The organism is Xanthomonas sp. JAI131, assembly GCF_013410075.1.
GTDB lineage: Bacteria > Pseudomonadota > Gammaproteobacteria > Xanthomonadales > Xanthomonadaceae > Xanthomonas_A > Xanthomonas_A bonasiae.
This window is the reverse complement of record NZ_JACCCN010000006.1, coordinates 336005-385737: the sequence shown is the minus strand read 5'-3', so window position 1 is coordinate 385737 and position 49733 is coordinate 336005. Positions and strand designations below refer to the sequence as shown.

Annotated in this window: 44 protein-coding genes and 2 pseudogenes (1 of these 46 cut by a window edge); 26 read left to right on the top strand and 20 right to left on the bottom strand. The window is 70.1% G+C overall.

The genetic code is table 11. The features are described from left to right. Window positions 1-96: 96 nt before the first annotated feature. The 9 genes and pseudogenes from HDC36_RS23175 to HDC36_RS23135 all read right to left on the bottom strand — a co-directional run bounded on the left by HDC36_RS23175 (window position 97) and on the right by HDC36_RS23135 (window position 14659). The gene (locus tag HDC36_RS23175; protein ID WP_179571197.1) at window positions 97-558 is read right to left on the bottom strand and encodes a PepSY domain-containing protein; all 462 of its coding nucleotides are present in this window, start codon (window positions 556-558) and stop codon (window positions 97-99) included. Window positions 559-653: 95 nt separating this feature from the next. Beyond that, window positions 654-2012: a substrate-binding domain-containing protein gene (locus tag HDC36_RS23170; RefSeq protein WP_179571196.1), complete on the bottom strand. Its 1359-nt coding sequence runs from the start codon at window positions 2010-2012 to the stop codon at window positions 654-656. Between the two features lie 546 nt (window positions 2013-2558). Then, the gene (locus HDC36_RS23165) at window positions 2559-3437 is read right to left on the bottom strand and encodes a methylglyoxal synthase (protein ID WP_179571195.1); all 879 of its coding nucleotides are present in this window, start codon (window positions 3435-3437) and stop codon (window positions 2559-2561) included. Window positions 3438-3581: 144 nt separating this feature from the next. Next, entirely contained in the window at window positions 3582-4643 is a 1062-nt protein-coding gene (locus HDC36_RS23160) for a glycoside hydrolase family 5 protein (RefSeq protein WP_179571194.1), read from the bottom strand. A 204-nt stretch (window positions 4644-4847) separates the two neighbouring features. Beyond that, the gene (locus HDC36_RS23155) at window positions 4848-5837 is read right to left on the bottom strand and encodes a glycoside hydrolase family 5 protein (protein WP_255432910.1); all 990 of its coding nucleotides are present in this window, start codon (window positions 5835-5837) and stop codon (window positions 4848-4850) included. Between the two features lie 352 nt (window positions 5838-6189). Beyond that, window positions 6190-7143, bottom strand: a pseudogene (locus HDC36_RS23150) (glycoside hydrolase family 5 protein); the annotation flags it as partial. Between the two features lie 836 nt (window positions 7144-7979). Then, window positions 7980-9470, bottom strand: coding sequence for an FAD-dependent oxidoreductase (locus HDC36_RS23145; protein WP_179571191.1), 1491 nt, complete (start codon window positions 9468-9470; stop codon window positions 7980-7982). A gap of 130 nt (window positions 9471-9600) precedes the next feature. Next, entirely contained in the window at window positions 9601-14058 is a 4458-nt protein-coding gene (gene gltB / locus HDC36_RS23140; protein ID WP_179571190.1) for a glutamate synthase large subunit, read from the bottom strand. Between the two features lie 205 nt (window positions 14059-14263). After that, window positions 14264-14659 carry an I78 family peptidase inhibitor gene (locus tag HDC36_RS23135; RefSeq protein WP_225210129.1) on the bottom strand — a complete coding sequence of 132 codons (396 nt, stop codon included), beginning with the start codon at window positions 14657-14659 and terminating at the stop codon, window positions 14264-14266. A gap of 151 nt (window positions 14660-14810) precedes the next feature. Between HDC36_RS23135 and HDC36_RS23130 the strand changes: the two genes are divergently transcribed. Beyond that, the gene (locus HDC36_RS23130; protein WP_179571189.1) at window positions 14811-16028 is read left to right on the top strand and encodes a DNA topoisomerase IB; all 1218 of its coding nucleotides are present in this window, start codon (window positions 14811-14813) and stop codon (window positions 16026-16028) included. Between the two features lie 95 nt (window positions 16029-16123). Here the strand turns inward: HDC36_RS23130 and HDC36_RS23125 are convergent, their stop codons facing one another. After that, a complete protein-coding gene (locus HDC36_RS23125; RefSeq protein ID WP_179571188.1) occupies window positions 16124-16480 on the bottom strand; it encodes a hypothetical protein in 357 nt (118 codons plus the stop codon). A gap of 138 nt (window positions 16481-16618) precedes the next feature. Between HDC36_RS23125 and HDC36_RS23120 the strand changes: the two genes are divergently transcribed. From HDC36_RS23120 to HDC36_RS23095, 6 genes are all read left to right on the top strand, one after another. Continuing rightward, entirely contained in the window at window positions 16619-16852 is a 234-nt protein-coding gene (locus HDC36_RS23120) for a hypothetical protein (protein WP_179571187.1), read from the top strand. A gap of 82 nt (window positions 16853-16934) precedes the next feature. Then, entirely contained in the window at window positions 16935-17981 is a 1047-nt protein-coding gene (locus HDC36_RS23115) for an SDR family oxidoreductase (protein WP_179571186.1), read from the top strand. A gap of 200 nt (window positions 17982-18181) precedes the next feature. Beyond that, window positions 18182-18730 carry a hypothetical protein gene (locus HDC36_RS23110; protein WP_179571185.1) on the top strand — a complete coding sequence of 183 codons (549 nt, stop codon included), beginning with the start codon at window positions 18182-18184 and terminating at the stop codon, window positions 18728-18730. Between the two features lie 150 nt (window positions 18731-18880). After that, window positions 18881-19267 carry a BlaI/MecI/CopY family transcriptional regulator gene (locus HDC36_RS23105; RefSeq protein WP_053836589.1) on the top strand — a complete coding sequence of 129 codons (387 nt, stop codon included), beginning with the start codon at window positions 18881-18883 and terminating at the stop codon, window positions 19265-19267. Between the two features lie 3 nt (window positions 19268-19270). Further along, window positions 19271-21139 (top strand): M56 family metallopeptidase, encoded by a 1869-nt coding sequence (locus HDC36_RS23100; protein ID WP_179571184.1) that lies wholly within the window; start codon window positions 19271-19273, stop codon window positions 21137-21139. A gap of 66 nt (window positions 21140-21205) precedes the next feature. Next, complete coding sequence (locus HDC36_RS23095; protein ID WP_179571183.1) at window positions 21206-22318, top strand: saccharopine dehydrogenase NADP-binding domain-containing protein; 1113 nt, start codon at window positions 21206-21208, stop codon at window positions 22316-22318. A gap of 347 nt (window positions 22319-22665) precedes the next feature. Here HDC36_RS23095 and HDC36_RS23090 read toward each other — a convergent pair whose 3' ends face one another. Together HDC36_RS23090 and HDC36_RS23085 are read right to left on the bottom strand one after the other, a co-directional pair. After that, window positions 22666-23781 carry a ribonuclease H-like domain-containing protein gene (locus HDC36_RS23090; protein WP_343204373.1) on the bottom strand — a complete coding sequence of 372 codons (1116 nt, stop codon included), beginning with the start codon at window positions 23779-23781 and terminating at the stop codon, window positions 22666-22668. Between the two features lie 326 nt (window positions 23782-24107). Beyond that, entirely contained in the window at window positions 24108-26606 is a 2499-nt protein-coding gene (locus HDC36_RS23085) for a DEAD/DEAH box helicase (RefSeq protein WP_179571182.1), read from the bottom strand. A gap of 170 nt (window positions 26607-26776) precedes the next feature. Between HDC36_RS23085 and HDC36_RS23080 the strand changes: the two are divergent. The 4 genes and pseudogenes from HDC36_RS23080 (at window position 26777) to HDC36_RS23065 (ending at window position 28752) form a co-directional block, all read left to right on the top strand. Further along, window positions 26777-27057 (top strand): annotated as a pseudogene (locus HDC36_RS23080) (type II toxin-antitoxin system RelE/ParE family toxin). 14 nt (window positions 27058-27071) lie between these two features. Continuing rightward, on the top strand, window positions 27072-27362 hold the full coding sequence (locus HDC36_RS23075) for a HigA family addiction module antitoxin (RefSeq protein WP_179571181.1): 291 nt from the start codon (window positions 27072-27074) through the stop codon (window positions 27360-27362). A gap of 148 nt (window positions 27363-27510) precedes the next feature. Beyond that, on the top strand, window positions 27511-28173 hold the full coding sequence (locus HDC36_RS23070; protein WP_179571180.1) for a hemolysin III family protein: 663 nt from the start codon (window positions 27511-27513) through the stop codon (window positions 28171-28173). 126 nt (window positions 28174-28299) lie between these two features. After that, window positions 28300-28752, top strand: coding sequence for a hypothetical protein (locus HDC36_RS23065; RefSeq protein ID WP_179571179.1), 453 nt, complete (start codon window positions 28300-28302; stop codon window positions 28750-28752). Window positions 28753-28938: 186 nt separating this feature from the next. On the opposite strand, the gene HDC36_RS23060 is transcribed toward HDC36_RS23065, so the two are convergent. The 4 genes from HDC36_RS23060 to HDC36_RS23045 form a co-directional block, all read right to left on the bottom strand. After that, a complete protein-coding gene (locus HDC36_RS23060; RefSeq protein WP_179571178.1) occupies window positions 28939-29358 on the bottom strand; it encodes a BA14K family protein in 420 nt (139 codons plus the stop codon). Window positions 29359-29581: 223 nt separating this feature from the next. After that, complete coding sequence (locus tag HDC36_RS23055) at window positions 29582-29875, bottom strand: DUF2388 domain-containing protein (RefSeq protein WP_179571177.1); 294 nt, start codon at window positions 29873-29875, stop codon at window positions 29582-29584. 221 nt (window positions 29876-30096) lie between these two features. After that, window positions 30097-30288: a hypothetical protein gene (locus HDC36_RS23050; RefSeq protein ID WP_179571176.1), complete on the bottom strand. Its 192-nt coding sequence runs from the start codon at window positions 30286-30288 to the stop codon at window positions 30097-30099. Between the two features lie 352 nt (window positions 30289-30640). Then, on the bottom strand, window positions 30641-31480 hold the full coding sequence (locus HDC36_RS23045; protein WP_318241480.1) for a helix-turn-helix transcriptional regulator: 840 nt from the start codon (window positions 31478-31480) through the stop codon (window positions 30641-30643). Window positions 31481-31585: 105 nt separating this feature from the next. Here HDC36_RS23045 and HDC36_RS23040 point away from each other — a divergent pair, with 105 nt between their 5' ends. Beyond that, entirely contained in the window at window positions 31586-32479 is an 894-nt protein-coding gene (locus HDC36_RS23040; protein WP_179571174.1) for an SDR family oxidoreductase, read from the top strand. A 36-nt stretch (window positions 32480-32515) separates the two neighbouring features. On the opposite strand, the gene HDC36_RS23035 is transcribed toward HDC36_RS23040, so the two are convergent. Then, window positions 32516-33427: a hypothetical protein gene (locus tag HDC36_RS23035; RefSeq protein WP_179571173.1), complete on the bottom strand. Its 912-nt coding sequence runs from the start codon at window positions 33425-33427 to the stop codon at window positions 32516-32518. 227 nt (window positions 33428-33654) lie between these two features. Beyond that, window positions 33655-34059, bottom strand: a complete 405-nt coding sequence (locus HDC36_RS23610; RefSeq protein WP_255432880.1) for a lysozyme inhibitor LprI family protein — start codon at window positions 34057-34059, stop codon at window positions 33655-33657. Between HDC36_RS23610 and HDC36_RS23025 the strand changes: the two genes are divergently transcribed. From HDC36_RS23025 to HDC36_RS23000, 6 genes are all read left to right on the top strand, one after another. Further along, window positions 34048-34272 (top strand): hypothetical protein, encoded by a 225-nt coding sequence (locus HDC36_RS23025; protein ID WP_218848656.1) that lies wholly within the window; start codon window positions 34048-34050, stop codon window positions 34270-34272. The two genes, HDC36_RS23610 and HDC36_RS23025, sit on opposite strands and share 12 nt — an antisense overlap. Window positions 34273-34354: 82 nt before the next feature. After that, window positions 34355-35212 (top strand): hypothetical protein, encoded by an 858-nt coding sequence (locus HDC36_RS23020; protein ID WP_179571171.1) that lies wholly within the window; start codon window positions 34355-34357, stop codon window positions 35210-35212. Window positions 35213-35295: 83 nt separating this feature from the next. Continuing rightward, window positions 35296-36897 (top strand): peptidoglycan-binding protein, encoded by a 1602-nt coding sequence (locus HDC36_RS23015; RefSeq protein WP_179571170.1) that lies wholly within the window; start codon window positions 35296-35298, stop codon window positions 36895-36897. A gap of 197 nt (window positions 36898-37094) precedes the next feature. Next, a complete protein-coding gene (locus HDC36_RS23010) occupies window positions 37095-37997 on the top strand; it encodes a DUF4424 family protein (protein ID WP_179571169.1) in 903 nt (300 codons plus the stop codon). A gap of 166 nt (window positions 37998-38163) precedes the next feature. After that, window positions 38164-39570 carry an MFS transporter gene (locus HDC36_RS23005; protein ID WP_179571168.1) on the top strand — a complete coding sequence of 469 codons (1407 nt, stop codon included), beginning with the start codon at window positions 38164-38166 and terminating at the stop codon, window positions 39568-39570. Window positions 39571-39662: 92 nt separating this feature from the next. Further along, on the top strand, window positions 39663-40478 hold the full coding sequence (locus HDC36_RS23000) for an EcsC family protein (RefSeq protein ID WP_225210126.1): 816 nt from the start codon (window positions 39663-39665) through the stop codon (window positions 40476-40478). Window positions 40479-40566: 88 nt separating this feature from the next. Here HDC36_RS23000 and HDC36_RS22995 read toward each other — a convergent pair whose 3' ends face one another. Continuing rightward, window positions 40567-41460, bottom strand: coding sequence for a LysR family transcriptional regulator (locus tag HDC36_RS22995; protein ID WP_179571167.1), 894 nt, complete (start codon window positions 41458-41460; stop codon window positions 40567-40569). 111 nt (window positions 41461-41571) lie between these two features. Here HDC36_RS22995 and HDC36_RS22990 point away from each other — a divergent pair, with 111 nt between their 5' ends. The 8 genes from HDC36_RS22990 (at window position 41572) to HDC36_RS22955 (ending at window position 49447) form a co-directional block, all read left to right on the top strand. Further along, window positions 41572-42402, top strand: coding sequence for an SDR family oxidoreductase (locus HDC36_RS22990; RefSeq protein ID WP_179571166.1), 831 nt, complete (start codon window positions 41572-41574; stop codon window positions 42400-42402). Between the two features lie 158 nt (window positions 42403-42560). Next, window positions 42561-43661, top strand: a complete 1101-nt coding sequence (locus tag HDC36_RS22985; RefSeq protein ID WP_255432879.1) for an alpha/beta hydrolase — start codon at window positions 42561-42563, stop codon at window positions 43659-43661. A 244-nt stretch (window positions 43662-43905) separates the two neighbouring features. Next, window positions 43906-44775: an NYN domain-containing protein gene (locus HDC36_RS22980; protein ID WP_179571165.1), complete on the top strand. Its 870-nt coding sequence runs from the start codon at window positions 43906-43908 to the stop codon at window positions 44773-44775. Between the two features lie 59 nt (window positions 44776-44834). Continuing rightward, window positions 44835-45437 (top strand): DUF938 domain-containing protein, encoded by a 603-nt coding sequence (locus tag HDC36_RS22975; protein WP_179571164.1) that lies wholly within the window; start codon window positions 44835-44837, stop codon window positions 45435-45437. A gap of 156 nt (window positions 45438-45593) precedes the next feature. Beyond that, window positions 45594-46610, top strand: a complete 1017-nt coding sequence (locus HDC36_RS22970; protein WP_179571163.1) for a glycosyltransferase family 2 protein — start codon at window positions 45594-45596, stop codon at window positions 46608-46610. A gap of 10 nt (window positions 46611-46620) precedes the next feature. Continuing rightward, window positions 46621-47358, top strand: a complete 738-nt coding sequence (locus tag HDC36_RS22965) for a hypothetical protein (RefSeq protein ID WP_179571162.1) — start codon at window positions 46621-46623, stop codon at window positions 47356-47358. Beyond that, entirely contained in the window at window positions 47349-48536 is a 1188-nt protein-coding gene (locus HDC36_RS22960; RefSeq protein ID WP_343204372.1) for a hypothetical protein, read from the top strand. The genes HDC36_RS22965 and HDC36_RS22960 overlap by 10 nt, the downstream gene beginning before the upstream one ends. Then, window positions 48533-49447, top strand: coding sequence for a fatty acid desaturase family protein (locus HDC36_RS22955; RefSeq protein WP_179571161.1), 915 nt, complete (start codon window positions 48533-48535; stop codon window positions 49445-49447). The genes HDC36_RS22960 and HDC36_RS22955 overlap by 4 nt, the downstream gene beginning before the upstream one ends. A gap of 57 nt (window positions 49448-49504) precedes the next feature. Here HDC36_RS22955 and HDC36_RS22950 read toward each other — a convergent pair whose 3' ends face one another. Then, window positions 49505-49733: the 3' portion of a hypothetical protein gene (locus HDC36_RS22950; protein WP_179571160.1), read on the bottom strand. The gene runs 116 nt beyond the window's last position; 229 of the gene's 345 nt are visible here — the last part of the coding sequence; its start codon lies beyond the right edge, outside the window; it ends in the stop codon at window positions 49505-49507.

The window sequence follows — 49733 nt, the reverse complement described above, 5'->3', positions numbered from 1 at the left end:
GCGAGAGTAGGTCATCGCCAGGGGCTTTACCCCAAATCCCCGTCCGCAAGGACGGGGATTTTTTATTGGCCGCGAGATACACAAACACCACGCCCCTCAGTCCACCTCCGCGCTCACCACCCCTCCATCCGTCGGGTCCGCGTAGAGCTCCACCCGCTGACCCGCCGCACTGTGCGCACGTGCTTCCCACAACCCCTCGTCGTACTTCAGGTCGTGGACCTGCGTGTACCCCGCCGCCGTCAGCGCCGCCCGTATTTCCGCTTCGCTCAGCTTCGACGGCACTCCTTCCGCGTAGATGCGACCGCCGCGCGCACCCACACGCACATCGCCGCGCTTGCCGTCGCCGCTGGTGGCTTCGGTCTTCCAGAGACCGTCTTCGAATTTCAGCTTGTCCAGCTTGGTATAGCCCTGCTCGCTCAGCAGGGCTTTTACCTGCGCCTGGGTCAGCGCCGGGCCACCCGGTGCCGGCGCTTGCGCATGGGCACTGCCGACGGCCAGCGCGAGCGAAAGCGACATGGCCAGCAGCGGCCGCGACAGGATCTTGTTGGTGTCGTTCATGACGTTCTCCGTTCGACCAGAATCGTCATGCTCCCAACCGGGGGTTCTGCAGCAAGTGAACATGCACGCGCTGCGTTCAGGTTGCGCCGTGGCGGTCAGCGTCCGGCATCCAGCAACCAGATCTCGACCCGTTCGTTGCGCGCCTTGGCCGCCGCATCCTCGCCGCCGACCAGGGGGCGCGCCGCGCCCAGCCCGCGCGCGCGTTTGACCACGATGCCGCGCTGAGACAGATAGGCAGCGACCACGTCGGCGCGGTCGTTGCTGGCGATGGTCGGATACAGGCGGTTGGCCGTGTCCGGCGTGGCGAAGCCGATGATGCCCAGGGCGCGGCCGCGCATGGCCGGCTGATGCATGTAGGCGATCAACCGGTCCAGGTCCTGCGCGCTGCGCGCCTCGAACATCGAGTTCAACGACTGCAGGCTGAAACGCAGGGTAGTGGTCAGGCGCTGCGCGCCGGCGCCGGCCTGCAGGTAGGCATCGGCCTGGCGCGTGTCGGGGCTTGCCTGGGCCGCGTGGGTCGGATCGGGCGCGATGGCCATCGGGATCGGTCCGATCCGGCGCACGACCTGCTGCGCCTGCGCGCCGACCGAATACAGCGCCAGGCTGCGGCCGAGCGCCGACATCATCTGCCCGCCGTACAGGCTGTAGCGCTGCACCAGCGGATAGTCCTCGCCACGGACGCTGGCCGGCGTGGGCAGTACGGCGATGCCGCCGTCGGCGATGGCGAGCGCACGGGTGCCGGCCGGCAGCGGCGTGGTCAGCGCGACGATCGCCAGCGCCGCCGGGTGTTCGGCCACGGCTTGCGCCGCTTCGACCAGGCTGGGATGGATCTGTTGCGAGGCGGCCCGCGCGGTTGCCGGCAGCGGCAGGCGTTCGCGCAGGAAGTCGCCCAATCCGCTGCGTTCCGCATTGCGCTGCACCTCGATCGGCAGGTCGGCGCCGCCGAGTTGCGACCAGCGCGTCAGCCGCCCGCTGAGGATGTCGCGCAATTGCGCGACGCTGAGCGAGGCCAGCGGATTGTCGGCGGCGACCAGGACGCGCGCGCCGTCCAGGGCGAGGACGAAGTTCTGGTCCGGCGAGGACAGATCGCCAAGCTGCCAGGCGGCATCGCGTTCGCGCGCGTCGGGGGCCCGCGCCAGCATCGCCAGCTCGGCGTCGCCGCGGACCAGATCGGCGAAGCCGGCGGCCGAACCGGCGCTGCCGATCTCCACCACCAGCGGTGCGTCGTCGCGCAGTGCGGAGATTTCCAGCGTCGCCGCATCGACGCGGCGTCGCTGGATCTGCCGATAGCCGATGCTGTGCAACCAGGATTCGACCAGTGCCGGCATCAGCTGTGCGCCGACGCTGTTGGAGCCGTGCACGCGCAGGCGTTCGGCCTGCTGCGCGGCGGCGGACGGGATGGAGCACAGCACTGCGGCACCCAGCAACAGCAGGTGCAGGATGAAACGCGACATCGGATCCCCCCAGGATCTGGACAGGCGGCAGTGTTGGCGACAGGCGTGACATGGCAGTGACTGTGAGCGCGGTCACGCGATGTGGGGGGCGTATGAAGTGTCGCGATCGCGCGTGCGCCATATCTTTCCGCGGCTGGGCGGACGACGCTGCTGGCCGCAGCCGCCTAGCGGATCACGGGTCGTGCGGACGTGTCACGCAGTCTGCGCAGGTCCGCTGCTATCGCGTTTGCTCGAAAGCGAAGCGAGGGTGAGAAGAAGCGCTCAGGTCAGTGCGATGAAAAAAGCACTTGGAGAAGGTCACTGCGAAGGGCAGAACCCACGCGGTAGGTTGGTTCCTTCCTGGAACCATGCGTCCGGCCCGGGCCTGCCGGCGTCCGGACACCGCCGGGAGCATTCGACTTGGAGACGCCACCAGTTGGGAGCGGTTCCGGATGGCAGCGCAGCAAAATCGCGACGGGCATTCTAGGTAATGCGCGTCGCGACTGAAGTCGCTCCCACAGGGGTTCCCACAGGGGGCCAATGGCCTGGAGAAACGCTCGCAGCCGCTCAGGCCGACGGCAGCGCCCGCTTCGCCGCCGCCTGCGCCCAGCGTGCGGCGACCAGGGGCGAGGTGATGCACACCGCGCTGTCGGTCACCGTGGTCACCGCGCGCTCCAGCAACTGGATGTCCGCCTCATGCTGGCGCGCCACGTGCGGATCCTCGAAGAAGATCGCGCGTTGGCAACGCCGTTCCAGCACGCGGTCGGCGATCTGCGCATCGCCGCCCATCGGCCCGCTCTGGTAGCGGTGCACCCAGTCCTGGCCCTGCGGCCAGCCGCGGCTCCAGGCCAGTTCGTTGAGGCGCTGGCCGGTGGTGCCGGTGGCCACGCGCTCGGCGAAGCGCGACAACAGGTCGAAATGCTCGCTGGCGAAGGCCAGCATCTGCGGCTTCATCGCATCGTGCGCGATCAGCGCCAGGGTGTGCCGCTCCAGCGCATGCAGGTCGTCGGCACCGGCATCGGCGGCCAGCCCGGCGTGCACGCGCTCCATCTCGATCCAGTCGCGGGCGCTGGCCACGGTGGAGATGAAGGGCTTGCCGTGGATCACGCACTGGCGCTTGAGCGCGATCGCTTCGGGAAAGATCGAGGACGGATCGACCGGATCGATGAAGTAGATCGCCCCGTCGAGGGTGCGTTCGGCGCCTTCCAGGCCCACCACTTCGGCGACCAGCTTCATCAGTCCGCCTTCGCGGCCGAACGGATAGCGCTTGAGTTCCGCGTAGCCCGACAGCCAGCCGGCGCGCGCGATCGCCTCGTGGGTGCGGCCGACCGCGTGCAGGCCGAGCTGCAGTTCGCGGATGCCGGCCTCGCAGGCGCGTAGCCAGCGGAACAGGGCGGCATCCTTGCCCTGGTGGTGCAGTCGGTTGGCGGCCAGGCCCAGGCGCATACGTCGATCCGTGCGGAAGAGGAGCGACAGTCTGCGCCCGATCGCGGTACGGACTCAATCGCCCGCTATCGCCATCGACCGAAGTCCGACGCCGCCGAACCGAGCCGCTCCGCGCTCCACCAATCCCGCCATCCCGAATCCCCGCTACTGAACGATCTCCCGCGCCCGCGCCGACAGCACGCTCATCTGCGGCTTGTCCGTGCCGTCCTGGTTCGGCTGCAGGTTGAACGCGTAGTCGGTCTTCCACCAGGCGCCGGCGGCCCACGCGGTCCAGCCCAGCCACACGTCGGCGTTGTCGTGCACGTAGCCGAGCATGTCGTCGAGCGCGGCCATGCAGGTGGCGTTGCTGCTGGCGCCGAATTCGCCGAGGAAGCCCTTGTAGCCGTTGGCCCGCAGCCACTGGGTGAAGGCCTGCAGCTTCTCCGAGCCGATGCTGGCGCTGACGCAGTCGGCGCTGGTGCCGCTGTAGTCCTGGTCCAGGTACTGGTGGACCTCGAACACCAGGTTCTCGACCGGATCCTCGATCGACACCAGCGATGCCGCGTTGGACACGCCGTACCAGGTGCTGTTCCAGCTGTGCGCGCCGGTGTACGCGGTGCCCGGCACCATGATCAGGTTGTAGGCGCCGGCGCCGCGGATCGCATCGATCGCCAGTTGCGCGGCGGCGGTCCAGTCGCCGGAGGAAATGCCGTTGGGCTCGTTCATCAGCCCGAAGATCACCGCGTCGTCGTTGCCGAACACGATCGCCAGGCGCCGCCACAGGTCGGCCAGCACGCTGGCGGGCGTGCCGTCGCTGCCGATCCGCGCACCGTCGTACTTGGCGTAGTTGTGCAGGTCCAGGATCACGCGCAGGTTGTGGCTTTTGGCGCGGCTCACCGCGGTCTGCAGATAGCCGAGCTGGGTGGCGTCCAATTCGCCGTTGGCGGTGGGTTGCAGGCGTTCCCACAGGAACGGCAGGCGCACGATGTTCATGCCTTGCGCGGCGACGTAGGCGTAGTCGCTGTCGCGCGGATACAGGTAGTCCTTGAAGACCACACCCGGCTTCTTGGCCGAGTTGAATTCGGCGCCGGCCAGGTTGAGGCCGGCGTAGTGCGCGCCGTCCTGGGCGAGCGCGGTGCAGGTACTGGTGGCCAGCAGCAGGCACAGCGCTGCGCGCAGCAGCCAGCGTGAGGGAGCAAGCAGGAGGGAGAGGGAATTGCGTCGCATGGGATTGCCTTCTTCGTGGGGGGAAGAGCGAATGGGCGCCGCCGCGCACCAGGTGTGTGGCGCGGGCTGTTCCCATCCGTTGCAATCGGCATGCCAGCGATTTGCGTGCGTGGCGCCGACGCGTTGGCGCCACGCATGCCGTCGCCGACGCTCAGGCCTTGTTCGACCCGCGCTGCGGTGTTCTCGCTCGCAGGAAACGCGGTGTCAGCGCGCGATGCGCTTCGCCCTGGCCAACAGGATCGACATCTGCGGTTTGTCGCGGCCGTCCGCACCGGGTTGCACGTTGAACGGATAGTCCGCGCTCCACCAGGCGCCCCCCGCCCAGTAGCTCCAGCCCAACCACACCGCGCTGTGTTGCTCGATGTAGCCGAGCATGCCGTCCAGCGCCTGCCGGCATGCGGCATTGTCGGCAGCACCGAACTCGCCGAGGAAGCCGATGTGTCCGGTCGTGCGCAGCCAGTCGGTGAAGCCGACCAGGCGTTCGGCACCGATGCTGCCGCTCACGCAGGTGGCGCTGGTGCCGCTGGAATCGATGTCCAGATACTGGTGCACTTCGATGGCGGTGCGCCGCAGCGGGTCGTACAGCGCCGCCAGCGCGGTGGCGTTGGATTCGCCGCCGACGGTCGAGTACCAGCTGTGCGCGCCGCTCCACAGCGCGCCCGGCACCAGGATCAGGTTGCGCGCGCCGGTGACGCGGATCGCATCCACCGCGGCCTGCGCGGCCGCGGCCCACATTCCGGGCGCGATGTTGTTCGGCTCGTTCATCAGGCCGAAGACCACGGCGTTATCGTCCTTGAACTCGAGCGCCAGGCGCTGCCACAGATCGCTGAAGGTCTTGATCGGCACGGTCGCGCTGCCGATCTTGTCGCCGTAGTAGCTGGCGTAGTTGTGGATGTCCACGATCAGGTGCATGCGCTGCGCCTTGGCCTGCTTCGCCGCGGCCTTGATCAACGCCAGCTGCGCCGCGTCCAGCCGGCCCTGCGGGCTGGGCTGCAGGCGTTCCCACAACACCGGCAGGCGCACGATGTTCATGCCCTTGCCGGCGAAATACGCGTAGTCGGCATCGCGCGGATAGAAGTAGTCGACGTTGAGTACGCCGGGCTTCTTGCTGGAGCTGATCTCCGCGCCGGACAGATTGACGCCGGCGAATTTCAGCACGCCTTGCGCGTGCAATGGTGGCAGCACGGCGAGCAAGGACAACAACAGCGCCAGGCGCATTGCGCGCAGGCACGGCGAGGCATGGACCATGGGGAGCCTCCTTCTGCATCAGCGGGGGGAGACTCGGCCAGGCGGATCGCGGGTTGGCCGAGCTGATGACAAACGGTGTGTTTGCTCGCACCGTAATGCATTCCCGGTTGCGCCACTACGACCGGCATGCGTGCATGCGCGGATCTGTGCAGGGCTTGGCATGGCCAACGCGCACTGGTTCTCTGTCGGCCATCGCCGCCGCACTGCATGCGGCGGCGTATGCGATGCTTTTCTGCGCGGCCGCGACCACGCGTGCAGGAACGGCGCGCCGGGCGATCGCCCGGCAGCGCCGGTGCGCTTACTTCCCGGTCACCTTGCGCGCGTGCTTGGACAGGATCGACATCTGCGGCTTGTCGCTGCCGTCCTTGTTCGGTTGCACGTTGAACGGATAGTCGTTCTTCCACCACGCGCCGGCCGCCCACCAGGTCCAGCCGACGATCACGTCGTTGTTCTGCTCGATGTAGCTGAGCAGGCCTTCCAGGGCCTGGTTGCAGACGGGGGTATCGGCGGTGGCGAACTCGCCGATGAAGCCGACCTTCTTGTTCTCGCGCAGCCAGCTGACGAAGCCGGCCAGTTTCTCGGCGCCGGCGGTGGCGCTGACGCATTCGCCCTTGGTGCCGCTGTTGTCCTTGTCGAAATACTGGTGCGCTTCGAAGGCCATGCGGTTGCCCGGATCCGTCAGCGGCTGCAGCGCCACCGCGTTGGAGGTGCCGTAGTAGGTGCTGCGCCAGCTGTGCGCGCCGGTGTAGGCGGTGCCGGGGACCAGCACCAGGTTCTTGGCCCCTGCCTTGCGGATCGCGTTGATCGCCGCTTGCGCGGCCGCGGCCCAATCGGTGGAGGACACCGCGTTGGGTTCGTTCATCAGGCCGAAGATCACCGTGTCGTCGCCCTTGAATTCGGTCGCCAGGCGTCGCCACAGGTCGGCGAACACCTCGGCCGGCGCGCCGTCGCTGCCGATCAGCGCGCCGTTGTACTTGGCGTAGTTGTGCGGGTCCAGGATCAGATGCAGGTGGTTGGCCTTGGCCTGCGCCACCGCCTTCTTGATCTGCGCCAGCTGCGCGGGATCGAACTCGCCCTTGGCGGTGGGCTGCAGGCGTTCCCACAGGAACGGCAGGCGCACGATGTTCATGCCCTTGCCGGCGAAGTAGCTGTAGTCCGCCGGGCCCGGATAGGTGTAGTCCTTGTACAGCGTGCCCGGCTTCTTGCCGGAATTGAATTCGGCGCCGGAGAGGTTGACGCCGGCGTACTTGAGCACGCTCTTGCCGTCCTGGGCGGATGCGCCGAAGGCGAGGGCGAGCAGGAACACGGCGGGAGCGACGGGGCGTAGCCGCGACGACCAGAGAGAGGAAAGCGACATGGGGGAGCGTCCTTGGGGGAGGGGAGGATGCGGTTGTGCCATCGGGGGAAGCCGCCGGCGGTGCAAGGGTGCGCGGATCGCACGCGCGCGGCCAGCCTAGGCGTTCGTGCGTTAGCGCCTCATTCACTCGTGCGAAAAACGGCGTTGCGTGCGTGGCGATTCAGGTGCAATCCCCGCTTTGTGGCGCATGGATGGTCGGCCTGGTTTGAACGGCCTGCGTGGGCGCATCCACCGGGCGCTTTTGCAGGAGGGGCTTCAGCCCCGACAGAGCGCCGAACCAGGCGGATTGCGACTCCGCTCGTCGCGACTGAAGTCGCTCCCACAGGGGCTTCCATGCCCGGTGCGTGCACTTGCGGATCGGGATTTCAGCCCTGGCAGATGGCCGAGCCGCGTGGTTTCCGACGCCGCTCGTCGCTCCTACAGGGGGCTTCCATGCCCGGCGAGTGCACTTGTGGGATGGGTTCTCAGCTCTGACAGATTGTCGAGCCGCATGGTTTCCGGCTTCGCTCGTCGCGGCTGAAGCCGCTCCTACAGGGGGGGGCTGCGGTGCCTGAAGGGCGCACTTGTGGGAGGGACTTCAGTCCCGACGCGACCATGCCGGCGTCGTGGGGCGCGGCGGATGCCGGGCCCAGGACGAGTGCCGCTGCATCGCCGTCAATCCGCGCAAACCTTCTGCCCGGCCGCGCGCAGCCGGGCATGCAACGACGTCGCTTGGATGCGGTCGATCCCGCTCAGGCCGCGGCCTGGGTGGTCACCGGCAGGCGGTTGCCGATCCATTCGGCGATGCTGGCGGCCGCGTCGCGGCCTTCGGCGACCGCGGTCACCACCAGGTCCGCGCCGCGTACCGCATCGCCGCCGGCGAACAGCTTGGGGTTGGTGGTCTGGTACGGCAGGCGGCCGCTGCCGTCGGAGTCGCTGCCGCCGGCCAGGATGCGGCCATTGGCGGTGCCTTCCACGCCCTGCGCGGCCAGCCATTCCGGCACGCTCGGCGAGAAGCCGAAGGCGATGATCACCACGTCCGCATCCAGCAGCGATTCGCTGCCTTCGATCGGCACCGCGGCCTGGCGGCCGCGCGCATCGGGTTCGCCCAGGCGGGTCTGCACCACGCGCACGCCGGCCAGCTTGCCGCTGGCATCGGCTTCCACCGCCAGCGGCTGGCGGTTGAACAGGAAGCGCACGCCTTCCTCGCGCGCGTTGGCCACTTCGCGCGCCGAGCCGGGCATGTTGGCTTCGTCGCGGCGATAGGCGCAGGTGACCTTGGCCGCGCCCAGGCGGATCGCGCTGCGCACGCAGTCCATGCCGGTGTCGCCGCCGCCGAGCACCACCACGCGCTTGCCGCTCAGGTCCGGCAGCGCGATGGTGTCTTCCCAGCCGGCGATCGGCCGACCCCACGGATCGTTGCCGCCGACGATGCGGCTGTTCTGCACCAGGAACGGCAGCGCCGGCAGTACGCCGGGCAGGTCCTGGCCGGCCAGGCCGCCGTCGGTGTAGCGGTAGGCGCCGGTGCCGAGGAACACGGCGTCGTATTCGCCGAGCAACTGCTCCAGGCTCACGTCGCGGCCGATCTCCACGCCCAGGCGGAACTCCACGCCCATGCCTTCGAGCACCTCGCGGCGCTTGCCGATCACGCTCTTGTCGAGCTTGAAGCTGGGGATGCCGAACTGCAGCAGCCCGCCGATCTGTTCGTAGCGGTCGTAGACCACCGCATGGATGCCGGCGCGGACCAGGCGGTCGGCGCAGCTGAGTCCGGCCGGGCCGGCGCCGATCACCGCCACGCGCTTGCCGGTGGCCTGGACCTGGCTCAGGTCCGGGCGCCAGCCGTTGTTGAGCGCGGTATCGACGATGTACTTCTCCACCGCGCCGATGGTGACCGCGCCGAATTCCTCCAGCGTGCAGCTGCCTTCGCACAGGCGGTCCTGCGGGCACACCCGGCCGCACACTTCCGGCAGCGGATTGGTGCTGTGGCACAGCGCCGCGGCTTCCTCGATGCGGTTCTCCTGCACCAGCTGCAGCCACTGCGGGATCGCGTTGTGCACCGGACATTTCCAGCTGCAGTACGGATTGCCGCAATCCAGGCAGCGCCCGGCCTGGTACTGCGCGTCGGCCTTGTCGAACTTGCCGTACAGCTCGTTCCAGTCGCCGGACGTACGCAGCTCCACCGGGATGCGCTGCGGCATCTGCCGGGGCAGGTCGAGGAACTGGAAGGCTTGTTTGCGGCTCATAGGGGCAGGGATTCGGGATTGGGGATTTGGGATTCGAGAAAGCGAGGGACTGGCGTCGGATCCGATGCGGGCTTGCTGTTCCCAATCCCGAATCTCGAATCCCCAATCCCTTCGCTGCGACGGGCCGCCATCAGGCGGCTCGGCGCAACGATTCGGTCAGCGACTCGATGCTCGCCGCCTTCGGCTTGACCAGCCAGAACTTGCCGACGTAGTCGCGGAACTCGTCGAGGATCTGCTGCGCCCAGATGCTGCCGGTCAGTTCGCGGTGGCGGCTGATCAGTTTGTGCAGGTGCTGGCGGTGGCTTTCGAAGCCTTCGGCGGAGATGCGATGGATGTCGATCAGCTCGTGGTTGTAGCGGTCGACGAAATCGCGGTCGACGTCGAGCACGTAGGCCAGGCCGCCGGTGAAGCCGGCGCCGAAATTCAGCCCGACCTTGCCCAGCACCAGCACGATGCCGTCGGTCATGTACTCGCAGCAGTGGTCGCCGGCGCCTTCGATCACCGCCAGCGCGCCGGAGTTGCGCACGCCGAAGCGCTCGCCGGCGCGGCCGGCGGCGTACAGCTCGCCGCCGGTGGCGCCGTACAGGCAGGTGTTGCCGATGATCGCGGTGCTGCGCGCCTCGAAGCGCGCGCCGCGCGGCGGACGCACCACCAGGCGGCCGCCGGCCATGCCCTTGCCGACGTAGTCGTTGGCCTCGCCTTCCAGCTCCAACTGCAGGCCGCCGGCGTTGAACGCGCCGAAGCTCTGCCCGGCCGAGCCGCGGAAGCGCAGGGTCAGCGGCGCGTCGTCCATGCCGTGGTTGCCGTGCACGCGGGCGATGGCGCCGGACAGGCGCGCGCCGATCGAGCGGTCGGTGTTGTGGATCAGGAAGCGATGGTCGCCGCCGGTCTTGTTGGCGATCGCGTCGGCGAGCAGGCCGTCCATCTGCGTGGCCAGGCTGTCCGGCGATTCGTACAGGCGCTGCGCCGCGCAATGGCCGCCGTCGTAGCGCACGTCCTTGAGCAGCCGCGACAGGTCCACGCGCACGCCTTCGCGCGGCGACACGTCCAGTTGCTGCAGCAGCTCGGTGCGGCCGATGATCTCGTCCAGCGAGCGCGCGCCCAGGTACGACAGCCACTGCCGCACTTCTTCGGACAGCAGCTTGAAGAAATTCTCCACCCGCTCGGGCAGGCCGGTGAAGTAGTTGGCGCGCAGCCGTTCGTCCTGCGTGGCCACGCCGGTGGCGCAGTTGTTGAGGTGGCAGATGCGCAGGTACTTGCAGCCGAGCACGATCATCGGGCCGGTGCCGAAGCCGAAGCTGTCGGCGCCCAGGATCGCGGCCTTGATCACGTCCAGGCCGGTCTTCAGGCCGCCGTCGGTCTGCAGGATGGTGCGGTCGCGCAGGTTGTTGGCGACCAGCGCCTGGTGCGACTCGGCCAGGCCCAGTTCCCACGGCACGCCGGCATAGCGGATCGAGCTGACCGGGCTGGCGCCGGTGCCGCCGTCGTGGCCGGACACGGTGATCAGGTCGGCGCCGGCCTTGACCACGCCGGCGGCGATGGTGCCCACGCCGGCATGGCTGACCAGCTTCACCGACACCAATGCGGTCGGGTTGACCTGCTTGAGGTCGTAGATCAGCTGCGCCAGGTCCTCGATCGAATAGATGTCGTGGTGCGGCGGCGGCGAGATCAGGCCGATGCCCGGCTTGGCGTAGCGCAGCCGCGCGATCAGCTCGTTGACCTTGTGCCCGGGCAGCTGGCCGCCTTCGCCGGGCTTGGCGCCCTGCGCGACCTTGATCTGCAGCACCTCGGCATTGACCAGGTACTCGGGAGTGACGCCGAAGCGGCCGGAGGCCACCTGCTTGATCTTGGAGCGCTTCTCGGTGCCGTAGCGCGCCGGGTCTTCGCCGCCTTCGCCGGAGTTGCTGCGCCCGCCGAGGCGGTTCATCGCGATCGCCAGCGCCTCGTGCGCCTCGGGAGACAGTGCGCCCAGGCTGATCGCGGCGGTGTCGAAGCGGCGCAGCAGGTCGGCGGCCGGGGCGACCTCGTCCAGCGGGGTCGGCACCTCGGCGCGCTTGAGCTGCAGCAGGTCGCGCAGCGCCGACGGCGGACGCGCATGCACCGCCTCGGCGTACGCGGCCCAGTCGGCCTGCTCGCCGCTGCGCGTGGCGCGCTGCAGGGTCATGACCACGTCCGGGTTGTACATGTGGTACTCGCCGCCGTGCACGTACTTCAGCAGCCCGCCCACTTCCGGCTTGAGCAGGTCGTTCCAGGCGCGCGCGGTCAGCTGCCGCGCCTCGGTGTCCAGCCGCGCCAGGTTGACCCCGCCGATGCGCGAGGCGGTGTCCGGGAAGCACAGCTGGACCACGTCCGGATCCAGTCCGACGATCTCGAACAGCTGCGCGCCGCGGTAGCTGGCGATGGTGCAGATGCCCATCTTGGAGATGATCTTGGACAGGCCCTTGTAGATGCCCTTGCGGTACTTGCGGCCGATCTGCGCCTGTTCGCCGCCCTTCTTCAGCAGCAGGATGCCGCGCCGGCCCAGGTCGAACAGGGTCTGGTAGGCCAGGTACGGATACACCGCGGTGGCGCCGAACCCGAGCAGGCAGGCCATGTGGTGCGGATCGCGCGCGGTGCCGGTCTCGATGATCAGGTTGGCGTCGCAGCGCAGGCCGGCGCGCGACAGATGGTGGTGCACCGCGCCGGTGGCCAGCAGCGCATGCGCCATCGGCCGTTCCGGCACCGGGTAGCGGTCGGTCAGCAGCAGCATGACCTTGCCGTCGCGCACCGCCTGCTCGGCCTCGGCGCAGATCCGTTCCAGGCCGGCCTTGAGGCCCTCCTCGACGCTGTAGGACAGGTCGATCTGCGCGTTGCGGGTCTGGTACTGCTCCATCTTCAGCAGCTGGCGCAGCTTGCGCTGGCTGAGCACCGGCGAATTGAGGATGACGTGGTTCACCGTCTCCGGGCCGGCATGGAAGATGTTGGTCTCCTTGCCGAGCTGGGTGGTCAGCGACATCACGCAGTCTTCCCGCAGCGGATCGATCGGCGGGTTGGTGACCTGCGCGAACGCCTGGCGGAAGTAGTCGTACAGCGGCCGGGTGTGGCGGCTGAGCACCGCCATCGGGGTGTCGTCGCCCATCGAGCCGGTGGCTTCCTGCTCGGTCTCGGCCAGCGGCCGCAGCACCTGCTCCACTTCCTCGGTGCTGAGCTGAAACAGCTTGTGGTAGCTGCGCAGGGTGCGCTCGTCGAACGGCTCCTCGACCAGCGACGGATCGATCAGCTCGGTCTGCAGGTAGGTCACGCCCTGCTGCAGCCATTGCTTGTACGGAGCGCGGCCGCGGTTGATGCGGTCGATCGCGTCCGAGTCGAGCAGGTCGCCGCGCTTGAGGTCGATGGCCATCATCTCGCCCGGGCCGAGCTTGCCCTTGCGGGTCACGCGCTCGGCCGGCAATTCCCACACGCCGGCTTCGGAGGCGACCAGGAAATGGCGGTCGGAGGTCAGCATCCAGCGCGCCGGGCGCAGCCCGTTGCGGTCGAGCATGCACGCCGCATAGCGGCCGTCGCAGGCGACGATGCCGGCCGGGCCGTCCCACGGCTCGGTATTGAGCCCGTAGAACTCGTAGAACGCGGCCAGGTCGGCGTCCTTGAACTCCAGCGACTGGGTCGCCGGCGGGACCAGGATGCGCAGCGCCTGCAGCAGGTCCATGCCGCCGGCGACCAGCAGCTCGAGCATGTTGTCCAGGCTCTGCGAATCGGAGCCGTGCATCGAGATCACCGGGTCGAACTCGGCGATGTCGAAGCGTGGGGTCTTCCACACCTTGCTGCGCGCCTGCGCCCAGTGCCGGTTGCCCTCGATGGTGTTGATCTCGCCGTTGTGCGCGAGCAGCCGGAACGGATGCGCCAGCGGCCAGCGCGGCAGCGTGTTGGTCGAGAAGCGCTGGTGGAACACGATCGCGCTGGAGGCCAGGTCGCTGCGCTGCAGGTCCGGGTAGAAGGTGCTGAGCTTGTCCGGCAGCACCATGCCCTTGTAGCTGATGCCGTTGGGCGAGAGCGTGGTGACGTAGAAGTCGGCGATGTCGCGCAGGCGCTGCTCGGCGCGGCGGCGCGCCAGGAACAGGGCCAGGGCGAAACCGTCTTCGCTGTGCTCGGCGCCGGCATCGACGAACACCTGCTCGATGTGCGGCAAGGTGTCCTTGGCCAGCTGCCCGCACACCGAATCGTCGGTGGGGGTGACCCGCCAGCCGCGCGGCTGCGTGCCGGCGCGGAGCAGTTCCTCTTCCAGCACCTGGCGGCAGCGTGCGGCACCGTCCACGTCGTCGCGCGGCATGAACACCTGGCCGGCGGCGAAGCGCGCGCCCACCGCGATGCCGGCGTCGCGCGCCAGCGCACGCAGGAACGCATCGGGTTTGCGGATCAGCAGGCCGCAGCCGTCGCCGGTCAGCCCGTCGGCGGCGACGCCGCCACGGTGGGTCATCCGCGACAGCGCGGCAATGGCGGTATCGACCAGGGCCCGCGAGGGTTGGTCATCGAGTTGCGCGACCATGCCGAAACCACAGGCATCGCGCTCATCTTGGGGGTCGTAGAGCCCGTGGCGGTTGCGGGGGGCCATGTCTGCCTCTGAAAAGCGATCCGAAGGAACGCGGCGACACTCGCCCCCGCTCTATCCTGGAGCGCATCTTGAGGTCACCGGAACATCGACTAAAGCACATGTTGGTGCGGTGCCGCAATACACGGTTGCAGCTGCAACCGTAGTGGCGGCAACCGCCTCGCTGCCGCAACCGCGCACGGCGCCTGCAGGTGCCGCCGGACGGGCCTCAGCCGCAGCGCACGCCGGTGATCTGGTTCTTGGCATCGACCTCGATGTTGAGCCGTTCGCCGTCGAACTCCATGGTCACCGCCTGGTTCGGCTTGAGCACGCGCACGCTCTTGGCGCCGGTGTCGCTGCGCGCCTGGTCCAGCAGCGCCTGTTCGGCGGCCTGGCCGACCAGGCCCTGCGCCTGCGAGGCGTCGCAGGTGCCGACCGGCGGCGGCTCCGGGGCGCTGGCCGGATCCGGCGCGGCGGCCTGCTGCGCGGCGGCCTGGGCCTTGGCCGCCACCTGTTCCTGCTCGTCCGGCGGCGGCGCGGTGCACGCGGCCAGTGCCAGCGCCAGGCATGCCGTGCCGAACAGGCCGGCACGCGCGGACGCACGAGAAGAAAGGAAAGTGCTCATCGGGGCTCCTGATGGGTGGAGGGAGGACGGGTCCAGCATAAGCGCAGAAGAATCGGACAAGTCGCGTTCGCCACACGTTAACCGGCCGCCGTTGACGCGGCCTAGGCAGCGCGCTGCCGACAATCGCCGCTCCCCAACCGCTGGCGTCCCGATGTCCAACGCGTCCCGTCCCACCGCCGCCACCGAGGCGGCGCGCGCGCTGCAGGCCAGGCAGGCCGCCAGCAGCGCCGGCCTGGTCTATGTCAGCGACGACCAGCCCGGCATCGCCCGCCGCCGCGCCGGCAAAGGCTTCGGCTACCGCCTGCCCGACGGCAGCGCGGTGCGCGACGCGCCGACCCTGCAGCGCATCCGCCAGCTGGCCATCCCGCCGGCCTATACCGAGGTGTGGATCTGCACCAAGGCCAACGGCCACGTGCAGGCCACCGGCCGCGATGCGCGGCGGCGCAAGCAGTACCGCTACCACGCCGACTGGGCGCAGGTGCGCGGCGACGGCAAGTTCGAACGGATCATGGCCTTCGGCCAGGCCCTGCCGCGGCTGCGCCGACGCCTGCGCCGCGACCTGGCGCTGCCCGGCTACCCGCGCGACAAGGTGCTGGCGATGGTGGTGGCGCTGATGGCCGAGACCCTGGTGCGCGTCGGCAACGCCGAATACGCGCGCAGCAACCGCTCCTACGGCCTGACCACGCTGCGCAACCGGCACCTGGCGTTCGTCAAGGGCGGCCGCGCGCGGCTGAAGTTCCGCGGCAAGGGCGGGCAGGAGCACGACATCGAGGTCGACGACGTGCGCCTGGTCAAGCTGATCCGCGGTTGCCAGCAATTGCCCGGGCAGGCGCTGTTCCAGTACCGCGACGACGACGGCCAGCTGCAGCCGGTGGACTCGGGCGAGGTCAACGACTACCTGCGCGAGGCGATGGGCGAGAGCTTCACCGCCAAGGACTTCCGCACCTGGGGCGGCACCCGCGCCGCGCTGCAGCGGCTGGCGCAGCTGCCCCTGCCCGAACCCAGCAGCGAGCGCGCGCTGAAGCTGGCGCAGAACGCGGTGATCCGCGAGGTGGCCGATGCGCTGGGCAATACCCCGGCGGTGTGCCGCAAGGCCTACATCGACCCGTGCGTGTTCGCCGGCTGGCGCGGCGGCGAATTGCACGGGCTGTGCGAGCGCGTGCGCGGCGAGCGGCAATGGGACCTGGCCACGCTGAAGTACCTGGCGCGGGCGCGTGCCGCGACCCGCAAGGCGACCAAGGCCACGCCAGCCAACAGGAAGACGGTCTCGAAGGCGGCCGAAACCAAGTCGACGAAGTCCACGCCGCCGCGTCGGGCCGTCAGCGGCGTGGTGGCCGGGAACGCCGCGCGCTCGCGCGGCCGCGCCTGAGCGCAGCGCTGGCGCGGCTGCGCCTGCAGCGCGCGTCGCGACACGGTCGCGGCAGAACCGCGCCGCCTGCGTCGCTCAACCGGCGGCGCGCGGCATCAACCGCAATACAGCGTGGTGATGTTGTTGTACGGGCCGACCTCGATGGTCAGGCGATCGCCGCCGCTCTCGCCGGCACCGCGCGATGCGCTGTCCACGCCGCTGGAAGTGGCGCCGCTGTGGCCGACGCTGCTGTTGACCACCTGCACCTTCAGGCTGTCGCTGTCGACGCGGGCGCGTTCGACGGTGGTATGCGCAGCGGCCAGGCCGGCGGCGCCGCGCACCTTGTCGATGTGGCACTGGCCGGAGATGACGCCGTCGATCGGCTGCACCTCGGCGATCTGGGTGGTGCTGCACGCACCGAGCAGCAAGCTGGCGGCGAGGGGAACGGCGAGGGCGAGCGGATGGCGGATCATGGACGGTTTCCTTCTGCGGATAAGGCGAGCGTGTCGCGGCGGATGTTTGCGCTGCATGAAGAGATCGGCGGCCGGCTTCACCCGACGTGGCCGTGGGCTTGGCCAGACTGCGGTTTCCCAGCCAACCGGAGCCTGACCATGGCCACCTGCGATGTCTGCGGCAACGACTACGACAAGGCCTTTACCCTGACCCAGGGCGCCCGCAGCGGCACCTTCGATTCGTTCGAATGCGCGATCCACGCCTTCGCCCCGCACTGCAGCCACTGCGATTGCCGCATCGTCGGCCATGGCGTGGAAGCTGGCGGCCGCATGTTCTGCTGCGCGCATTGCGCCCAGCATGCCGGCGTCGAAGGCGTCGCCGGCCGCGCCTAGCGCGCTTGCGCCCGATCGCCCACGTCCGTCCATCCACACCCGATGCGGCGCCATGCAGCGCCGCGTCCCGCATTCCGGAGCAATGCCGATGGCTTCCAGCAACAAGCGTCCTGCCGCATCCACCAAGACCGCTCCATCCAAGCCGGCGGCGTCCCGATCCGGCGCCGCAGCCGCCAAGACCGCACGCCAACAGCGCGCCTTGCAGCGCGCGACCGATGCCGACGAGGCGCAGTCGAAAGCCAAGGCCAAGCCGTCCGCGCCGACCCAGGCCGGGCTGCGCAAGCAGCCGGAGAAGATGCCTAGGCAGCACTTGCGCAAGCCGGGCAAGGAAGGCGACCTGGCGCTGCAACCGCGCTTCGAGGCGCCCGAGTACGTGGGCAGCGGCAAGCTGCGCGGCATGAGCGCGATCGTCACCGGCGCCGACTCGGGCATCGGCCGCGCGGTGGCGGTGCTGTTCGCGCGCGAAGGCGCCGACGTGGCGGTGCTGTACCTGGACGAGCACGAGGACGCGCAGGTGACCCGCGCGCACGTGGAGAAGGAAGGCCGGCGCTGCCTGACCATCGCCGGCGACGTGAAGGATCCCAGGTTTTGCGAAGACGCTGTGGCGCAGACCGTGCGTGCCTTCGGCGGCCTCGACGTGCTGGTCAACAATGCCGCCTTCCAGTTGCATTGCCATGCCCTGGAAGACCTCAGCGACGCGCACCTGCAGGAAACCCTGCAGACCAACATCGGCGGCTACTTCCACATGGCGCGCGCGGCCTTGCCGCATCTCAAGCGCGGTGCGGCGATCATCAACAGCGGCTCGGAGACCGGCCTGTTCGGCAGCAAGTCGCTGCTCGACTACTCGGCCACCAAGGGCGCGATCCACGCCTTCACCATGGCCCTGGCCAGCCAGCTGCAGCCGCGCGGGATCCGCGTCAACGCGGTCGCGCCGGGCCCGGTGTGGACCCCGCTGAACCCGGCCGACAAGTCCGCCGAGGACGTGGCCGAGTTCGGCAAGAGCAGCGCGATGGGCCGCCCGGCACAGCCGGAGGAACTGTCGCCGGCCTATGTGTTCCTGGCCTCGCCGATCACCGCCAGCTACATCAGCGGCGCGATCCTGCCGGTGATGGGCGGTCCGCAGGGCTGAGCCGCAGCCTGCACGACGACCGGGTCGTTGCGACGGGAGCGACAGCGGCAAACGGCCAGCGCGGGCCGTTGCCGCTGGCCGTGCTCATGGTCCGCGCGCAGGCGAGCGGATGAGGTCCACCCTGCAGAGGCCACGCATTCACAGTGGCGTGCCGATTGCGTTGTTGTCTGCATGCAGCCAGCCGCAATCGGAGATCGGCCGTGAACTACTACTACATTCCGCAGAATGCCTGGGGTCTGGTGGACGCCGGCGAAGAACGGAACACCGGCTTCTATTCCCGGCCGGGAGGGCCGTGCTCGCCGGTGGCGATCTGGTGCAAAGCCACTGCGCGCGCGGCCTATACCCATTTCGATGGCTATGCGCAGGCGGTCGATACGGCGCTTGCGGACTGGCTCGCCGACAACGGGGCGCAGAACGGCCTGAGCGTGCACGGGTACGACCAGCCGCACCTGGACGAGATCAAGGCGCAACTGGAAGTGGCGTTGCAGGGCGCGCAGGTGACGACGCTGCGCGACGATCCGAATCAGTACTGGGCATTCATGATCGATACCGATGCAGGCCAACCGGTCTGGGTGAACGAGGATGACGTGCCGGACGAGGCGCTAGTCCCGCTGCCGGACAGCTGGCACGACTATTGGGCGGGCGCGCCGGACTGGAGGTATGGCCCCACGTTCACCAGTGCCATCAGCGATGCGCTCACCGGTTTCATCGCCAACTACAACGGCAGGTTCTATTTCGATTTCGGCTGAGCCGCGCGCCTGCGGAGCCGCGGCTCGCGCCGCAGGCGCCATGGCCAGCCCTGTCGGCAGGAGGGGGCCAAGCCAGTGACCGACGGCCTATTGACTACAGATGTCGCCACGGGTAGCTTTGGCGACACGTGTAGTCACTGGAGCGGGCGGATGCGACGCAAATCGATCGGGGACCAGGAACTGGCCCTGCTGCAGTACATCGGCGAACAGGGCGAGGCCAGCGTCGGCGAAGTCGCCGCCGGCTTCGGCGAGACCCGCGGGCTGGCCCGCTCCACCGTGCTGACGATGATGGAGCGGCTGCGCGCCAAGGCCTATCTGCGCCGGCGCCAGGTGCAGGGCGTGTACCGCTACGCCGCCACCAGCGGCCAGGACGACGTGGTGCGCAGCGCGGTCGGCAGCTTCGTCGAGAAGACCTTGCAAGGCTCGGTGTCGCCGTTCGTGGCGTGGATGTCGCAGCGCGCCGAGGTCAGCGACGACGAACTGGCCGAACTCGAGGCATTGGTAGCCAAGTTGCAATCGCAGCGGCGGGAGGACTGAGGCATGGACACGATCTTCGGCACGACGTTGTTCGAGACCCTGTTGTCGCGGCTGCTGGCGACCAGCGTACAGGCGGCGATCCTGGTCGCGGCGATCTGGGCGCTGTGCCGCTGGTTGCCGGCATTGCCGGCGGCCACGCGCTGCCGGCTGTGGTGGCTGGTCGGCGCGCAGACCGTGCTCGGCCTGCTGTGGGCCGGTGCGCTGCAGCTGCCGGTGTTGCCGGCTGCGCCGGCACGGACCGCCATAGCCGCGACCGCATTGCCGGCCGCATCGCTGCAGGATGCGGGCGCTGCGACTGCCGCGACTGCCGCATCGCCGCATGCCGCCACGCAACAGGCCGCTGCCGCCGCGCCGCTGTCCTGGGCGCAGGCGCTGGTCGCGCTGTGGCTGGCGGGCGTGCTGCTCGGCGCACTGCGCAGCGGCCATGCCTACCGCGCCAGCCGGCGCCTGGTGCGCACCAGCACGCCGTGCACCGATGCCGCCTTGCTCGGCGCCTTGCGCCTGGCCGCCGAAGCGCACGGCCTGCGCCAGCCGCCGCAGCTGCGGCTGTCCGCGCAGATCGATTCGCCGCAGCTGATCGGCCCGTGGCGGCCGGTGCTGCTGCTGCCGGCGCGGCGCCTGGCGGCGATGCATGCCGACGATCTGGATATGGCATTGACCCACGAGCTGGTGCATCTGCAGCGCCGCGACCTGTGGTGGGGCCTGCTGCCGACGCTGGCGCAGCACCTGTTCTTCTTCCATCCGCTGGTGCACCTAGCGGTGCGCGAATACGCACTGGCCCGCGAAGCGGCCTGCGATGCGGCGGTGGTCGCCGGGCACCGGCACTGCCGGCACAACTACGCGCGGCTGCTGGTACAGCTCGGCGTGGCGCCGCGGCCGGCGGCCGGCGTGGCCAGTGCCTCGCCCAGCTTCGTCAGCCTGAAGCGGCGGCTGCTGATGCTGCAGAGCACCGCCTCCTTCTCGCGCCTGGGCGCCGGGCTGATCACCGCCGCGATCGCGCTGGCCGGGGTCATGCCGTTGCGCCTGGTGGCCAAGCCGGCGCCGGCGAACGCGGCAGCGGTGGCTGCGCCGGCCGCCGCTCCGGTCGTAGCGGCCGCACCCGCCGCCGCCGCGCCTGCGGCGAAGGCGACCTCGATCGTGGCCAGCGTGCTGGCACGGCCCGCACCCGCGGCGCCGGCGAGCCCCCCGGAGCCGCCGACGGCGCCGGTGCCGCCGCCCGCACCCGCGGCGCCGCCGGAAACCGATGCGCCGCTGCTCACCCAAGGCCGCATGTCGCTCTCGCCGCACAACGACCAGGACGCCTACGTGCTGGTGCAGGACGGGCACAATCTGATGGACGCCTCGCTGGACGACCTGCGCGAAGCGCGTCGCCTGGCCGGCAACGACGGCGAGATCCTGTGGTTGCGCCATGCCGGCCATCGTTACGTGGTCCGCGATCCGGCGGCGCTGGCGCGCTTCCAGGCGCTGCACGCGCAGACCCTGGAGTTGGCCGATGCGCAGGCCGAGCTGGGCGACCAGCAAGGCGATCTCGGCGAGCGCCAGGGCGACCTGGGCGAACGCATGGCGGAACTGAGCGCGCAGATGGCCGAGAGCGCCGCGCGCCAGGCCGAGGCGGCGGTCGCCGCCAGCCGTGGCGCCGCCAGCCAGGCGCAGATCGAGCGCATGGCGGCACAGCGCGCGACCGAGCAGATGCGCCGGCAGGACCTGGGCAAGAAGATCCAGGACCTGGCCAGGCAACAGGCGCAACTCGGATTGGAGCAGTCCCGACTGGGCAAGCAGCAGGCCGATGCCAGCGCACGCGCGCGGCAGCAGGCCGAGGAACTGATCCGCGAGGCCATCGCGCAAGGGCTGGCCACGCCGATCGGCGGCTGAGCGATTCCCCGCAGGCGGCGCCCGCGCGGATAATCGCCGCGGACGCCGACAGGAGGGGCAAGGACGATGGCCGTTTGCAAGGTGGTGGTGCTGGGCGGCTACGGCCATTTCGGCGCGCGCATCGTGCGTGCGCTGGCGGCGACGCCGACGCTGCAGGTGATCGCGGCCGGACGCCATCCTGGCGCTGCCGCCGCCAATCTTGCCGGCGCGGACCTGGGCGGCGTCGCGGTGTGCCGCCTGGATACGGCGGCGGCGGATTTCCCGGCGCAACTGGCCGCCACCGGCGCGGACATCGTCGTGCACACCGCCGGGCCGTTCCAGGGCCAGGACTATGCGGTCGCGCATGCCTGCCTGCGGGCTGGCATGCACTACATCGACCTGGCCGACGGCCGCGCGTTCGTGCGCGACTTTCCCGCCGCGCTGGATGCGCTGGCGCGGCAGGCCGGGCGCAGCGCGATCAGCGGCGCCAGCACGCTGCCGGCGCTGTCCAGCGCGGTGGTCGATGCGTTGCGCCCACGCTTCTCGCAGTTGCACGACATCGACCTGGTCATCGCGCCGGCGCAGGCCACGCCGTTGGGCATGGCCACGGTGCGCGCGGTGCTGTCGTATTGCGGCCTGCCCTTCGACTGGTGGAGGGATGGGCGCTGGCAGCGCACGCTGGGCTGGGCGGCACCGCAGCCGGTGACCTTCGCGCGGCTCGCGCCGCGTCTGGCCGCGCCCTGCGACGTGCCCGATCACGACCTGCTGGTGGCGCGCTATCCCGGCGTGCGCAACGTGCGCTTCCGCGCGGCGCTGGAACTGCCGTTCCTGCAGCGCTGCCTGGCCGCGCTCGCGCGCCTGCGCGGACTCGGCGTGCCGCTGCCGATGCGCCCGCTGGCGGCGGTGTTCGCGCGCGCCGGGCGCTGGTTCGATCGCTTCGGTAGCGACCTGGGCGGCATGTCGGTGCAGCTGCGCGGACTGCGCGATGGCCGCCCGCACGCGGTGTGCTGGGAACTGACCGCGCCGACTCTGCATGGCCCGGAGATTCCGTGCCTGGCCGCGATCCTGCTGGTGCGCAAGCTGGCCAGCGGCGCGGCGCTGCCGGTGGGCGCGCAGGCGTGCATGGGCCTGCTGAGCCTGGCCGAGTTCGAAGGCGAGTTCGCCGCGTGGCGGATCGAGACGGCAGTGCGGGAGATCTAGGGCGGTTGCCGAGAGCCATCGGCATTGAGGCGGCCGGGCTACTACGCATCATGGCTGTTCCTTCTCCCACCGGGAGAAGGTGCCCCGCAGGGGCGGATGAGGGTACGGGCGCAGCCTCGTGCATCCAATCGAGCACCGCGCCTGGCGCCGTACCCTCACCCCAACCCCTCTCCCGGGGGGAGAGGGGCTAAAGCGCTGCAGCTGTTCCTTCTCCCATCGGGAGAAGGTGCCCCGCAGGGGCGGATGAGGGTACGGGCGCAGCCTCGTGCATCCAATCCAGCACTGCGCCTGGGGCCGTACCCTCACCCCAACCCCTCTCCCGGGGGGAGAGGGGCTCAAGCGCGGTGCTACGGCGCTTCCACGAACGGCACGACCTCGCGCTCTTCGGCTTCGGCGTCGACCAGGCGCTGCAGCAGCAGCGCCAGTGTCACCACGTCCTGGTGGTTGTGCGCGGCGACGCGGCGCAGGTTGCGCGCGCTGCCGCCGCGCAGGTAGCTCAGCCATGCCGCCGGCGCTTCGGAGCCGGGCAGGTCGTCCTCGCGCACGATGCGCAGCAACTGGCGTTCGATCGTGGCCAGCTTGCAGTTCTCCCAGGTGCCGCGGTAACGGCGGCGGGTGGGATGCAGCAGGTCCACGTGGTCCAGCGCCGACAGCGGGTCGGCGCAGCGCGCCAACCGGTAGCGGGTCTTCAGCAGCGGCGCGTCGTAGCAGCGGCCGTTGTAGCTGGACAGCACCGTGGTCGGCGCCAGCCAGGCGCGGAACGCTTCGAGCATGGCCTTTTCCGCGCCCATCGTGGCCATCATCAGCTGGCGGATGCGCAGGCCGGGACCTTCGACGGGATGCAGGTACCAGTCGGCCGCGCCGATCATGAAGGCGCGGGTACCGGTGCCGCCGGCCAGGCCGGTGGTCTCGGTGTCGAAGAACAGCAGGTCCGACGGCTGCACCGCGTCCTCGCGGCGGGCGAAGGCCAGCGACAGCGCGGCGGCGGGGATCGGTTGCGGCAGGAACGCTTCGATCAGGTGCAGGCCGGGTGCGATCTCCACGCCGGGCAGGTGGCGGTCGGCCGCCTGCGGCTTGCGCGGCGCCGCGGCCGGCGCCACCGCGCGCTCGCGCATGCCGAGCAGGCGCCGCAGCGAGGCGACGTCGGCACCGCGCCGGTCGAATGGTTCGATCGCGATCGGCGGCGCCACGGCGACGGCGGTATCCCCACCGCGCGCGGGCATCGGCGTGCGCGGCGCAGGCGGAGGGGGCGCCGCATCGGTGTCGCGCGGTGGTTTGCGCAGCAACGCGGCCCGGCCTGCGGGCGATGCCGCCCGTGCAGGCGCGGTCGCCGACGCGGGAGCGCCTGCAGCCACCGCATTGCCTGCCTGCCGCGCGCCCGGTGCCGGTGCACGCGGCGTATCCACGTTTGGATCGCCGGCCTGTTTGCGCAGCGCGCGCAGGCGCTCGAGGCTGATGCTCATGCGCGCTGCTCCGGCAACGCGCCGGGATCGGTGCGGACCGCGGTCGATTCGTTGCCCAGCAACGCGCTTCCCGGCGGCAAGCGCAATGCGCGCAGGCGTTCTGGCTTGATGCTCATGCGCTCCGTTCCGGCAACGCGTCGGGATCGATGTGGATCGCGGTCGATCTGTTGCCCAGCAAGCGCAGCGCGTACAGGTGCTTGAGGGTGTTACTCATGCACTCCACTCCGGCAACGCGTCGGAATCTGTGTCGATCGTGGTCGATGCGACGTCCAGCATCGCATGCTGCAGAAACGCGCACGTCATGCGCAAGCACGCGTGACCGATCCTCATGCGCTCCACTCCGGCAGCGCATCCAGCTCGCTGTCGATCGCGGTGGTTTCCTCGTCCAGTGCTGCGCCACCTTCCAGCAACAGGCGCAGCACCTGCTGCGCCAGCGCCTTCGGCGTGGTCGCGCTGTCCTCCTGCGCGGCCAGCACCGGGCCGACGCAGGCCGGGCAGCCGGCCACGCAGTCGCAGCGCTGCACCAGTTCGCGCGCGCGCTGCACCAGCTCGGCCTGGCGCTGCCACAGCGGTTCGCTCAGGCCCACGCCGCCGGGGAAGTTGTCGTACAGGTACACGGTGGGGACGAACTGCTGCAGCTCCACGCCGACCGGTTCGCCGTTGTCGCCGCCGCGCAGCTGGCCGTGGCCCTTGGCGTCGGCCATCGCGAACCAGGCGCCGTCGCCGTCGCCCACCGCTTTCTGCAGGTCGCGCGCATCGGCCATCACCGCCACCGTCGCCACCACGTGCAGCGCGTAGGCCGCGCCGAGGAAGCCGTCCAGCGCGTCCTGCTTGGCCGCGAACGCCTTCAGCAGCGTGGCCTGCGGCAGCTGCCACCACACCGCGGTGGTATGCAGCTCCTGGTCGGGCAGGGTGACCGGGCCGTAGCCGATGTTCTCGTGGGTGTAGTAGCGGATCTTCTTGTAGCCGGCCACGCGCCGCACCACGTGCACCTCGCCGTGGTGGCTGTCGCCGCGCCCGGCCGCGCCGCCGTCGAAGCGGTCCAGCACCTTGAGTTTGGTGAAGTCGATGCTGTCGGTGTAGTAGTCCACGTGGGTACTGGTGACGTAGGCCTTGCGCCCTTCCCAGTCCAGCTTCTCCACCTGGTACGGCGTGCTCTGCACCATGTGGATCGCGCCTTCGTACAGGGTGAGCGCGGCGGCGGAATAATCCACCTCGGCGATGATCTGCTGCTTGCCGTCGGTCTTGTCCACCACCACGAAATTGCCGTCGGCCACCGAGCGCAGGCTCACCGCGTTGGCCGGATAGCTATCGGCGATCCACTCCCAGCGGTCGCCTTCCTGGTGCACCACCTCGCTTTCGGCCAGCGCTTCCAGGAACACCGCCGGATCGACCGGGCCGAACGCCTCGCCGGCGACGAAGGTCAGCTCAAACGCGGCGCAGCGGATGTGGTCGAACAGGATCAGCGGCTGGTCCGGGGCAATGCGCGCGTGTTCGGGCGAGGCATCGGCGAAGAAGTCCGGATGCCGCACCACGTACTGGTCCAGCGGCTGCGAGCTGGCCACCAGCACGCCCAGCGACGGCTGCTGGCGGCGCCCGGCGCGGCCGAAGCGCTGCCAGGTCGCGGCCACGCTGCCGGGGTAGCCGTTGAGCACCACCACGTCCAGCGAGCCGATGTCCACGCCCAGCTCCAGCGCCGAGGTGGAGACGATGCCGTCGATGCTGCCGGCGCGCATCGCGCGCTCGGCCTCGCGGCGCTCGGTCGGCAGGTAGCCGCCGCGGTAGGCGCGGATGCGCGGCGGCTTGCGCGGGTCGTGGTCGAAGATGTCCTTCAGGTACTTGGTCAGCACCTCCACCATCAGCCGGGTCTGCGCGAACACCAGCGTTTTGAGCCCGGACTTGATCGCGATGCGCGCGATGCGGTTGCTCTGCGAGCGCGCCGACGCGCGCAGGCCCAGGTCGGCGTTGACCACCGGCGGATTCCACAGCAACACGTGCTTGTCGCCGGACGGCGCGCCGGACTCGGTGATCGCATGCACGCGCTGCTCGATCAGCGCTTCGGCGTGCGCGCGCGGATTGCCGATGGTGGCCGAGCACAGGATGAATTGCGGATTCACCCCGTAGAACGCGCAGATGCGCTTGAGCCGGCGCAGCACGTTGGTGACATGGCTGCCGAACACGCCACGGTAGGTATGGATCTCGTCGATCACCACGTAGCGCAGGTTCTCGAAGAACTGCGCCCACTTGGTGTGATGCGGCAGGATCGCCTGATGCAGCATGTCCGGGTTGCTGACCACGATGTCGCCGTGCAGGCGGATCGCCTGCCGCGCATCGCCCGGGGTGTCGCCGTCGAAGGTGAAGGCCTTCACTCCCAGCTCGCCGGCGCGGTTGAGTTCCAGCAGCTCGGCCACCTGGTCCTGCGCCAGCGCCTTGGTCGGGAACAGGTACAGCGCCTTGGCCTGCGCGGTCATCGCCGCGGCCACCACCGGCAGCGTGTAGCACAGCGACTTGCCCGAGGCGGTGGGCGTGACGATGGCCACGTGCTCGCCGCGCTGCGCCGCGTCCCAGGCCTCGGCCTGATGGCTGTACAACTGCTCGATGCCCCGCGCCTTCAGCGCCGCGACCAGCGCCGCCGGCACGTCGTCCGGGATCGGCGCATAACGGCCCGCGCGGCCGGGGATCATGAAGCTGCCGGTGATGCGGTCGTGGTAGCGCCGCTCCAGCCGCTCGGTCAGCAGCGCGCCATCGCGCGAAGGCTCGCCGCCGGTGGTGGACAGGGCGCGCTCGGCGTCCTCGGTGCGGCGGGCTAGGGCGTGGGCGGGCATCGGGACGGCTCTCAAAGCGGGACAGGGAAGCGGAAACGCGTCTCAGGGTATGAGACAGCGGCCGACCGGGCGAGGGCAGCTGGCTGAGCGGATTCAGTCAGCGCGGTGGAACATGCCCGTGACCCCTATAACGGATTGCGTTATATAGCGGATGGCGTTATGGTTGCTGCGTGATCCGGAACTTCGTCGACAAGGAAGCCGATAAGATCTGGCAGGGCACGCCTTCCCGGCGATTGCCGGCCGATATCCAGGCCGTGGCTCGGCGCAAGCTGCGTATGCTCAACAGCGCGGCCACGCTGGACGACTTGCGTGTTCCGCCGGCTATCGCCTGGAAGCGTTGAAGGGGAACCGCAAGGGCCAATACAGCATCCGGATCAACGATCAATGGCGCGTGTGCTTCCAATGGAAGGACGGCGATGCGCTGGACGTGGAAATCGTCGACTACCACTGACCCATCGAGCCGTCATGAAGACCCTGCCCAACATCCACCCCGGCGAAGTCCTGCTGGAGGAATTCCTGATCCCGCTGGGCATCAGCCAGAACGCACTGGCGCGTGCCGCCGGCGTGCCGCCGCGCCGCATCAACGAAATCGTGCTCGGCAAGCGCAGCGTCAGCGCCGACAGCGCGATCCGGCTGGCCGCCGCGCTCGGCACCAGCGAGCGCTTCTGGCTCGGCCTGCAGGCCGACTACGACCTGGAACAGGCGCGGCGCGCGCTGGGCGCGCAGGCCCGGAAGATCGAGCGCATCGCGGCGTAGACCGCGCAGGTGCGTCGCCGCCGTCGCGATGCCGGCCGGCGACGGCGCGCGCGGGCCGACAACGCTGACCTGATCGTCGCGGCCAGCGCGTATCCTGTGCTCCCCCCTCGCGCAGCGGCGCCGTCCCCCGACGCGTCGAAGACTCGCCTTGTCCGTGCCCGCTCTCGCTCCCGCCGCACACTACAAAACCGCCGGTGCCCGCCGCGCCGACCTGATCGTGCACGCCGCCGGCCTGCTGCTGTCCATCGTCGGCGGCGCCATGCTGGTCTGGCGCCCCCACGCCAACCACGCGCTGCTGCTGGCCACCTGCGTCTACGCGCTGGGGATGCTGGTGATGTTCGCCTGCTCGGCGGCCTACAACTTCGCCCCGCCGCAGCGCCAGCCGATCCTGCGCAAGCTCGACCACGCCGGCATCTTCGTGATGATCGCCGGCTCCTACACGCCGCTGTTCGTGTTGGCGCTGTCCGGCGCCTGGGTCTGGTCGATGACCCTGGCGGTGTGGGGTGTGGCGCTGTTCGGCGTGTTCGCCAAACTGTTCCTGCCCGGCATCAGCAAGGGCTTCTGGGTGGCGATCTACCTGCTGCTGGGCTGGGCCGGCATCGTCGCGATCAAGCCGCTGATGGCCAGCCTGGACAGCGCCGTGCTGTGGTTCATCGCCGCCGGCGGCATGTTCTACACGGTGGGCGTGGGCTTCTACGTGCGCAAGTCCATGGTCTACAACCGCGCCATCTGGCACGCGCACGTGCTGGGCGGCGCGCTGTCGCACTGGTGCGCCATCTGGTTGTGCCTGCAGCCGTTGCAGACGGCCTGAGGGCCTGGCAGAAGCGAGCGTTGCCAGAGCGGCGTGCGCTGGTCATGCCGCCGCGGTGGTGACGTTCAGCCGCCGACCGTAAGCTCGGCACCTGCCATGGCGATGCATGGAAAAGGACCGACCCCGATGTGCAATGCCGCGCGTTTCGTCGTTGCCGCCGCGCTGCTTGGCGCGGCCGCGCAGGCGCATGCCCAGCAGGCCGAGCCCGCGCCCGCCGCGCCCAGCCCGCCGCAACAGGACATCCAGACCCTCGACGAAGTGCGCGCGTTGCCGCCGGACGTGGAGCAGCCGCTGGACCTGTACCGCTTCAAGAACCCGGTCAGCGCCCAACCCAACCGCTTCGACAAGGATTGGCGGCCACCGCCCTCGGTGGAACAGGTCAGCCAGGGCGGCGGCTACATCGCGCTCGGCGTCTATTACGTTGCCGGCAAGGTCGCCAAGGGCCTGCACACCCTCACCGGCGCACCGGACCAGATCCAGGCGGCGGTCGCCCGCCCACCGCCGTTGAGCGATGCGCAGATCCGCCGCGCCGCGGAACTGTGCGACGCGCAGAACGCGGACTGCGCTGGGCAGCAGTGAGCGTGTCCGGGCTGATGCAGCCACTGGTCCGAGCCGCTCGCCGGGCGAGGCCGCTGATCCCGTAGAAGATTGCGCTGCTGCACTTCGGTATTCGTCCAGGCTCGCGCGCTTCGCGCTCACCCGGCATCGAGAAGCCTGCTCCGCCTTCTGCGCGGCTTGCGCAGAACGCGGGCAGGCGCTTGCCGCCTACAGCGAGCAGCGCAGGCGGCGGCCGCGGTGGACGAAGGTGTCGGTGCGCGCGTCGTAGCTGCGGTAGCGCTGCTGGCAGGCGCGCACGTGGCGATACCAATCGTCGTGCCGCGCGCGGTGCGCGGGCGGGTTGCCCGGACGCGGGCCCCACTTGGGATCCCAGCGGCCATAGCGCCTGTCGTCCGGGCGGTCGTCCCTGCGGTGGTCGTCGCGGTGGTCGCCGGGCCGATCGTCGCGGCGGTTGTCGTGCCGGGCTTCGTCGTGGCGGGCGGGGGCGAGTTGGCCAGGCCGCGGCGGGTCGTCATGACGCCGGTCGTCGTCGTGACGGTCCTGGGGCGGGACCTGGTCCGCGCCTGCAACGGCGGGAAGGCCGGCGGCCAGGGCGCAAGCGATCACAACTCCAAGCATCTTGTTCATTCGATTCTCCATGTGCGGGTAACGCACTGCGTGCGATCCGGCGTTGACGCTACGCGCACCGGTACGGTGACGCCGTGATGCCGGCCGTCCGCACAGGCGGCCGGCCGCCTCGAGACCTTGGGCGATCAGCGAATGCAGCGTGGCTGGCGGGTAGCCATGGCCGAATGGCGGCCGGGATGCCGGAAGGGGCCGCCGCCGGGTGACGGCGGTCGCCGGCCAGGTGTCAGCGCGCGAGGATGGCCTGGGCCAGTTGCAGGTCGCTGGCCTGGCGCGCGCCCGGGTCGCGTTCGCGCAGCGAGCGCAGCGCCGATTCCAGTTGCGCGCCGCGGATGCGGCCGTCGCTGGCGACGAAGCTCGCGGCATCGTCGCGCGCCTGCAGCACCACTTTGTCGTCGCCGGAGCTGCTGCTGCCGGCCGAGGACGCGCCGGCGGAGGTGCCGGCGAAGCTGGAGGCCTGGGCCAGCATCGGCAGGGAAAGGCTCGCCAGCAACGCGCCGGCCAAGATGATCTTGTTCATGGATATCGCTCCAGGGTGGGTGCAGCGTCTTCCCGGCGCTCGGCGCCGGACGTTCCGACATCGCCGCAGCGGATTGCCGCAGCGATCGCATCATCGCGTCGAATGGCGCTGCGCGCTGCAGCGCTCCGATGCGCACCGCACTGCCGGCACTGGCCCGCACTGCCGATGCGGCGTCGCTCGCGTGTGCGGGCGCATGCGCCGCGCTACCGGCGCATGCGCGTTCAGTCGCGCCGGCCGCAGCGGCCCGAGCCACTGCGCGACAGCAGCGCCGCGATCGTGTGCAGGCGCCGGCTCATCCAGCCGGCTGCCGGGCGCACGCGCGCCGACGGGATCTCCGGAAGATCGAACAGCGCCTGCTCGCCCGGACGCAAGGCGGGCGAGGAAGCGGAAGGCGTGGGATGGTGCGGCTTCATGGGGAGAGGCCTGGCGGGGTGGCAATAACATTGGGGGGGAACGAACGGCACGATGCAGCATTGTTGCTACGCGGCGGCGACGGGTCAGCCCTGTCGTCGTTGCCTGCTCGGAACGCTATCTCGAACAGCTTTGTATAAAAACCAAACTGTACGGTTCTATTATTGGGTGGCTGTCTGTTGTTGTCAACACGAAAGCCAGGAAGCAGTTCAGCTCGCGGTGACCATTCGATGCGCCGCCTTGCCCGTGTCTTCCCGCTACGCCGAAATCGATGCGTCGCCGGCGTTGCGCGATCGTCTGCGCTGCACCAGCCGCTACAGCCGACACACGCAGCGCATCCGCCGCCAGGCCGATCTAACCGTCCGCGTCTTGCATGCCTTCCAGCAACGCGGCGATGCGCGCGGCGTCCTGCGTGGTGGACGCGGTGTACACCACCAGGCCGAGGTCGGGCTGGCCATCGACGGCGAAGGCGGAGTATTCCAGGCAGATCGGTTCGCGGCCGGGCTTGTGGATGGTCTTGCTGCCTTCGCCATGGCTGCGCACGTCGCGCTCGTTCCAGAGTTCGCGGAAGCGCGGGCTGGCCTGGCCGAGTTCGGCCACCAGCTGTTCGGCGCGTTGGGCGACGGCGGCACCGGCGCGCGCGGTCTCGGCGCGGAAGGTGGCCACGGCGAAGCGCGCGACCCGTTCCCAGTCGGGCATGGTCTGCGCCGCAACGGGCCGGCAGAACACCAGGCGCAGGATGTTGCGCTCGGCCGGCGGCAGCTGGCCGTAGTCGGTGAGCACCGCGCTGGCGGCGCGGTTCCAGGCCAGCACGTCCCAGGCGGCGGTCTTGACGTAGGCCGGACTCAGCGGCAACGCGTCGAGCACGCGCCGCAATCGCGGGGTGACCTGCGCCGGCACCGGCCCGTGCGTGCGCGGCGGGCGCTGCTGCGCCAGCAGGAACAGGTGCTCGCGCTCGTCTTCGTTGAGATCCAGCGCGGCCGCGATGCGTTGCAGCGCATCGGCCGAAGGCGCGCCGCCGCGGCCCTGTTCCAGCCAGGTGTACCAGGTGGCGCTGACGTGGGCGCGCTGCGCCACTTCCTCGCGGCGCAGGCCGGGCGTGCGCCGGCGCGCGGCGGGCAGGCCGAACGCGGCCGGGTCAAGGCGCGCGCGCCTTTCGCGCAGGTAGTTGCCGAGTGGATTGTGCTCGCTCACGCCGCTGTCCTGCCTGTTAGTGGCCATACCGGTATCGCGCCTCGGCTGCAGTGCCGCGGCGGTCTGCGACAGGATGCACCGCATTCCATCCTCAAGGAGATTGCCATGCATGTGTTCGTGACTGGCGCCACCGGCTTCGTCGGCTCGGCCGTGGTGCGCGAGCTGTTGGATGCCGGGCATCGGGTCACCGGCCTGGCCCGTTCCGACGCGTCGGCTGCGGCGCTGCAGGCGGCCGGTGCGCAGGTGCACCGCGGCGCGCTGGATGACGCCGACAGCCTGCGTCGCGGCGCGGCAGCGGCCGATGGCGTGATCCATACCGCCTTCATCCACGACTTCGCCCATTACCTGGACAACTGCCAGGCCGATGGGCGCGCGATCGCCGCGTTGGGTGCGGGGCTGGCCGGCAGCGACCGCCCGCTGCTGGTGACCTCGGGCACGGCGGTGTTGCCGCAAGGCCGCCTCGGCATCGAGGCCGTGCGCGCCGATCCGGCGAATGCGCCGCCGCGCGCAATTTCCGAGACCGCGGCGCTGGCGTTGCTGCCGCAGCGGGTGCGGGCGATGGTGTTGCGGCTGCCGCCGTCGGTGCATGGCGAAGGCGACCACGGTTTCGTGCCCATGCTGATCGGCATCGCCCGCGACACGGGCGTGTCCGCCTACGTGGGTGACGGCACCAATCGCTGGCCGGCGGTGCAGCGCACGGATGCGGCGCGGCTGTACCGGCTGGCGCTGGAGCGCGGGCAGGCCGGTGCGTGCTATCACGGCAATGCCGAGGAGGGCGTGGCGTTCGGCGAGATCGCTGCGGCCATCGGCCGGCACCTGCAGTTGCCGGTGCGCGCGGTACCGGCCGAGGCAGCGCCGGCGCAGTTCGGCTGGATGGCACGGTTCGCCAGCCAGGACGTCCCCGCCTCCAGCGCATGGACGCGCGAACGGCTGGGCTGGCAGCCGACCGGCCCGGGCCTGCTGCAAGACTTGGACGGCGCCGGCTATTTCGCCGGTTGAGCCGCCCGCGGGTGACGTTTACCCGTGTTGCCGACCTCAGCCGCAGGCCCAGTCGAATTGCATGTCCTTGAAGTCCAGTTGCGCATTGCCGCCGCCGAAGTTGTAGCCGCCGAATTCTTCTTCGAACCCGATGTAGTACGGGCTGAATTCCGGCACGTTCTGCACCGGGCGCATGGTGCCGCCGAGGTGGTTGGCGGCGTGGCCGGCGGCCCAGTCGTGTTCGCGGTAGTTCTCCGTCGCGATCTCGCCGTCCAGCCAGTAGTGGAACGGCTGGTAGTCGCCATCGCCGGGCGTATCGCCGAAGTATTCCCGCGGCGGCTTGCCGGCGTTGGGATCGTTGGCGCGCGCGCTCAGCTTGAACGGGCGATGGACGGTGTGCGGGTCGCGCGCTTCCGGCAGCGGCATCTCCCGCCGCTCCCACGCAGCGAAGCCGGCCGCCGCCCCGGCGCCGAACCACTGCGGCACGGCCAACACGTGCTGCAGCGGACTGTCCACCAACGGTGGCGGTGGGCAAGGCGGGCCATCGGCTTCGTCCTGGCTCAGCAGGATCACCGCGTAGGCGCAGCCCAGGATGTCGCGCATCCGCGACAGCCGCGGATGCGCCTGCCGCGCGCGTTCCCAGAAGGGCAGCAGCGCCGCGTCGTCCGGCGGCAACGGGCTTGGCGCATCGACCACGTCTTCCATGCCGTCCGGCCCGCCGATCGGCCCGCCGTCGTTGTGATCCAGCGAAGTGGCGAAGAACGACAGCGCCACCACGTCGGCACCATGCACGCGATAGTCCGCCGGTAGCCGCAGAGTGAAGCCGTGCAGCATCGGATAGCCGCTGTGCGGATCCAGCGGCCACTGCGCCGGGCGAATCCCGGGCGGCAGGCCGAAGCACCAGCCATCGCTGTCGCGCGTCGGTGGGCCGCTGCGCCAATCGTCCAAGGCGATGTCGTATGCCTGCATGCGGTCGTTCCCGGTTTACGGATCGATGAGATGCGCCGCTGCCGCCTGGACGGTGGAAGGACGCCTGTAGGAGCGGCTTCAGCCGCGACAGGAAACACGGTGAAGCACATGCCGTCGGGTCCTGTCGCGGCTGAAGCCGCTGCTACAGGATCCGGCGGCACGTCGCGCCACCTTGCAGGCGCGACGTCGCCGCGCGACGTTCGACCTGCTGTCACGCGTGGGCCAGTTCAGCGTGCCGCGCCCAGATATTTCTCCAACTCGTCGGCGCGCGCGCAGAGCCGCCACAGCGCCGCTTCGGCGCGCTGCAGGCTTTCCGCCTGGGTGCCGCCGTAGAGCGAATTGTCCAGATCCTTGGCCTGAGCATTGGATTGCTCCCAGGCGTACTGCGCGTCCATCAAACGCGAGCGCGCATTGCCGTCGAGCTCGTAGCGCAGCCGGTCGTAGACTCGCTCCAGGCGATCCTCCTGCAAGGTCTGCTCGCGCTCGATGCAGCGCTCCTGATCGACCCCGCCGCGCGCCTGCTTGCGGCAGCTCAGGTAGGTGGCCGACAAGCCCCTGGGTGCGCCCGAGTTTTCCTGCGGCGGAGGTTGCTGCTGTTGCAACTGCTGAAGTTGTTGCAGTTGCTGCTGCATCAGCTGCTGCTGCTGTTGCATCTGCTGTTGCTGCAGCAGCTGTTGTTGTCCCTGCTGCTGCGCACCGGCCTGGGCACTGGCGGCCGCAGCGCCCAGCAACACGACCCACAACAGCCAGCGGCGCTTGTTTTCCCTGGTTCCCATGCGTCCTTCCCCTTGCATCGTTCCATTTGCGAAGACAGCTTTACAAGCCTGCAGTTAATGTTTTGCTAAGAATACGCGGCACGCAGCGATCCTGGCAGTGTCGACCCGCAATGCGATGCCCGGAAAAACCTGAAATGGCAAGGCCGCAGAGATGGGCAGCACGGATCGCACGGCATGTCGGGGCTATACTCCGACCGCTTCCTCATCTCGCGACATCGATCTGCCCAGAACCATGGATCGGTTCGCGCGCTCTCACTGGACGAGTCCCTGGAGTGCCATGACTTCCAAGCTCTTGCCATTCGTGTTGGCCACCGCGCTGCTGGCCGCTTGCCAGCCCGAACACGGCTCCGCGGCGGCATCTGCCGCGGCTGCGCCTGCCACCGCCATCGCCGACCCGAAGCCCGCAGCGCCGGCAAGCGCAGCGGTGGCGCCTGCGTCGGGCGACGCCACGCCTGCCCCGGCATCCTCGCTGCGCGCGGCGCTGACGGTCCTTGCTGCCGCGCAGCCGCCTTCCTGGGCGCAGGTGAAGGCGATTCCCGGTCTGGGCGAACTGGCGCCGGCAGACGGGGTACGGATCTACCCGGTGGCGGTCCGCGGCAAGACCACCCTGGCCGGATTCGGCGAAACGCCGCTGCCGGACGGCAAGGTGGGAGCGGATGCCGGAACGCGCACGGGCAACGAAGGCGAGGCCAGCGTGACCTTCGCCGGCGATGCGGCGACGGCGTTGCTGCTGGTGGTGCGCAAGTTCTATCCGAGCACCGACTACGCCAAGGTCTTGCGCGCGCAATTGCGTGCCGGCGACCGGGTGGTGCGTCGCGATGGCGTCTGCGACAGCATCCCTTCGCCTGCGCCGGCCGCCATGGAGTATTGGGTGGCGCTGGAGGGCGCCGAGCGGCCGCTGGCGGTCACCGCCTCGACGGTCGATGGCGGCAACAACGGACCGGGCTATACCGATTTCGAATTCAGGCGCGGCGGCGCCCATGTCACGCTGGCGCAGTGCGGTCGCTGAGGCGATCGGAGCGCGAGGACTGATCCCGGGGGCGACATTACCCGACATCGGCCTTTGGGCCGATCATTGCAAGGAGCAGCGAAATGGACGACAAGCGCAGCGAAAATTCGGTCGCGACCGCACGTGCGTGGACGCAAGGCAACATCGCCGGCCTCGACGACAGCATGACCCGGCGGTTGGTGGCATCGACGGTCTATACCGAGAGCAACGGCGGCGATCTGGCGATCACCAATGACCAGGGCTATGTGGGCCGCTATCAGGCCGGCGCCGGGTGGCTGGCCGATGCCGGCCTGGTCGATCAGGACCGCTATCGGCAGGCGCTGAAGGATTCCGGCTATACGCGCGAGTGGGACTGGGCCGTGTCCGGTGGCATGACCCGGTTTCTGAACAACCCGGAAAACTGGAACAACGGCCTGAGCCTCGAGCAATACAAGGCCTCGGCCGATGTGCAGGACGGCGCTTTCAAGACCATCAGCGATGCGGCCTACCAGCAGGCCATGCGCACCGGCGTGCTGCACGAGGGCGATACGCCCGAACATATCGCCGGCATCTTGAAGGCGCGACATATCTCCGGTGCCGGCGGCGCGGCGCAGGTGGTGCAGGGCAGTTCGGTCGCAGACTCCAACGGCACCAGCAACGCCGACTACTACAACGACATCGCCATCAACCAGGATCGGCTGGATGCCGGCATGGGACTGGATCCGGCGCGCGAGCGCAGCGTGCTGATCCGCGGTGCATTGCAGGATGGGCAACTCGCGCCGGGCGAGAAGGGCGAGGGCGTGCGCCAGCTGCAGGAAGCGCTGGCGGCACAGGGCTATACCGTGGGGACGCCGGACGGCAAGTTCGGGCCGAACACCGAACGCTGCGTGCGCGAGTATCAGCAGGCCCACGGCATGCCGGTTACCGCGACGGCCGACGCGGCGATGCTGGCGACGCTCGGCGTCGGCCAGCATATCCGGCAGATGCCCGATGGCGCATTGCGCGACGGCCGCCTGGAGCACGGCGAGAAAGGCGATGCGGTGCGCGCCTTGCAGCAGGCGCTGCGGGACAACGGCGAGCAGGTCGGAGTCGATGGCGATTTCGGATCCGGCACGCAACGCGCGCTCAAGCACTACCAGGAAGGCGCGGGTTTGCCATCTACCGGGGTCGCCGACAGGGAGACGTTGCAATCGCTGGAACTCGGCGCGTTGTTGCAGCAGATTCCCCAATCGCCGTCGCCGTCTTCCGCAACCCCGCAACCCGCCGCGGCTGCGCCGCCGCCGCCGTCAGCGCCGCCGTCCACCGCTCCCACGACAGCAGCGGCAGCGGTCAGCATGGCCGATCCCGGGCATCCGGAGCACGCGATGTACGCCGCCGTGGTCGGCAAGCTGGAGGCGCTTGGGGATCGCGGCGCATTCCAGGGGCGCGAGGCGCTGGAGCGCGCGGCCGGCCAGATCGTGGTCGAGGCCAAGGTCAGCGGCCTGCAGAAGGTGGACCACGTGGTGCCGAGCAACAACGGCGGTTTCATCGCCGTGGAGGGCGGATTGCAGGATCCTGCGCATCGCCGTGTCTACGTCGATCAGGCGCAGGCCGTGAACCAGTCGGTCGAGCAGAGTTCGCGTCAACTGGAAACGTTGAACGCCGACGTGCAGCGTTTGCAGGCGCAGGAGCCGGCACAGAATCAGGCGCGCGGCATGCCGATGTGATCGGTGCCGGCGGCGCTGGCGCAGGGATGCGCGGGTCGCCCGCCAGCCCGCCGCACGGGGCCCGCCCTGGTCCAGTCGATCAGGTGCCCGAGCCGGTCGGCCCTGGCGCATTCGGCGCGGGCCACGCGAACGCCTAAGATGCGCGCTCGGCAACGTTCAAGCCGATACGCCCGCCCCTCTCCCCACTTGCCTCGCCCATGACCTCAAGACGTCTGCTGGTCCGCACCCTGTTCGCCCTGGCGCCGCTGTTCGCGGCCACCGCCCATGCCAACGACACCAGCTTCGGCGATGCCAATGGCACCATCCAGCTGATCCAGCAGCCGGATATCCGCATGAGCAAGGAGGCCTTGTTCATCAGCGAGGATCTGGTGCGGGTGGACTACGTGTTCACCAACACCAGTACGCGCGATCTGGTGGTGCCGATTGCGTTCCCGATGCCGCCGATGTACTTCGGCATGGCCGACCACAGCGAACTGACCGAGTTCAAGCTGTGGGTGGACGGCAAGCCGGTCCGCACCGAGCGCAAGCTGGTGGCGCAGCTGGAGAATGGTGCCGACGTCTCGCGGCAGTGGGCCGCCAGCGGCTGGAGCAGCGACGACCTGGCCAGCTACGTCGAATCCGGCGAGACGCCGAAGGGCCGCAAGCCGCTGCCCAAGGGCTGGTTCGACCCGGATGGGCAGCCGCTTTTCACGCTCAGCGAGTATTTCACCTGGCAGCAGCCTTTTGCCGCGGGCAAGGCGGTGTCGATCCGCCACAGCTATGCGCCGAGCCTGGCGACCGGCGTGCCGCAGCCGGCCAGCGAGCTGATCCGCGACTACGCCAGGGACACCTGCATGGACGCCGGCGCGCAGCAGAGCGCACGCCGCCGCGAGGGCGAGCACGGCCTGCAGTGGAGCAACCTGCGCTACATCCTGCTGACCGGCAACAACTGGAAGGGGCCGATCCAGGACTTCCACCTGACCTTGAAGAAGCGCGCGCCGAGCGACATGCTCAGCCTGTGCTTCGACGGCGCGCTGAAGCGGACCGATCCGCTGACCTTCGAATTCGTGCAGAAGGATTTCGTGCCGAAGCAGGATCTGAACGTGCTGTTCCTGCGGTAGTCGGCTGGCGCTACGCGCCGGCCGAAGCCGACGTCCCGCTGAACGCGAGCCGGACTGCGCCGGCCATCATGGTCGCTTGCGGTAGCGGATACGCAGGGCAATCGGGCAGCATGCGCCAGCGCCGACGGTCGAGGCTGTCGGCGACCCTTTTCGCCGGTGCATGCCCATGCTCGATCCTGCCGCCGCTCGTTCCGATTCCGTCGCGCTGGTGGCGGCGCGCATCGATCGCCTGCCGGCGACGGCCACGCTGTGGCGTCTGGTCGCGCTGCTGGCGCTGGGCGGCTTCTTCGAACTGTACGACCTGTTCCAGACCGCCTACATCAGCCCGGGCCTGCTGCGCGACGGCATCTTCGCCACCGGTGCGGCGGGCGCGTTCGGCATCGCCGACCAGGCCGCGTTCGCTTCGGCCACGTTCCTGGGCCTGTTCCTCGGCGCCAGCCTGCTCAGTCCGTTCGCCGATCGCTTCGGGCGCCGTCCGGTGTTCGCCTTCGCCCTGCTCTGGTACACCGCCGCGACCGTGGCGATGGGCCTGCAGAGCACGGCGCTGGGCGTGATCGGGTGGCGTTTCGTGGTCGGCATCGGCCTGGGCATCGAGCTGGTCACCATCGATACCTATCTGTCCGAGCTGATGCCCAGGCACATGCGCGGAGCGGCCTTCGCGTTCGCGTTCTTCGTGCAGTTCCTGGCGGTGCCGGCGGTGGCGGTGAGCGCGTGGGCGCTGGTGCCGCATGCGCCGCTCGGGGTCAGCGGCTGGCGCTGGGTGGTACTGCTCAGCGGCACGTTCGCGGTGGCGATCTGGTGGCTGCGCCGGCGCCTGCCGGAATCGGCGCGCTGGTTGGCGGCACAGGGCCGACACGCCGAGGCCGACGCGGTGCTGCGCGATCTGGAAGCGCGCTGTAGTGCCGATCTGGGGCGCGCGCTGGACACGCCGCAGCCCGAACCGCAGGGCGTCTCCACCGCGACGCAGGGGCGTTTCGCCGCGCTGTGGAAAGCGCCCTACCGGCGCCGCGTGGTGATGCTGGTGGCGTTCCATGTGTTCCAGGCGATCGGCTTCTTCGGCTTCGGCAACTGGCTGCCGGCGCTGTTGTCGGCGCAAGGCGCGGACAGCGTGCATGGGCTGGGCTATGCGTTCGCGATCTCGCTGGCCTATCCGCTGGCGCCGCTGCTGTTGCTGCGCGTCGCCCAGCGCTGGGAGAACAAGCGGCAGGTGGTGTGGTCGGCGCTCGGCGCGGTGCTGTTCGGCACGCTGTTCGCCTGGCAGACCCAGCCGCTTGCGATCATCGCCTGCGGCGCGGCGATCACGTTCTGCAATGCCTGGATGAGCTTCGCCTACCACGGCTACCAGGCCGAGCTGTTCCCGACCGCATTGCGCGCACGTGCGGTGGGCTTCTGCTATTCCTTCAGCCGCCTGTCCACCGCCGGCAGCAGCCTGCTGATCGGGCTGTTGCTGGAGCGTGCCGGCAATCGTGGCGTGCTGGCCTTCATCGTCGCCAGCCTGCTGGCGGTGGCCGGGATCATCGGCATCTTCGGCCCGCGCACCCGCAACCGCACGCTGGAGCAGATCGCGGGCTAGGGCGCCGCGTTCCCGGTTTCGTCATCTGCCCTCGACAGCATCGCGGCGGTGGCCGGTGCATGCTGTGCGCTCCCACGCCACGACTCCTGGCCATGACCTCCAATCTCCCCGTTCCCGCCATGGATGCCGCCGATCACCGCGATCTGGCCCAGGCGCACGCGCTGCTCGAACATCCCGGCCTGGCGGCGAAGATCGCCAATACGGTCGGCGCGCCGATCGAGGATCTGCTCAGCAAGCGTCTGCCGAAGGCGCTGTCCTCGCGGATCGACGCCATCAGCCATCGCGCGCTGCGCATCGCCTTGCGCTCGGCGCTGCTGACCCTGCGTGCCCAGGCGCCGGGCGCGGCGCGGCCGCGCCTGCATGGGGTGGCGGTGGCCGCGACCGGTGCCGCCGGCGGTTTCTTCGGCCTGCCGGGGTTGCTGGTCGAACTGCCGCTGACCACCACGCTGATGCTGCGTTCGATCGCCGACATCGCCCGCGCCGAGGGCGAGCGGCTGGACGATCCGGCCACCACCCTGGCCTGTCTCGAAGTGCTGGCGCACGGCGGGCGCAGCGCGCGCGACGACGGCAGCGAGTCGGGTTATTTCGCGGTGCGTACCGCGATGGCGCAGCAGCTCAGCGCCGCCGCGCAGTACATCGCCGCGCACGGCATCGGCAGCAAGGGCGCACCGGCGCTGGTGTCGCTGATGTCGCGGATCGCGGCGAAGTTCTCGATCACGGTCAGCGAGAAGCTGGCGGCGCAGGCGGTGCCGCTGGTCGGCGCGGCCAGCGGTGCGCTGCTCAACACGGTGTTCATGGCCCACTTCCAGGCGATGGCGCGCGGCCACTTTATCGTGCGCCGGCTGGAGCGGCGCTACGGCGAGGCCGCGGTGCGGCAGGCCTACGAGGCGTTGCCGGCGGCGACGTGATGGCCTTGCGGCGTCGCATGCGCGTCGGCACATGCGCCGTTCCGGTGGCGATGCGCGCGCCGCCGGGAGCGGACGCGGACGCCGTGTTCTAGCCCACTTCCCGCATCACTTCGATGAACGCCTGCAGCCCCGCCGGCACATGGCGGTGGCCCGGGTAGTACAGGAACAGCCCCGGCAGCGGCGGGCACCAATCGTCGAGCACGCGCACCAGCGCGCCGCTGTCCAGCTGCGCCTGCACCGCCACTTCCGACAGGTAGGCGATGCCCATGCCGGCGATCGCGGCATCGGCCATCAGCCCCAGATGATCGAGCGTGAGCGGGCCGCCGACGTCCACCGCCAACTCCTGGCCGTGGCGCGCGAATTCCCAGCGATACGGCTTGCCGCTGGGCAGGCGGAAGCCGATGCAGATGTGCTGCGCGAGTTCGTCGGGCGTGCGCGGCGGCGGGTGGCGCGCCAGGTACGCGGGCGAGGCGGCGGCGATGAAGCGCTGCGGGCCGCCGAACGGCACCGCGATCATGTCCTGCGGCAGCGCTTCGCCCAGGCGCATGCCGGCGTCGAAGCCGGCGGCGACGATGTCGACCAGCCGGCCTTCGCTGACCAGGTCCAGCGCCATCGCCGGGTAGCGCTGCAGGAAGCTCGGCACCACCCGTTGCAGCAGCAGGCGCACCGCGGTCTCGTTGGCGTTGATGCGCAGCGTGCCGCTGGGGCCACGCCCCAGGCTGCCGACATCGTCCAGGGTCTGGTCCAGTTCGCGCAGCAGCGGCTGCAGCCGCGCGACCAGCCGCGCACCGGCTTCGGTCGGCGCGACGCTGCGCGTGGTCCGGTGCAGCAGGCGCACGCCCAGCCGCGTCTCCAGGGTGCGCATCATGTGGCTGAGCGTGGACGGCGACAGCCCGAGTTCGTCGGCGGCCTTGCGGAAGCTGCGATGCGCAACGATCGCGGCGAAGGCGCTGAGATCGGTCAGGGCGGGCCGCTGACTCATGGGTAATTTTCACTGGTGCATGCGGGATTGGACGGATAGTAACAGCGATGCGCGAGGCCTAGTCTGATCCTGACCGCCACGCTTCCGTGGCCTTTGCGAGAGGGCAAGCCCATGAACCGCACGCATTTCATTACCGGGACCTCGTCCGGTTTCGGCCGCCTGCTGACCGAACAACTGCTGGCGCGCGGCGATCGCGTCGCCGCCACATTGCGCCGTCCCGAGGCGCTGGACGATCTGAAGGCCGAGTACGGCGAGCGCCTGTGGGTGGCGGCGCTGGACGTGACCGACGCCGCAGCGGTGCGCGCCGTGGTCGGCCGCGCCTTTGCCGACCTCGGACGCATCGACGTGGTAGTCAGCAATGCCGGCTACGCGGTGTTCGGCGCCGCCGAGGAAGCCAGCGACGCGCAGCTGCGGCGGCAACTGGACACCAATCTGATCGGCTCGATCCAGCTGATCCGCGCGGTGCTGCCGCATCTGCGCGCGCAGGGCGGCGGACGCATCGTGCAGGTGTCCTCGGAAGGCGGGCAGATCGCCTATCCGGGTTTCAGCCTGTACCACGCCAGCAAGTGGGGCATCGAAGGCTTCGTCGAGGCGGTGGCGCAGGAAGTGGCGCCGTTCGGCATCGCCTTCACCCTGGTCGAGCCCGGCCCGGCGGCGACCGATTTCGGCCGCGGCCTGGACCGCACCGAGCCCAGCCCGATCTATGCGGACACGCCGGTGCAGGCGCTGCGCCGCGCGCTGGAGGATGGCGGCTTCGTGCTCGGCGACGCGCGCAAGATGGTGCGCGAAATGCTCGTCTCGCTGGACGTGTCCCCGCCACCGCGGCGCCTGCTGCTCGGTGCGCAGGCGTATGCGCAGGTGCGCGCGGCGCTGCAGCAGCGGCTGGTCGAACTGGACGCGCAGCGGGCGATCGCGCTGTCAACCGAGAGGGATGCGGCATGACGCGCGGCTCGCGCTGACCTGGCGCCGGCGTCGCGATGCCGGACAGGCTGGCGGCAGCGCGTGCGGCGGGATCGTGCAAAGCCGCGCGCGTGCGGCGCCGGTATCCTTCGCGTTCGATCGCCGCCTGGGAGGGCATGCACGTGACGGGATACCTGCGAATGATGACGCCGGCAGCGCTCGCGCTGCTGGCGAGCCTGGCGGCTCCGGTCGCGATCGCCGCCGATGCGCCGGCGCACGACGGCGTCCGCCACATGCCGGCGTTCGACCTGCCGCTGTCGCCGTTCCTGAGCGCGCAGGCGCAGGCGGCGGCGCGCGACGGCATGGCCCATGGCGATCCGTTGGCGAAGATGGACAACGCCACGCTGGCGCGCGAGCTGCCGCGCATCCGCGCCGAAACCGAGGCTTGGGCCAAAGGCGTGGTGGAACCGCTGCGCGAGCGCTACGGGGTGAAGATCAGCACCGCGACCTGGAACGGCGTGCCGGTGACGCTGGTGCAGCCCCGCGATGCTTCGCCGGCGCAGCGCCAGCGGCTGTTGATCGAACTGCACGGCGGTTCGTTCGTGATGGGCAGCGCCGCCTCGTTCGGCATGATGGAGGCGATTCCGGTGGCGGCGATGACTGGCGTCACCGTGGTCAGCGTCGACTACCGGATGGGGCCGGAACACAGGTTTCCCGCCGCCAGCGAGGATGTGGCCACGGTGTACCGCGAAGCGCTCAAGCACTATGCGCCGCAGCATATCGGCCTGTTCGGGTGCTCGGCCGGCGGCGTGTTGACCGGCGAGTCGCTGGCCTGGTTCGCCAAGGAAAAGCTGCCGATGCCGGCGGCAGCGGGCATGTTCTGCGCCGGTGGCGATGCGCGTTACCGCGGCGATTCGCGCTACGTGGTGGCGGCGGTGAACGACGCGCCGCTGCCCGATGCGCAGGGCGTGCTGCCGATCATGGAAGACCTGTACTACGGCCCCGCGGTGGATTTCCACGATCCGCTGGTGTCGCCGGTGTTTTCCGATGCGGTGCTGGCGCAGTTTCCGCCATTGCTGTTCATCACCGGCACGCGTGCGGCCGAACTGAGCAATGTCGCCTACACCCATTCGCGGCTGGTCGATCTGGGCCGCGACGCGGATCTGCACGTGTGGGACGGCATGGGCCATGCGTTCCATCTGAACGACGCGCTGCCCGAAAGCCAGCAGGCCCTGCGGGTGATCGCGCGCTTCTTCCGCAAGCATCTGGAGTTGCCGGAAGCGCCTGCCGCTACGCGCTGAGGCGGTGCGCGTGCGGCAGCGGGCGCGGCGGCGCCGAGCGAAAGTGCGGCTGCAGCGTGGTCCGATGCGGCGCGCATGATGCGATGACCTGGATGGCGTTCGCTCGCCGGCGAAGCGACCGCCGTCATTCGGCAAGACTGGCCGCCGCTGCGCCGGAGTGGCACAGTGGCACACGGCGCCGAGCGCGCCAGCGTCACCGCGCTGCGCTCCCGCCGACGCTTCCGTTTCCACGCAGGTCCCCGCCATGAAAACCCGTTCCAGATCCGAGACCGACGACGACCAGCCGCGCCTGGCGGTGCTGATCGATGCCGACAACGCGCAGCCGTCGGTGATCGAAGGCCTGCTGGCCGAAGTGGCCAAGTACGGCGTGGCCAGCGTCAAGCGCATCTACGGCGACTTCACCAGCACGCGCATGACCCAGTGGAAGCAGGCGCTGCTGAAGCATTCGATCAGCCCGGTGCAGCAGTTCGCCTACACGAGCGGCAAGAACGCCACCGACAGCTCGCTGATCATCGACGCGATGGACCTGCTGTACACCGGCCGCTTCGACGGCTTCTGCCTGGTCTCCAGCGACAGCGATTTCACCCGCCTGGCGCAGCGCCTGCGCGAGGAGGGGCCGACCGTGTACGGCTTCGGCGAGCGCAAGACGCCGGACGCGTTCGTGCAGGCCTGCGACAAGTTCATCTACACCGAAGTGCTGCGCAGCGAGGCGGGCAGCGCCGAACCGTCCAAGCCGGCTGCCGCCGCTGCCAAACCGGCCACCAAGGGACGCAAGACGCCACAGGTTGCGCAGGCTGCGCAGACGACCAAGCCCGAGACAACGGCTGCAGTGGCCGCGACCGCGGCGGCGCCCGCTGCGCCCGCCGATGCGAAGCTGTCCGCACCGCTGAAACTGCTGCGCCAGGCGATCGAGGAAGCCTCCGACGACCAGGGCTGGGCCGGACTCGGCAGCGTCGGCAGCTACCTCAACAAGGTGCGCCCGGATTTCGATCCGCGCCTGTACGGGCACAAGAAGCTCAGCGACCTGCTGCGCCGGCTGTCGGCGCAGTTCGAGCTCGAGGAGCGCGGCAACGAAGGCGGCAGCAAGCGCATCTTCGTGCGTTCGCGCAGTTGACCGCGATACGCCTCCGCCAAGCCGTGGCGCATGCTGCGGCCGCCACCAAGCGATGAGCGATGAACGATAGACCCTACGCACCGTCCTGCGACCGCAATCGCGCGCCGATCCTGCAGGTGCTGCAGCGGCATTTCGCCGAGCGCCGCCATGTGCTGGAGATCGGCAGCGGCACCGGCCAGCATGCGGTGCATTTCGCCGCCGCCTTGCCGCAATTGACCTGGCAGTGCAGCGAGCGTGCCGAGCACCTGACCGGCATCGCGCAATGGCTGGACGCGGCGGCATTGCCGAACACGCCGCCGGCCTTGGCCCTGGATGTGCAGCAAGGGCCATGGCCGGCCGCCGGCTACGATGCGGTGTTCACCGCCAATACGTTGCACATCATGGGCTGGCCCGCGGTGCAGGCGTTCTTCGCCGGTGTCGGCGCGCTGTTGGCCGACTGCGCTGACGGCACGCTGGCGGTGTACGGGCCGTTCAACTACGGCGGCACCTTCAGCAGCGACAGCAACCGCGAGTTCGACGCCTGGCTGAAGGCGCGCGATGCCGCGAGCGGGATCCGCGACTTCGAGGCGGTCGCCGCGCTGGCGCAGGCGCAGGGCCTGGTGCTGCAGGAGGACGCGGCGATGCCGGCGAACAATCGCTGCCTGGTGTGGCGGCGCGGCTGAGTCCTGCCGCGCCGCGGCGCCTGCGCAGCGGGCACGGCGGTTCCCCGGTATAGTCGCGCTGCGATTTCAGGGACGCTGCCGTCCCTTCCCGTTCGCGTGCGCAGGCCATGTCGTCGTGCGCGGCGCGGGCCATGGACGCCTACCGGGACTTGTTCGATGTCGATGCTCATTGCCGCGCGCAGCGCCCTGATCCTGGAGACCAACAACCTGCGTGGCGGGGACGCGGCGGCGGTGCGCGCCGAGGCGAGCCTGCAGCGGGTCATGCGTGCGCTGGCCGCGCAGAGCGTGCCGCTGGACGCGCTGGGGCAGCTGATCGTGACCCACGATGGCTTGAGCGAAGCGGCCTGCGCGGCGCTGGTCGCGATCGCCGGGCGCCCGATCGGGTTCGTGCGCATCGACGCGGCGACCGGCTATTACGACGCCAAGAACGCCGGCTTCGCCGCCACCGATCCGCATCGCTGCGACTATGTGGTGTTCGCCGACGCCGACTGTCTGCCGGATCGCGAATGGCTGGCCGCACTGCTGCAGCCGTTCGCGCAGCAGCCCGCGCCGGCGGCGGTGGCCGGCCGCACCAGCTACCGTGCCGATGTGCTCGGCACCGCGCTGACCACGCTGGACTTCATGTACTTCCCCAGTCCGCTGCAGGCGCAGGCGACGCGGAATTTCTATGCCAACAACGTCGCGTTCCGGCGCGCGGTGTTCGCCCAGCACGGCTACCAGCCGCTGGACGGCGTCTATCGCGCGCACTGCCAGGTGCTGGGGCTGCGCCTGCAGGCGGCCGGGGTGGCGGTGCACTACGCGGCACAGGCGCATACCGTGCACCGGCTGCCGGATACCCGCCGCGAGGCGCTGCAGCTGCGCTGGTGGCGCGGCCAGGACACGCTGGGACTGACCCCGCATCTGGTGCGCGCCTACCTGCCCGACGCGCTGCAGTGGCTCGGCCGCAGCGGGCCGCTCGGGCCGTTGTGCGTGCTCGCCTCGCGCCTGTGGTTCAGCGCGCGCGCGTTGAACCGGCAAGACCTGCCGCCGCTGCGCGGCCTGCGCTGGTGCGCGGCGCTGCTGCTGATCGCCGGCTTCTCCGCGGTGGACATGGCCGGCGCGCTGGCGCGCGGACTGGGCTGGCGCCGTGGCGGCCAGGCCGATGCGCAGGCGCTGTCCTATCACCGCGCGTGAGCGGCAACCGGTGACGGCACTGCCCGCGGGCGAGGGTGCCACGCTCGCCACGCTGCGCGACCTGGAGCCGCCGCCGCTGCGCGGCTGGCTGCGCTGGCAGGCGTGGCTGGTCGATCGGATCAAGCGCGCGGCGCTGCGCCAGTTGCATGCCAGCGTCGCCGGCGAACGCCTGCTGCTGCGCATGTACCTGATCGGCGAGGAAGCCACCGAGTTGGCGTTGCAGCGCGAAGTGCCGGTGCAGCGGCCGGCCTGGCTGGTGCCGCTGATGGACCGGCACCTGCAGGAGGAGCAGTGGCATGCGCAGGCGTTCGCCGCCGCGCTGGCCGCGCGCGGCGACCTGCAGCCCACGCGCCGGCCCGACCGCCTGAGCCGGCGCAAGATCGCGCAGTGGCATCGCCTGGCCGAGCGCCATGCCGGCGCCTTCGCGCAGGGGCTGCTGGTGTCCGCGTTCGCGATCGGGCTGTGCGCCGAGCAGATGGCGTCGCGGGTGCTGCGGCGGCATTGCGCGACCTTGCCCGCCGACCATGCGCTGCAGCCGTTGCTGAGTCGGGTGCTGGGCGACGAACAACGGCATGTGCGGCAGTGCCGGCAGATCCTGCAGCGGCTGGTGAGCGCGCAGGAACAGCCGGCGTTGAGCGCGCTGCTGGCCGAGGTGCGGCGCATCGACCGTGCCTTCGGCGTCAGCGGCGCGCTGGGCATGTACCTGGCCGGCGTGGTCTTGCGCGTGCGCGGCGCAGTGTGGCGCTGAACCCGCCGCGCCTGCTGTACCTGGCCACCGCCGATGCGCGCGGTCATCTGATGCGTGCGCAATTGCTGACCCATGCGCTGCGCGCGCAGGGGGCGCACGTCGATGTGCTGACCACCTCCGCGGCGGGCGTGCAGTTCCTGCGCCGCTTCGGCATCGACGCCACGTTGCTGTCGCCGCGCTACGCCGTGCAGTTCGATGCGCGGCAGAACATGCGCGCGGCCGCGACCGACGCCAATGTCGCCGCCTACCTGCTGCATCCGGCGCGGATGCTGCGCGACATCCTGCGGCTGCGGCGTCGCCTGCGCGACGTCGACCTGATTCTCAACGATTCGTTCCATCCGGCCCTGCTGGTGATGGGGATGCTGCCGGGCTGGCGGCGCAAGATCGTGCATGTCTATGGCGCCAGCCTGCGCGCGGCGCTGCAGGGGAATTTCGACGGCCGCCTGCCGCGGCCGGTGGCGGCCTTGTTCGCGCGGCTGATCGGCTGGCAGATCGACGCGGCGGCGGCGCAACTGGAGCACGATTTCGCGCAGCCGCGGCTGCAGGCGTGCGGCCGCCGTTTCCGCCTGCCTACGCCGGTCGCGCTGGCCGCGCCCGCCGCGCCCGCCGCGCCGCCGCAGGTGCCGACCGCGGTGGTGTACCTGAATCCGCACTTCCGCGATCCGGCCTTGGCCCAGGCGCTGGAGCAGGGCCTGCAGCGCGCAGGCCTGCACAGCCACCGGGTCGGCGAAGGCTATGCCGATCGCGCCGGCTGGGTAGCCGAGGATCCGCAGTGGATCACCTGCGCCGCCGCCAGCACGCTGCTGGTCTCGGCGCCGGGCATGGCCGCGCTGTCGGTGGCGCAGGTGTATCGACGGCCGATCCTGCTGCTGCTCACCGAGCAGCCCGAACAGCAGCGCAATGCGCGCCGCGCCGCCGCCTGCGGGCTGCCGCACCGGACGGTGGTGTGGCGCGGCGATGGCGAGGCGTTCGCGCATTCGGTGGCAGCGGCGTGCCGTGCGCTGCAGGCCGAACCGCCGCCGCCCGCGCCGGAGCCGGCCCCGCTCGATGCGCCCGCGCGGTTGCGGCTGTGGGTGCACCTGATCCTGGCGCTGGCGCGTGGGCAATGCGCGCCGAGCGCCGATGCGATCGTTGCCGCACCCGCTCCTATGCCGGTGCGGCAGGAGCAGGGCGCATGACCGCCGCCTTGCCGCCGGCATTGCGGCGGCTGAGTCCGTGGCGCAGCGCGCTGGCCTTGGCATCGGACTGGGCAATGATCGCGCTGTGCTTCGCCGCGGCGATCCGCTATCCGCATCCGCTGGTGTATCTGCTGGCGGCGCTGCTCGTGGCGCGCACCCAGTTGGCGCTGGCGGTGATGATGCACGAGGGCGCGCACGGCCTGCTGGCGCGGCGGCAGACGCACAACGACCTGCTGGCGCAACTGTGCGCGGCCGGGCCGTTGTTCCTGTCCTTGTTCGCCTATCGCCAGGGCCATCTGCAACACCACCGCGCGCCGATGGCCGACGACGATCCGGTGGCGATCGTGTTCGGCATCGCCGATTACCCGGTCTCGCGGCGTCGGCTGGCGGCGCGCTTGCTGCGCGATGTCACCGGCATCGGCTACGCGCTCGCGGTGCGCGATGCGCTGCGGCGGCGGCGCGCGCATGCCCCCGAGTCCGGCGCGCCGGCGCCGGCCGGCCATCTGCCGTTGGTGCTGGGCTCGATCGCGGTCAGCAACGGCGTGCTGCTGGGGACGCTCGCCGTGCTCGGCCACGCAGGCCTGTACCTGGGCCTGTGGCTGCTGCCGGCGCTGACCTTCCTGCAATTGTTCGCGCGCATCCGTGCCATCGCCGAACATGCCGGCTATCCGGCGTGCGAAGACCAGCGCCGCAACGCCCGCAGCATCGTCCGCCGCAGCTGGCAGACGTTCTTCTGCGGGCCGCACGCCATCCACTACCACATCGAACACCACCAGTACGTGCGCGTGCCGTTCTATCGGCTGTCGGCGGTGCATCGCTGGATGCGCGCGCACGGGCAATTGCCTGCCGCCAACCTGTACCGCGGCTACGGCGCGGTGCTGCGCGAGGTCAGCCGCGGCCCGACGGCCTGATCGGTGCGCTGCGGTGCATGTGCCGCAGCGTGCCGATACGCCCGCTGCGAGCGCCGCCTACAGCGGTTCTGCCGTGCACAACGCACGCATGCTGGCCGAGCCCACGGTCTGCCGGTTGGCATCGGTGACCAGCACGTTGGCGGTGATGTAGCCGCTGGCCCTGGGGCAGTAGAAGCTGCAATAGACCTGATTGGCACAGCTCGCCGGATAGATCACGTTCAGCCCGTTGGAGTTGAACGACCAGGCGTAGGTGTAGGCGCCGGCCGGCGTCACGTCGGCATAGCAG

What these genes read in the sequence shown, in the direction of transcription:
- HDC36_RS23085 (WP_179571182.1), bottom strand. Translation starts at nt 26,606, where the DNA reads ATGCCCGCCCACGCCCTAGCCCGCCGCACCGAGGACGCCGAGCGCGCC.
- HDC36_RS23125 (WP_179571188.1), bottom strand. Translation starts at nt 16,480, where the DNA reads ATGATCCGCCATCCGCTCGCCCTCGCCGTTCCCCTCGCCGCCAGCTTG.
- HDC36_RS23100 (WP_179571184.1), top strand. Translation starts at nt 19,271, where the DNA reads ATGGACACGATCTTCGGCACGACGTTGTTCGAGACCCTGTTGTCGCGG.
- HDC36_RS23015 (WP_179571170.1), top strand. Translation starts at nt 35,296, where the DNA reads ATGGACGACAAGCGCAGCGAAAATTCGGTCGCGACCGCACGTGCGTGG.
- HDC36_RS23065 (WP_179571179.1), top strand. Translation starts at nt 28,300, where the DNA reads ATGTGCAATGCCGCGCGTTTCGTCGTTGCCGCCGCGCTGCTTGGCGCG.
- gltB (WP_179571190.1), bottom strand. Translation starts at nt 14,058, where the DNA reads ATGGCCCCCCGCAACCGCCACGGGCTCTACGACCCCCAAGATGAGCGC.
- HDC36_RS23130 (WP_179571189.1), top strand. Translation starts at nt 14,811, where the DNA reads ATGTCCAACGCGTCCCGTCCCACCGCCGCCACCGAGGCGGCGCGCGCG.
- HDC36_RS23175 (WP_179571197.1), bottom strand. Translation starts at nt 558, where the DNA reads ATGAACGACACCAACAAGATCCTGTCGCGGCCGCTGCTGGCCATGTCG.
- HDC36_RS23000 (WP_225210126.1), top strand. Translation starts at nt 39,663, where the DNA reads ATGACCTCCAATCTCCCCGTTCCCGCCATGGATGCCGCCGATCACCGC.
- HDC36_RS23035 (WP_179571173.1), bottom strand. Translation starts at nt 33,427, where the DNA reads ATGCAGGCATACGACATCGCCTTGGACGATTGGCGCAGCGGCCCACCG.
- HDC36_RS23055 (WP_179571177.1), bottom strand. Translation starts at nt 29,875, where the DNA reads ATGAACAAGATCATCTTGGCCGGCGCGTTGCTGGCGAGCCTTTCCCTG.
- HDC36_RS23105 (WP_053836589.1), top strand. Translation starts at nt 18,881, where the DNA reads ATGCGACGCAAATCGATCGGGGACCAGGAACTGGCCCTGCTGCAGTAC.
- HDC36_RS23005 (WP_179571168.1), top strand. Translation starts at nt 38,164, where the DNA reads ATGCTCGATCCTGCCGCCGCTCGTTCCGATTCCGTCGCGCTGGTGGCG.
- HDC36_RS23010 (WP_179571169.1), top strand. Translation starts at nt 37,095, where the DNA reads ATGACCTCAAGACGTCTGCTGGTCCGCACCCTGTTCGCCCTGGCGCCG.
- HDC36_RS22955 (WP_179571161.1), top strand. Translation starts at nt 48,533, where the DNA reads ATGACCGCCGCCTTGCCGCCGGCATTGCGGCGGCTGAGTCCGTGGCGC.
- HDC36_RS22985 (WP_255432879.1), top strand. Translation starts at nt 42,561, where the DNA reads ATGATGACGCCGGCAGCGCTCGCGCTGCTGGCGAGCCTGGCGGCTCCG.
- HDC36_RS22970 (WP_179571163.1), top strand. Translation starts at nt 45,594, where the DNA reads ATGTCGATGCTCATTGCCGCGCGCAGCGCCCTGATCCTGGAGACCAAC.
- HDC36_RS23120 (WP_179571187.1), top strand. Translation starts at nt 16,619, where the DNA reads ATGGCCACCTGCGATGTCTGCGGCAACGACTACGACAAGGCCTTTACC.
- HDC36_RS23040 (WP_179571174.1), top strand. Translation starts at nt 31,586, where the DNA reads ATGCATGTGTTCGTGACTGGCGCCACCGGCTTCGTCGGCTCGGCCGTG.
- HDC36_RS23135 (WP_225210129.1), bottom strand. Translation starts at nt 14,659, where the DNA reads ATGAGCACTTTCCTTTCTTCTCGTGCGTCCGCGCGTGCCGGCCTGTTC.
- HDC36_RS23090 (WP_343204373.1), bottom strand. Translation starts at nt 23,781, where the DNA reads ATGAGCATCAGCCTCGAGCGCCTGCGCGCGCTGCGCAAACAGGCCGGC.
- HDC36_RS23075 (WP_179571181.1), top strand. Translation starts at nt 27,072, where the DNA reads ATGAAGACCCTGCCCAACATCCACCCCGGCGAAGTCCTGCTGGAGGAA.
- HDC36_RS23050 (WP_179571176.1), bottom strand. Translation starts at nt 30,288, where the DNA reads ATGAAGCCGCACCATCCCACGCCTTCCGCTTCCTCGCCCGCCTTGCGT.
- HDC36_RS22995 (WP_179571167.1), bottom strand. Translation starts at nt 41,460, where the DNA reads ATGAGTCAGCGGCCCGCCCTGACCGATCTCAGCGCCTTCGCCGCGATC.
- HDC36_RS23165 (WP_179571195.1), bottom strand. Translation starts at nt 3,437, where the DNA reads ATGCGCCTGGGCCTGGCCGCCAACCGACTGCACCACCAGGGCAAGGAT.
- HDC36_RS23020 (WP_179571171.1), top strand. Translation starts at nt 34,355, where the DNA reads ATGGGCAGCACGGATCGCACGGCATGTCGGGGCTATACTCCGACCGCT.
- HDC36_RS22975 (WP_179571164.1), top strand. Translation starts at nt 44,835, where the DNA reads ATGAACGATAGACCCTACGCACCGTCCTGCGACCGCAATCGCGCGCCG.
- HDC36_RS23610 (WP_255432880.1), bottom strand. Translation starts at nt 34,059, where the DNA reads ATGCAGCAGCAACTGCAACAACTTCAGCAGTTGCAACAGCAGCAACCT.
- HDC36_RS23160 (WP_179571194.1), bottom strand. Translation starts at nt 4,643, where the DNA reads ATGCGACGCAATTCCCTCTCCCTCCTGCTTGCTCCCTCACGCTGGCTG.
- HDC36_RS23095 (WP_179571183.1), top strand. Translation starts at nt 21,206, where the DNA reads ATGGCCGTTTGCAAGGTGGTGGTGCTGGGCGGCTACGGCCATTTCGGC.
- HDC36_RS23060 (WP_179571178.1), bottom strand. Translation starts at nt 29,358, where the DNA reads ATGAACAAGATGCTTGGAGTTGTGATCGCTTGCGCCCTGGCCGCCGGC.
- HDC36_RS23170 (WP_179571196.1), bottom strand. Translation starts at nt 2,012, where the DNA reads ATGTCGCGTTTCATCCTGCACCTGCTGTTGCTGGGTGCCGCAGTGCTG.
- HDC36_RS22990 (WP_179571166.1), top strand. Translation starts at nt 41,572, where the DNA reads ATGAACCGCACGCATTTCATTACCGGGACCTCGTCCGGTTTCGGCCGC.
- HDC36_RS22980 (WP_179571165.1), top strand. Translation starts at nt 43,906, where the DNA reads ATGAAAACCCGTTCCAGATCCGAGACCGACGACGACCAGCCGCGCCTG.
- HDC36_RS23145 (WP_179571191.1), bottom strand. Translation starts at nt 9,470, where the DNA reads ATGAGCCGCAAACAAGCCTTCCAGTTCCTCGACCTGCCCCGGCAGATG.
- HDC36_RS23115 (WP_179571186.1), top strand. Translation starts at nt 16,935, where the DNA reads ATGCCGATGGCTTCCAGCAACAAGCGTCCTGCCGCATCCACCAAGACC.